The following is a 57,671-nucleotide window of genomic DNA, read 5'->3' on the forward strand; positions in this document are numbered from 1 at the left end:
CGCGACGACCAGCCCGATCCCCGCCCCGCCCCCGATCAGCAGCGTGCGTCGATCGATCGTGGGGAGCGTCGGAGAAGCCATGGCCAAGCTCTATCGCGCGGGGTCGCGCACCGCCAGTTCGCTGTGCGGTCGGTTAGGGGTGCTTTGGGTGTAGAAGCGTTGGCGGATCGGCCGATGCGCGCCACAAACGACGACGCCGCCCGTGAGGGCGGCGATCGAAAGCTCTGGAAAAGGCACAAAAAARCCGCCTCGGGTTATCCTGAGACGGTTGTGTATGTGTGAGTTTGGTTGCGGGGACCCGCAACCAACTCGACTTGCGTCAGCACCGCAACCATATCCTGACCATACGTTTCGCGGCGGAATCTACCTCCTACAACGCTCTTTTTCGAGCTTCCGCATAGAGCATGAATAGCAAATGCTGGTCGCTTCCTCGGCTCAACACTCGTTCATCAGAGCCAGAAATTAGTGGTGGCGGCGAGCGCTATGGCGGAGAAGAAGACCGTCTGGCTTAGATAGTAGCCAGTAGCGACGCGGCACCAGTCACTCAGGCGGCTAAACATGATCTCGAAGCGGCTGCGGCTTCGCGCTTATGAGTTTACAACCTAGGATTTCATGGTGCTTCGTATGTCAGTCTCGGCGTAGCAGCCTAGCCTGCCATCTGCCCTAACGACACCAAGACTATACCGCCCTCGCCTTTGCCGATCGCCCGTGCAAGGACGTCGCGACTTATGCGCGAACCCTGCCGTTTCGGAATACATTCGTTCGATCAGGCTCTAGTGTCGCATAGTAACGGCTCATTGTTCGCAACCCAACCCTGATGGAACAGGCAAACGGTTCGATCGGCATGCTCCATCAGGGTCTACCCCGTCTGACAGCTACAGTGTTTCCGTAGCTCCGAACCGGTCATGGTTTTTGGGAAAATGATTTCGGGAACAGTTTGCGAGAGGACGAGGGCAACCAATCGTTCCCGATGGCCGATGATCGCCCAACGCGACACATCGGTCCTGAATGACTTCCCCAATCGATAACGCTGCGGCCCGATCGTCCGGCATCTTAAGGGCTCTGCAATTAGAATAGCTGCTCGATTCCAGCGAAAATGCCACGACCACGTGCAAACTGCGGTGTGCCGCCTCCCAATGACGTCCCGTCGCGTAGCTGATACCTTGCATTGAACGCGTTGATCAGGTCCAAGCGCAGGTTGAGAGGTTTGCTGGCAAGACCGGACAGGCGGTACAGGCCGGCGATGTTAATCTGGACATAGTTTGGCAGGGTCGCGTCATTGACCGTGCCGCTCGCGCGCGTTGCTCGAACACCGCTTCCATAAAGCATGTCACCCAACAAGCGTAGGCGACCTAAGCGGTAGGATACGCCTCCCGAGGCAGTTACGGTCTGACTCTGGTCGATCGGAACATAGCGCGTGGCGATGTTGGCGAGGTAAGGCGCATCGAAGCGCCCCCGGCTCGATACGATGTCGCGGCCTTCGCTGCGCGCAATGCTGAGATTGGACCATGCGGCGAAGGGACCGTTCGCATAAGTCATGGTGAACTCGACGCCTTTGCTGCGCCCCGATGCGAAATTGTAGAACAACTGCTGTGATCCCTGCCCGAACGGAGCGTCGACCAGCATATTGCGGGAGCGCCTGATATAGCCATCAATGCCGAGGCTCAGACCACCGCCCGTTCGTTGCAGGCCAATATCGTAATAGTCATCCGTCTCGGAACGTAGCGGGCCCCCTGCGTTTCCCCCGCCGCTCTCCGCTAGTGTCAACGCCCCCTGCGCTGCGGGAACGAAATACCGGGCGTATCCGCCGTGCACGTCGATCCCGCCGCCTGGCGACCAAATGAGATTTAGGCGTGGGCTAAGACGATCGCCACCACCGGTGCCGCTGACGTGATCGAACCGTAGCCCGCCATTGACGACAACGCCGTCGAGCGGTCGCCATTCGTCCTGCACGAACCCCGTTGCGGTCGTCCGGCGCTCGGTCGAGTGCTCCGTCTCCACTGGAGTAGATGACACAGTGCGGCCGCCATCGAAGCTAATGACTGCGCCGCTGCGAAGCGTATGTCGCGGGCTTACGACATAGGCCGCTTCGATCTGCAAACCTCCAGTCAGGCCACTGGTCTCGGCCGCCTGAATGAGGCTCGGCGCGATGCGGTCCCCGACCTTATTCAGCCGCGAATAGCGCGCGAACGCCGATGCCTGCAGCGTCAGGTCGCTGGCCGTCCGCAGAATGCTTGCAAGCGCGTAGTCGGCATTCTGGGTCTCTGTTCCGTGCGGAGCCGGATCAGTAGCCAGGGCGGGAAGCTGGAAGTGTTCGTTGGAAGTGCCGAGGATCAGCGAAACGCGTGTTTGGTCATCGATAATCCGATCGAGATAGCCGAATCCATCGAACTGCTCGGTCCTGTCATGCGCGGGGATCGCGCTCCGATCAGGTGCTGACAGTCCAACATCGTTGTGGCGATAGCTACCCGAGACAAACAGATTCGTTTTCCCGAACGCCCCGCCATATTCAAATGCTGGCTCAATCTCGCTCTGGCTGCCGCCATAAATCTCAGCCTGTCCGCCCCGATCGAACACCCCGCTTTTGGTCGTGATATTCACCACGCCGCCTGCGTGAAGCCCATATTGGGCCGGAAGCGCTCCGGCAACGAGCGTGACGCGATCGACGAAACGCGCGCTTAGGCTTTCCCCCAGGTCGCTCAACCCATCGGGTACGATGACGTTGTTGATGCGGTATTGCAGATCGCCCTGCGCACGGACCCGGAGCGAACCGTTACCCGACTGGGTGACGCCTGGTGCTTGAAGAAGAATCTGGGCGAGGGTCGTCGTCTCCCCGCCTGGACGTTTTTCAATCGCATCGTTGGTCAACGTATAGGTCGAAGCGCCCAGGACTGGATCGACCGCAGCCCGCGCCTTGTCAAGCCGCTCAGCCTGCACGACGATATCGCCGACCGGTGCTGGACCATCATCGCCATCATCATCATCGCGCTTGGCGGTTGCAGGTGGAGCGACGGGCGAGGCTGACACGGCGATAGGTATCGACGGCGACGACGATATGGCAGGCGTTAAGAGTGCTACGGGCGCTTGCGTTGGTGCAGGACGAACAGGTTTGTCGTCATCACCGTCATCGTCATCCCGACGAAGAGCAGAATTGCTCTCGGGTTTTGCTGGAGACGAAAAATGGTGGCTCGGCCTCTTGGCGGTGCGGACGGGTTTGTCATCATCGTCGTCCCGGGATTGCGCGGCGTGGGCGAAAGCTGGGGCCAGCGTCGTCAGTGACGCCGATGCGAGTAGCAGTGAGACGATACGCAAAGATGTCATTGAAAGCCCGTGCCGCTAGAAGGAAGGTCTTCAGGGCCTGTGGCGGTGTTCGTTTAAGGCAGTTTTATAGACGGCCGAACTGTCCCGGCGGAGAAATTAAATGCGCGTACTAGTGGTGGAGGACGAGCCGCGAATGGCCGAACTGATCGTCGGCATCATAGATCGGGCGGGGTTTGTCGCTGATACCGTGCCTGGCGTGGCGGACGCAGATCATGCCCTGGAATTCCTTCCCTACGATGCGGCTGTGCTGGACCTCGGCTTGGCCGATGGCGACGGCCTGACGCTGCTGGCCCGGTTACGTGCTCGGCGGTCAGGCCTGCCGGTGCTCGTGCTGACAGCGCGTGACACGCTCGATGATCGCGTCGCCGGGCTTGATGCCGGCGCGGACGATTATCTGATCAAGCCATTTGCCGGCGCTGAACTCGTCGCCCGATTGAAGGCGTTGCTGCGGCGACCTGGCCATTCGCTGGGCGTGATGCTTGAAGCAGGAACACTGACGTTCGATACGATCGGGCGGGAAGCCAGAGCGGGCGGCACGGCCTTGCCCCTAGCGCGTCAGGAACTGGCAATTCTCGAGCATTTGTTGCGTCGCTTCGGCCGCGTAGTGCCAAAGGCGCTCCTTGAAGAAAAGCTCTATGGCGACGGCGGCGAGCTGGAATCGAACGCGATCCCGGTTCATGTCCATCATCTGCGAAAAAAGCTTTTCGACGCGGGTGCCGGGTGCACGATCCACACCGTTCGTGGGGTCGGCTATTTTCTAACGGATGGTATTACGGAGTGAAGCTGTTTCGGAAGGGTTCGTTGGAAGGACGCTTGGTCGGACGGCTCGCCGCGTTGAGCATCGTCGCCATGGTCGTCGGCTTCGCCGGGTTGGTGATCAAGGCCTACCGGATTGCCCATGGGCTCTCCGAGGAGGGGCAAGCAGACGTATTCGTCGAAGAATTCATGAAGGAGGCTGCCTGGAGCTTTCCGCTTTTTGCCGCCGTCGTACTTGCGACGGTTGTCGTGACAGTGCGGACCAGCCTCGCGCCGCTCAAACAGGCATCTAATCGTGCAAGCCGGATCGACCCTACTTCGCCTGGGGTGAGGCTCGACAATGTCGGCGTACCAAACGAATTGCTATCGCTGGTCGCAGCGATCAACGAGGCGCTGGACCGGCTTGAGCGCGGGTTCGAGACGCAGCGCCGCTTCACCGGGGATGCCGCGCACGAGCTGCGCACGCCGCTCGCCATTTTGACGTCCGGGTTGGAAGCAATGCCGGAGAGTGACGAGGTGCGCCGCCTCCGTCAGGACGTGATGCGGATGACGCGGCTGGTGGAGCAGCTCCTTCGGATCGCACGGCTCGACGCCCTGCCGATCGACACGCGCCCCACGGTCGACCTGGGAGAAATCACAACAGCAGTGGTCGAGCAGCTTGCGCCATGGGCGGTAGGATTGGGGTGCACGATCGCGTTGGAGCCACCACCTGCGCCCATTGTAATCTCGGGCGATGCCGATGCACTTGCCAGCGCGGTCCGCAATCTGATTGAGAATGCGGTTCATCACACGTTGGCCGGGACCGAAGTGGTCGTTGCGGTCAATGCTCCGGCACAGGTTCGCGTGACTGACCATGGACCCGGAATTCCTGAATCTGACCGCGCAAACGTGTTTTCGCGTTTCTGGCGAGCGCCCGGCCAAGCACGAACCGGAGCCGGTCTTGGCTTGGCGATCGTAGCGCAGGTCGCACACGCGCATCGCGGTAGCATTGGGATTGAAGATGGACCGCAAGCGGGCGCGAATTTTGTTCTGAACCTGAAGCCGAGCAGCCAGTAAACCAAGCGTCGCTCGTCACCGCTGAAGAGCCATGATTTTAAAACCCGCCCGGCACTCGGGCAAGCTCTCGGTGGAGGAAGCATGAAAACGCCTATGTCGCCAGGTCTATGCCGCGCCGTGCGAACGGTCGCGCTGCTCAACCTTGGCTATTTCGGAATTGAGTTCGCTGTCGCGCTGACCATCGGTTCGGTGTCGCTGTTCGCCGATAGCGTCGATTTCCTTGAAGACACATCGGTCAACCTGCTCATCCTCGTCGGGCTGCGGTGGGCTGCGCGATCACGTGCGAAGCTCGGCATGGCACTGGCGGGCATTCTGCTCGTGCCGGGCATAGCAACACTATGGATGGCTTGGTCGAAGTTCACTGTGTCCACCGCGCCCAATCCGGTCCCCCTGACGCTTACCGGCCTGGGCGCGCTTGCGGTCAACTTGACCTGTGCCTTCATGCTCTCCCGCTTCCGCCATCATAGCGGAAGTTTGACGCGGGCGGCGTTCCTGTCAGCGCGCAACGATGCGTTCGCCAACGTGGCGATCATCGCGGCCGGCTTGGTCACAGCTACGGTCTGGCGCTCTGCCTGGCCTGACCTGATTGTGGGGCTTGCTATTGCCCTAATGAACATGGACGCAGCGAAAGAGGTTTGGGAAGCTGCTCGCGAGGAGCATCGCGCCACTACATAATCGCTTGGACCACCTGCATCGGTTGATTGCTGTACGTATCCGGTGCCGAGAGTTTCCATTTTCATGTTTGCTGACGGGTTTGGAAAGCCGTTCGCGTTCCTAAAACTCGATCCCATTCGAGAATGCCTCGGCCTTCCGATTTGGCGGCCCTGATCGAGAAAACCCGTCTTGGCGATTTGCTGGCCAATTGCTCGCTGAGCTGTCGTCACCAGCCTATCCGCCACGCCGCTACCACGAAGGTCTTTTTAAACAGGCTCGTTCGGTTTTGACCCTGGGGGCGGTCGAGTAACTCTTAGCCGTATGAACTATTCGGCCAAATGTTCGATGATAGGGCAATCGGGGCGATCATCCCCGTGACAGGACTGAGCAAGTTCAGTGAGTGATCGGCGCATGGCTTCCAGGGCGCGGACCTTGCGGCCCAGTTCGGCAGCGCGCGATTGCGCCAAGGCCTTTACTTCGGCGCTCGACCGCGCCCGATCAGACCAAAGCCCGAGCAGCGTTCGGATCTCCTCGATCGGAAACCCGAGGTCGCGAGCATTTGCAATGAAACGAAGGCGATGAACGTCGGCATCCGAATAGTCCCGGTAGCTCCCGCGCCGCGGTGGCGCTGGCACCAAACCGATCTTCTCGTAATGGCGGATCATGCGCTGCGAGACGCCGCTGGCATCCGATGCCACCCCGATGTTCATAGCTTCACCGTGTTCAACCGCAGCGCGTTGAGGACCACGGTGAGGGACGAGAGCGCCATCGCCGCGCCAGCCAGCATCGGCGAGAGCAGAATGCCAGCCACGGGGTAGAGCACCCCGGCCGCGACGGGCACGCCGATCCCGTTGAACAGGAACGAGAAGAACAGGTTCTGGCGGATATTCCGCATCGTCGCGTGCGCGAGCTTGCGCGCCCGTACAATGGCTGAGAGATCGCCGCGCGTGAGCGTTATGCCGGCGCTTTCGATCGCCACGTCCGTTCCCGTGCCCATCGCCAGGCCTACATCAGCGGCTGCAAGAGCGGGAGCATCGTTGATGCCGTCGCCAGCCATCGCGACTTTGGCACCGCTCGCCTTCAGCTCGCCGATAATTCGCACCTTGTCCTCCGGGCGCAGACCGGCGCGCACGTCATCGAGTCCGCCGACGGCGCGGCCGACCGCATCGGCAGTCGTTTGATTGTCACCGGTCAGCATAATGACGCGGAGGCCCTGCTGGCGGAGTGCGGCAATCGCCTCTTCGGCGTTGGCGCGGACCGGATCGGCGACCGCGAGCAGGCCGGCAAGAGCGCCATCGATCGCCACCAAGATTACGCCTGCACCCTCGCCACGATGACGATCGGCATCGGCATCGAGCACCTTAGAATCAGCGCCGATCCGGCTCATTTGCACGGCGTTCCCGATCACGACCGAACAGCCATTGACCTTGGCGCTGACCCCTAGACCGGTTTGCGAGGCGAAGTCCGTGACCGTGCCGAGCTGCAATTCTCGATCATTGGCGGCAACGACGATCGCGTGTGCGAGCGGGTGTTCGGATTGCCCTTCGACGGCCGCAGCAAGCGCTAGCAGGTCGTTCTCTACGATGGTGCCGATCGTCTGGACCGCGATGAGCTTAGGCTTGCCTTCCGTGAGCGTGCCCGTCTTGTCGATGACCAGTGTATCAACTTTTTCTAGCCCCTGTAGCGCTTCCGCGTTCTTCACCAGAACGCCGGCCTGAGCCCCGCGGCCCGTCCCGACCATGATCGACATGGGCGTAGCGAGACCCAGCGCGCAGGGGCAGGCGATGACGAGCACGGCAATGGCATTGAGCATAGCGTGGCCCATGCGCGGCTCAGGACCGACCAGCGACCACACCACGAACGTCGCGATAGAAACCAGCACGACCAACGGCACGAACCAGCCAGACACCTGATCGGCGACTGCCTGGATCGGGGCACGGCTGCGCTGCGCGTCCGCGACCATGCGGACGATCCGCGCCAGCATCGTATCCGAGCCGACCGCGCGGGCTTCCATGACGAGGCTGCCCGTGCCGTTGACCGTTCCACCCGTGACGGCCGCCTCGACCTCCTTGAGGACAGGGGCAGGCTCGCCGGTGAGCATGGATTCATCGACCGAGGAGCGTCCCTCAACCACCACGCCGTCAACCGGGATCGCATCCCCGGGACGAACGCGTAGCCGATCACCGGCCGCCACGTCGGCAAGGCTGACTTCCTCCTCGGACCCGTCCGATCGCACCCGGCGCGCCGTCTTGGGGGCAAGATCCATGAGGGCGCGGATCGCGCGTCCCGTCGCCGCTCTGGCACGCAGTTCAAGGACCTGTCCGAGCAGCACCAGCGCCACCACTACCCCGGCCGCCTCGTAATAGACCGGGACCACACCACCGTGCATGCGGAAGGTCGGGGGGAAGATGCCAGGCGCGATCGTCGCGACCAGGCTGTAAAGGAAGGCAGTGCCGACCCCGATCGAGATCAGCGTAAACATATTGAGATGGCGGGTGCGAAGCGAGGTCCATCCTCGCTGAAAAAACGGCAAGCCTGCCCACAGTACGATCGGTGCGCTGAGCGCGAGCTGTACCCAAGGCGATGCGGCAGGACTGACCACATGGACGCCGAGCATTTCTGCGACCATCGAGATCGCCAGCAGCGGCACGGCGAGCACGCCCGCCACCCACAGCCGACGCGTGAAATCGACCAGCTCGGGATTAGGCCCATCATCGAGCGACGGTTCTTCCGGTTCGAGCGCCATGCCGCAAATCGGACACGTTCCCGGTCCCTCCTGACGGATTTGCGGGTGCATGGGACACGTCCAGATAGCCCCCGGCGTCGCCGTTGGCGCAGGCTTCGGCTTGTCGCCGAGATAGGCGTCAGGGTTGGCGACGAATTTGGTCCGGCAACCGGCGCTGCAAAAATGATAGGTTTGGCCGGCGTGCTCGGCATGATGCGCCGTTTTCGCCGGATCGACCGTCATGCCGCACACCGGGTCCGTAACCGTCGCTGCGCCTTCAGAGACCTTGTCGCCAGCGCAGCAACCTCCAGCCTGAGGGTGACGCTCGTCGTTTTTCGCCGTCTCGGGAGGCCCCTCAGCCGCTCCACCCGAGCAGCAGGCCGCTGGCGCGGGAGAGACAGTCGCGGCCGCAGGCTCCGTGGTACTCTGCCCGGAACAGCCGCACCCGCTGGCTTGAGACGTATGGGAATGAGGGTCGTTCATGGCGTGAGACTCCTTCTACCCGAGGGCATGTAGGGTCTAACATCGTGTCAAGGTCAAGCCCGCCTACCTAGACTCTACGCGGCCGGGGTCGGTTGCCCTTGGAAACAAACGGCAGTGGTCCGCCGATTGATCCATCGGAGCAGGAGGCCGGGAGCCACGAGGACCGCCCGGCCGATCCTCACATCGCCGATGCAGGGGGAGCGAGGGTCCCCAGCCAGGCGACGAGTCCGAGGACGACGACGATGCACCCGGTCTCGGTTACGAGGCTCGCGCGCAACGTACCGAGAGCCCTGCGATGATCTGCACTGGCGATCGATCGCTCGAAAGTCGGCGTCAACCGAAAGCGGTTGAGGGCGGCAAGACCGAGCATAACTGCAAACAACACCAGCTTGGCGAGCAGGAGCCGACCATAGAGCGACTTGCCGAGGTCCGTGAGGTGGTCGACACCGACCAACATCCAGCCGTTGATCAAGCCGGTGATGACGATCGTAGCGACCACGACCGTTCCGACTATCCCGAACCCGTACAGCGCGCGGTGCGTGAGTTCGAGGTGTGCTGCATCGAACCGCGCAGCGGGCCGCGAGACGAGAAGGATCAGCCCGAACAAGGCCCCGACCCAAATCGCCGAAGCGACGAGGTGCAGAATATCGGCACCGAGGTGAACCCAGCCGATCGCGGCGTCATCCATCGCACCGTGCCCGGTCCATGCCAGCGTGCCGATCGCAACGACGCCGCAAAGCGCGACGATGCACAGCCAGATTCCGTGGCGGGCAATCATCATTGCCGCCACACCTGCGACAACGAGCACGACCATGCGGAGCTTCCAGGCCGCCCCGATCGCAGACCCGGTGAGCAGCGCGCCGATCGCTTCGCGATCGATCGGCCACGCTGGCGTTCCCGCCATCGAGGAGGCCATCAGCACGATCCAGGCGGCCGAGAATAAGAGGCCGAGGGCGGCGCTGCCGACCAGCCATGCGCGCAGCGCGAGCGCATCACCGCGCTCGTCAGCTCGCAGCCCATAGATGCCGAATGCAGCGAGGCCGAACAGCGCCGCCAGCGTCAGGTAGAGCGCGAAGCGGATGCCGATCAGCGACCAATCGGTCATCGTCTCACTTCACCGCAAAGGCATAGCTTCCGGCGACCTTGTGCGTGTCTGTCGAGACCACCTGCCATGCCACGCTATAGCGGCCGTGCGGGAGCGAGCCGTTGGGAGTGACGATCAGTGTACGACCATCAGGCCCCAGTTTTGCTACGCTGGCCATCTTCATGGCGGCCATCCCGGGCATTGCCGCCATAGTCAGCTCGGCCTTGGAAAAGGCTGGCATCAGCTTTTCGCTGAAATGCAGCTCGATATGCGTCGGCCTGGCAACGGTCGCATTTGCGGATGGGCTCGCAGACAGCAGTTTGGGGTGCGCGTAGGCGGTGCCGGCGAGGGCAAGGCTTGCGGCAGTGGCGATCAGGACAGGGAAGCGGCGCATGGATGGCTCCTTCGTAATAGGGACTATCCTTCGTTACGCGCCCCAATCGACTACCCCTCGAAAGGTCGTGTTGAGGGATTGGGCTACGGCATGCGTAACCTATGCTAGAGGAGTGGAGTGAACGACATGGATGACCTCGACGCAGTGTTGACGAGGATGGCGCACGCTCCCGTGCCCGCCAGCCTCGACGGAATGGAAGCCAGGGTGCTTGCGCGCATCGCGGCGCGGCCAGCGGCGCGAGCCGGCACCGGCATCGGCGCGGTGACGATCGCCGTAGCGCTCGTCATGGGCGTATTTGGCGCTGGCTTTCCAGCCAGAGAGGCCGGGGCTGTGTCTGCGCTCTCGCCACTCGGGCCAATGTCGCCGCTCGCCCCGTCGATCTTGCTTGCCGGCGCGCCATGAGCGGTCGCGTCCGGCTGATAGTGTGCGTGATCGCCTGCTTTGTTGCGGCGATCGGCGGTGTGTTCATCGGGCGGGCACTTCTCCCCTCGCCGGTGCAGCCCGGCGCGGAGCTGCACGAAGTGCTGCATCACAAGCTGGCGCTGGACGCAGACCAGCAGGCACGCCTGCAAGTGCTGGAACAGCGCTTCGCGGTCCAACGCCGCGCCTTCGAGCTGGAGTTGCGGGCCGACAATGCCCGTCTCGCGGAGGCTATCGAAGTCGAACACGGCAACGGACCGCGCGTTGTCGCGGCAGTCGATCGGAGCCACGCTGCCATGGGCGAGCTCCAGAAGGCGACGCTCGCGCATATATTCGCCATGCGACAGCTTCTCCGGCCGAACCAGACCGGGCAGTTCGACCAGGCGGTGGTTAAGGCGCTCACCGACGATCAGCGTTGAACCTCGACTGGACCTCGCTCACCGAGGCCGAGCTTGCGACGCTCAGCATCGCGGGGCGGGAAGCGGCCTTTGCCGAGATCATGCGTCGCCATCGGCAACCGATTTTCCGGATGGTCCGCGCCTGCGTCGGTGAATCCGACGAGGCGCTGGACCTGTTGCAGGAGACCTTCGTCGCTGCCCACCAGGCCATGCCACGTTACGATGGCAACCGGTCGATGCGTGCGTGGCTTTCCACGATCGCGCTCAACAAATGCCGTGATTGGGGACGCAAGCGGACCGTGCGCCGCTTCCTCTCATTCGCGATCCCGGTCGGCATCGAGGCCGAGGCGGTTACGGACGATCAGGTGCCGATCGACGACGCCGCCAGCGATCGGCAGGAGCTGGACCGGGTGACGCGCGCCATTGCTGCCCTCCCCGTTGCCTTGAAGGAGCCGCTGGTGTTGCGGACGATCGAAGGCTTGAGCCAGGCGGAAACCGCTGCAGTGTTGTCGATCAGCGAGAAGGCTGTGGAAACACGGCTCTATCGCGCACGTGCCAAGCTGCTCGAGCAATTAGGCGATCGTTGAGGGGTAGCACGACGCACCGCGTATCAAGGCTAGAGGGACATCCCCGATCGAAAGCCTTGAGGATCGTATGAGCCGCATTATCGACCGCCGCCAGATGCTACGCGGTGCCGCCCTTGCAGGCGGCGGACTCGCGCTGTCGGCCTACATGCCGGCATGGGCGCAGACCAATTCGGCAGGCATCATCGCGCCGCTGCCGACCGTCACCGGCAACGACATTACGCTCCGCATCGCGCGCCAGACGATGATGATCGATGGTCGCGCGTCCAAGGCGATCGGCATCAACGGCACCGTACCGGCCCCGCTGATCCGGTTGCGCGAGGGGCAGACCGTTCGTCTCAATGTCATCAACGATCTCGACGAGGACAGTTCGATCCACTGGCACGGACTGCTCGTTCCCCCGCAGTTCGATGGGGTGCCCGGCATCTCGTTCCCCGGCATCAAGCCCCGTTCGAGCTTCCTCTACGAGTTTCCGATCCGGCAGAACGGCACGTATTGGTATCACAGCCATTCCGGGCTTCAGGAACAGCTTGGGCATTACGGGCCGATCGTGATCGATCCTGTCGGCGCCGATCCGGTGCAGTCCGACCGCGAACATGTCATCGTGCTGTCCGACCACAGCCAGCTCAGCCCCGCTACCATCTTCCGCGACATGAAAGTCGACCCCGGTCACTTCAACTATCAGCGTCAGACCCTCGCCGGCCTGCTTTCCGGCAAGGATCAGCCGCTCAAGGACCGCGTGGATTGGGGCAAGATGCGGATGGACCCCACCGATATTTCCGACGCGACCGGCCCCGCCTATACCTATCTCGTCAACGGTCACGGCCCGCGCGACAACTGGACCGCGCTGTTCACGCCCGGGCAGCGCGTGCGACTACGCGTCATCAATGCATCGTCGATGACAACCTTCAATGTCCGCATCCCCGGTCTCAAGCTCAGCATCGTCCAGGCTGACGGGCAAAACGTCATGCCGGTCGAGGTGGACGAGTTCCAGATCGGTGTTGCCGAAACCTACGACGCAATCGTCACTCCGATCGACGACCGCGCCTACACGCTTGTCGGCGAGGCAATCGACCGATCCGGCCTGGCGCGCGCCACCCTGGCCCCGCGCCCCGGCATGGCGGCCGAGGTTCCTGCGCTTCGTCCGCGCCCGCTCGCGACGATGAAGGACATGGGCATGGATATGTCGTCGATGGGCGGCATGGATATGTCGAGCGGCGGGATGCGCGGCCCCGACCCGACCAATGAGAAAAACCCGTCCGCCGGTCTCACCACCCCCGGCGCCGGCACGGCCGCAGGCGCGATGGCAATGGGCGGAATGCCGCAAGACGGCACAATGTCAGGGATGGATCATTCGGCGATGAACCACGGTGCGATGGCGGCGGGCGGCAGCGCGGGCGAAATGGCGGGGATGGACCATAGTTCGATGGGCGGCCAGCAGGGCATGGCCGGCATGGACATGGGGTCCATGAAAATGCGCGACTTCTCCAAAGCCCCGCAGGTCAAGAAAGGACCGGGTGTCCAGACGATCTCGCCGATGCCGATGGATCGCACCGGCGACCCCGGTCAGGGGCTTGAGAATGTCGGCCACAAGGTGCTGGTCTACCGGGACTTGATGGCGCTGGAACGCAACCCGGACGTGCGGGCTCCCAGCCGCAGCCTCGACATTCACCTGACCGGCAACATGGAGCGCTTCATGTGGTCGTTCGACGGCGTGAAGATGTCCGACATGATGGAGCCAATCCCCTTCCTCGAAGGTGAGCGCGTGCGGATCAACCTCATCAACGACAGCATGATGGGGCACCCGATCCATATCCACGGCCACTTTTTCGAGCTGGTGACGGGGCACGGCGATCATGCGCCGCGCAAACACACCGTCATCGTCCAGCCAGGCGGCAAGGTAACGTGGGATTTTACTGCCGATGCGGTCGGCGATTGGGCGTTCCACTGCCATCTCCTCTACCACATGCACGCCGGCATGATGCGAACCGTGAGTGTCCGTCCGCGGGGAGACGCCGCATGACGCGCCTCCCTCCCCTGCTGGCGTCGGTCGCCATGCTCACCCTCGCGGCTCCGGTCGCTGCGCAGTCGATGCAGGGCATGAACATGCCCAGGATGACGATGCCGGCTCAGAAGAAACCTGCGGCCAAATCGTCCGCGCCAGCCAAGCGCGCCAAGGCAAAGCCCGTTGCCGCGAAGCGCAAGGCGCCCGCGAAAGCCACGGCTGACCCGATGGCCGGCATGGCGGGCGCGTCCCAATCCATGCCGGGAATGGAGATGCCCGCGAGCGGCCAAACGGCTCCACAGGGCGCTCAGCAGGCAATGCCGGGGATGAATATGTCCGGCGACCAGCACAGCGGCCATGATATGCAGGCCATGCCGGGCATGGTCGGGATGGCGATGCCCGGAATGGAGCAGACCGGCACGGCGCTTACTGCCGGGAATGCACCGGCCCCCGCGCCGCCGATGGATCATTACGCCGATCGTCAGTTCGCGCCCGCCGATATGGCGAAGGCGCGGCACGACATGATGTTCGAGCAAGGCGGCCAGCCCTTCTACCAGGTCATGTTCAATCTTGCCGAATATCAGGCACGCCAAGGCCGCGACGGATATCGTTGGGATGGCGAGGCGTGGTTCGGCGGTGACATCAATCGCTTGTGGCTGAAGAGCGAGGGCGAGGGCGCGTTACGCGAGGGTGTCGAAAATGCCGAAGTCCAGGCGCTCTACAGTCGAGCCGTCGGTCCGTACTTCAACCTTCAGGCAGGCGTCCGCCACGACTTCCAGCCGTCACCCAACCGCACCTATGCAACCGTCGGGTTCGAGGGTCTTTCGCATTTTATGTTCGAGGTCGAGGGCGCTTTGTTCCTGTCGACCAAGGGGGATCTGCTCGGTCGCCTCGAGGGGTATTACGACCAGCGCATCACACAGCGGCTGATCCTTCAGCCGCGGGTCGAGTTCAATCTATCGGCGCAGGACGTGCCCGAAAACCGGCTTGGCGCGGGGCTGACCGACGCCGAGCTGGGGCTCCGGCTTCGCTACGACATCCGGCGGCAGTTCGCGCCCTATATCGGCGTCTCCTATGTCGCACAGACCGGACGCACCGCCGATTTCACCCGCGCCGAGGGCAAAGATCCGACCACCACCAGCTTCGTAGCCGGTGTGCGGGTGTGGTTCTGACGATGAAAGACGCGGGGGCGCAAATAGGGAAACTTGAAGATGGACAATCACGAGAAAAGTAGCGGAACGGGTTACGGTCGTTTTGCCGCTATGATCGCGACTTCGACCGCCGTGATGTTCGGGCTGATGTATCTGAACACCTACACGTGGAGTCACGTCGAATATAGCCAGACCCGAACATGGATGGCCGTCGTCATGGGGGCGACGATGGCCGTCATCATGCTCGGCTTCATGTGGTCGATGTATAAGAACCGGAGCGTCAATTTGGCGATTCTAGCCGGCAGCGCCGTGGTCTTCGTGCTCGCCTTATGGCTGGTCCGCAGCCAGGAGACGGTGGACGACGTGAGCTACATGAAGGCGATGATCCCACACCACTCGATCGCGATCATGACGAGCGAGCGGGCGCATATCAAAGATCCTGAGGTTCGCCGACTGGCCGACGGGATCATCGATGCCCAGGTTCGCGAAATCACAGACATGAAGCGGATGATTGCGCGGCTGGAAGCGCACCCCACGCCGAACGGCGCGCCGGACCTACCGTCCTACCGCGACAAGCAGGTTCCCCCTCCCCCGCCCGAAACCGACGAGAGCGCCGGGGTGAACACCCTGCAGCCGATCCGCTGACGGCGTGAGGGATGCGATGCTTTGCCGCGTAGAAGGTTGAGTAATCACCGAGGGGATCGAGAATGCGTTTGATACCGATGTTTGCAGCCTTCGCGATCCTCGCCACCCCCGCGGTCGCGCAGCAGGGCGGGATGCAGGGCATGGATCATAGCCAGATGAAGGGCATGAACCACGGCGACATGGCCACGATGATGGCTGACAATCCGTACGGTCAGGCCGAGATGGACATGCACCAGAAGATGATGGCCGCAAAGCAGGGCGACCCATCAGAAATGTGGACCCGCAAGATGATCGAGCATCACCGCGGCGCGATCACCATGTCGCGTGTCGCGGTGCGCGACGCCAAGGATGCCGAGACGCGGCAGATGGCGCAGATGACGATCACCAAGCAGGAAAAGGATATTGCAGAGCTACAGGCGTGGCTCCGCAAGCACGGTAAGCGCCCGCAATAACGGGTGTTGCCCCGCTCTGTTTCCCCAAGCACGGGCAACAGGGCGGGGCTTTCGATTTCATCATGTAACCAAATCGATGATCTCGCGAAGAAGACTTGGCCGATTGACAGGTTCAAAGGCGCCACGCAGGAAGTGCATGTGAAGCGCCTATTCCTTTTCCTGATGCTGATCGGCGTGATGGTCGGACTGGCTGTGCAGCAGCCGGCTCAGGCGCTTGCCGCCCCGGCAGGTGCGATGGACATGGCAGCGATGGCATCCAGCGACATGGCATCCATGCCGGACTGCATGTCAGCGGCGGAGAAGAACGCAGCCCACAAGCCGTGCAAGTGCGGCCTGGCCGGCTGCATCGCCATGATGGCGTCGGGCGGATCGATGATGCTGTCCGACGCATCGATCATGCTCCAGGCTGCTGCGCGCTCCGATCGTGATGAGCAGATCGGTATCTTCGCAGCCTTGCGGGGCCGTTCGACTGCCCCGGAACCAGAACCACCTTCGACCCTGATCTGATTTGAAGTCCGCGCGCGTGCTCGTCACGCGATCTGGCGCGCATGCGCCGGGTACGACGCGATGTGAACTCAAGGATCAGGATATGACGAAATGCGAACCCCCTTACGCCGCCGCGCGTCGCGCGCGCTGGTATGGCTCGCGCTCGCGTCGGTCAGTATTCCGGCAATTGCCGGACCGCTGACCTTCGACGCCGCGCTCCAAAAAGCGGCTGCCGACGCGCCGTCCATCAAGGCGAAGTCGTTCGGCGCCGATGCGACACGATCGGCGCGAAGCGCCGCGGGGCAGTTGCCCGATCCCAAGCTCGCTCTCGGGATCGACAGCTTTCCGATTTCGGGACCGCTCGCGTTCGAGCCGCAGCGCGATAACTTTACCTGGGCGCGCGTCGGTGTCTCGCAGGACATTCCCAATCTTGCCAAGCGTCGCGCGCAACGTGGCCGCGCCGAGGCGGATATCGGCGTCGCTGACGCAGAAACCGGCGTTGAGGCGCGCATCGTCAAGGTTCAGGCCGCGCTTGCCTGGATCAGCCTCGCTTATGCCGAGCGGCGCCTTACTGCGCTCGATTCGGTGCTCCAACGGCTCGACCGTTTCGTCAAAGCGTCGCCCGGTGCGGTCGCGTCGGGGGCATCGCGGCCAGCACAGGTGCTGGCAGGGCGCGAAGCCGTTGCGAAATTACTGGACCGGCGCGACGAGCTGGTTTCGATGGTCGGCCGCGCGCGTGCCGACCTCACGCGCTGGACGGGCGAAGCCGACCCCGACATCGCAGGTCCGATCCCGGATTTCGCGGTCGAGCCTGCGCGCCTGCGCGCATCGCTTCGCGAGCATCCGACGCTGGTGTTGGCCGGTGCCACGATCGGTCGCGCGGATGCCGACCTTCGCATCGCCGAGGCCGAACGGCGTCCCGATTTCGGCGTCGATCTGTCCTACCAACGCCGCGATCCCCGGTTCGGCGATTACGTGTCTGCAGGCGTCACGATCGGCCTGCCGTTGTTCAAAAAGCGGCGTCAGGAACCGTTGATCGCGGCCCGCGCTGCCGATGCCAACAGTGCACGCGCCGGCGCAGATGCCAGTTTGCGCGAGCTGACCGCCGATCTCGAAGCAGGTCTTGCCGATCACGCGATGCACCACGCGCAATGGTCGCGTGCCCGCGACGTGCTGCAGCCCCTCGCCGAGCAGCGGGTGACGCTCGAGACCGGCAGTTACAGCGCCGGGCGCGCCACCATCACCGACATCGCGGACGCGCATGCTGCGCTGGCCGATGCGATCCTCACCACGCTCGATCGCGAGGCGACTGTCGCCGCGGATGGCGCGCGGCTCATTCTCCTGTTCGGGAGCGCCGACCAATGACCCTCACGTCACTTCAACGGTCGCAGCTCGCGGCAACGTTTGCCGCTGTCGCCCTCGTCGCGGGCGCTGGAGGCTATTATCTGGCCGGTTCGCGGAATGGGGCACCTGTCGCCGCGACGCCGGGTACTCCTCGCAAGCCACTCTATTATTACGACCCGATGGTGCCGCAGGAGCATTACGACAATCCGGATTCCCTGTCGTCGATGGGGATGAAGACGGTACCCAAATATGCCGACGCGAGTAGCGGCCCAACGGCAAAGCCAGGCGTTACGGTCGATCCTTCGGCAATGCAGAGCCTCGGCATTCGGCTCGCGACCGCAACCACCGGCACGTTGGCCGGCACGCTCGACGTGACCGGTGCGATCGACTTCAATCAGCGCGACATCGCAATCGTGCAGGCACGTGCCGCAGGCTTCATCCAGCGGGTCTATGGCCGCGCACCGGGAGACATAATTCGTGCCGGGGCGCCGATCGCCGACGTGCTGGTCCCCGAATGGGGCGGCGCGCAGGGCGAATATGAAGCGGTGCGCAAAACCGGCGATCCATCGTTGATCGCTGCCGCACGCCAGCGTCTGCGACTGGTCGGCATTCCGGGCGGCGTGGCGGGCGGGCGCGGGATGACCACCATCCGCAGCCCGATCGGGGGCGTTATCCAGACACTCGATGCCCGCGCCGGCGTCACGCTCGCGCCCGGCCAGACGCTCGCGCAAGTCAACGGCCTCGGCACGGTCTGGTTGAACGCTGCGGTGCCGGAAGTGCGCGCGAGCGCTGTTAAAGTTTGGCAGACGGCGACGGCCGATCTGGCGGGGTTCCCCGGTGAGCGTTTCACCGGCCGCGTAATCGCCGTCTTGCCGACGACGCAGGCGGACAGCCGAACGCTCACTGTACGGATCGAGCTGCGCAACCCAGGCGGTCGCCTGCGCCCCGGCATGTTCGCGACCGTCCATCTAGGCGGCACGTCCGACACCGCGCTGCTAGTGCCGAGCGAAGCCGTAATCCGCACCGGCAAGCGCACGCTCGTCATGCTCGCAGACGGCAAGGGTCGTTTCCGACCGGCCGAGGTCCGTATCGGGCGCGACGCGAGCGGTCAGACCGAAATCCTCGCAGGACTGGCGGCAGGGGAGAAGGTCGTCGCATCGGGCCAGTTCCTGCTCGACAGCGAGGCGAGCCTGACCGGCATCGCCGCGCGCCCGATCACGGGGGACACAAAGTGATCGCGCGGATTATCGAGGCGTCCGTCAAGGCGCGCTTTCTCGTCCTGCTCGCAGCCCTCGCGCTGATCGTCGTCGGGGTGGGCGCTTTGCGCTCGACTGCGGTCGATGCGCTGCCCGACCTGTCCGACGTCCAGGTCATCATCCGCACCACCTATCCGGGCCAGGCCCCGCAGATCGTCGAGAACCAGGTCACGTACCCGCTCGCGACGACGATGCTGTCCGTGCCGGGCGCGCGCGTGGTGCGCGGCTATTCGTTTGTCGGTGACAGCTTCGTCTATGTCCTGTTCGACGACGCGACCGATCTCTATTGGGCGCGCAGCCGGGTCCTCGAATATCTGAGCCAGGTGCAAAGCCGCCTCCCCGAGGGTGCGAAGGCATCGCTCGGCCCGGATGCTACCGGGGTGGGCTGGGTCTATGAATATGCGCTGGTCGACCGGACCGGGCGTCACGACCTCGCACAGCTCCGCAGCATCCAGGACTGGTTCCTGCGCTACGAATTGAAGACCGTGCCGGGGGTCGCCGAGGTCGCGAGCATCGGCGGGATGGTGAAAGAGTATCAGGTCGTCCTCGATCCGCAGAAGCTGGCCTCTTACGGGATCACTCATGAGGCGGTGACCGAGGCACTGAAGCGCGGCAATCAGGAGAGCGGCGGATCGGTCCTCGAGATGGCCGAGGCCGAATACATCGTCCGCGCGACCGGCTATCTGAAGACGCTCGACGATTTCCGCAGCGTGCCGCTCAAGACGGTTGGCGGCGTCCCCGTGACACTCGGCGACGTCGCCACAATTCAGATCGGTCCGGAAATGCGGCGCGGGTTGGCAGAGCTCAATGGCGAGGGTGAGGTCGCAGGCGGCGTCATCGTGATGCGCCAGGGCAAGAACGCGCGCGAGGTGATCGACGGGGTTCGTGCCCGGCTCGAGGAATTGAAGAAAAGCCTGCCACCCGGGGTGGAGGTCGTCACCACCTATGACCGGTCGGGCCTGATCGATCGCGCGGTCGACAATCTGACCGCCAAGCTGATCGAAGAGTTCATCGTCGTGGCGCTCGTCTGCGCGCTCTTCCTCTGGCACGTTCGATCGGCGCTGGTCGCCATTCTCACGCTCCCGCTCGGTATCCTGATCGCCTTCATTGCAATGCGCGTGCAGGGACTGAACGCCAATATCCTCTCGCTGGGCGGCATCGCCATCGCCATCGGCGCAATGGTCGATGCGGCCGTCGTCATGATCGAAAACGCGCACAAACATCTCGAGCATTGGGCGCACGATCATCCGGACGAGACATTGGCGGGTGCCGAACGCTGGCGCGTGATCACCGCCGCAGCGGTCGAGGTCGGCCCGGCGCTATTCCTTAGCCTTCTCATCATCACCTTCTCGTTCGTGCCGATCTTCTCGCTTCAGGGTCAGGAGGGGCGGCTGTTCGCGCCGCTCGCCTTTACCAAGACCTATGCGATGGCGGGTGCGGCGATCCTGTCGATCACGCTGATCCCGGTGCTGATGGGGTTGCTGATACGCGGTCGCATCCCGTCCGAGAATGCCAATCCGATCAATCGCGTCCTCACCCGCATCTACCGTCCCGCGCTCGACTGGGTATTGGCGCGGCCGAGGCAGGCGCTGGTCATCGCCGGCCTCGTGTTTGCGACCAGCCTCTGGCCGATCAGTCAGCTTGGCGGCGAGTTCATCCCGCAGATGAACGAAGGCGACCTGCTCTACATGCCGTCCGCGCTGCCCGGCATCTCGACCGCCAAGGCCGGCCAGCTTCTCCAGCTTACCGACCGGCTCATCAAGACCGTACCCGAAGTGGAAAGCGTGTTTGGCAAGGCCGGCCGCGCCGACACCGCGACCGACCCTGCCCCGCTCGAAATGTTCGAGACCACGATCCGCTTCAAGCCCAAGGATCAGTGGCGCGCGGGCATGACGCAGGACAAATTGATCGATCAGCTCGACAAGGCGGTAAAGGTGCCGGGCCTCGCCAATTTCTGGATTCCGCCGATCCGTAACCGGATCGAGATGCTGTCTACCGGCATCAAGAGTCTGATCGGTATCAAGGTGGCAGGCGCGAACCTCGCCGAGATCGACGCGGCTGCGCGCGAGATCGAACAGGTCGCGAAGACCGTGCCTGAGGTCGGCTCGGCGCTCGCCGAACGGCTCACCGGCGGGCGATATATCGACGTCCATATCAACCGGGCCGCTGCGGCACGCTATGGTCTCAACGTCGCCGATGTGCAGTCGGTCGTGTCGAGCGCGATTGGGGGAGAGACGATCGGCCAGACCGTCGAGGGACTCGCGCGTTATCCGATCAGCGTGCGCTACCCGCGTGAGCTGCGCGACAGCATCGATGACTTGCGAAACTTAGCCGTGCTGACGCCGGCAGGGCAGCAGATCACGCTCGGCACCGTCGCCGACGTTCGCATCACCGATGGACCGCCGATGCTGCGCAGCGAGAACGGCCGACCGGTGACGTGGATCTACATCGATGGACGCGGCGCGCCGCTCACCACCATCGTTCGTGATCTGCAGAACGTGATCGCCGCCAAGGTGAAACTGCCGCCCGGCGTCAGTGTCACCTATACCGGCCAGTTCGAGTATCTGCAGCGCGCGGTCGAGCGATTGAAGATCGTTGTTCCGGCGACCTTGGTCATCATCTTCCTGCTGCTTTACGCGACCTTTCGCCGGCTCGATGAAGCCGCGCTGGTGATGGGCACCCTGCCGTTCGCGCTCACCGGCGGTCTATGGCTGCTCTATCTGCTCGGCTACAACCAATCGGTCGCGACCGGTGTCGGGTTTATCGCGCTCGCCGGCGTTTCGGCGGAGTTCGGCGTGGTGATGCTGATCTACCTAAAACACGCGCTGGATGCCCGCGGTCCGACACCGGACGACGCTGAGGTCGCAGCGGCAGTGCGCGAAGGCGCCCTCCTTCGTGTCCGGCCCAAGGCGATGACGGTCGCGGTGATCCTGGCCGGTCTGTTTCCGATCCTGATCGGCACAGGAACCGGCTCCGAAGTGATGAGCCGGATCGCTGCTCCCATGATCGGGGGCATGCTCACCGCACCGTTGCTCTCGATGCTGGTACTTCCGGCAGCGTTCCTGCTGTTGCGACGCTCTCGTCGCTCCGCTCCGAACTTAACCACCTTACCTAGCACGCAGAGGAACACGCTATGAAAACAGCCATTCTTACACTCGTCATCGGCGCCGGGATGATCGCCAGTTTGTCCTCAGCAAAGACGAGCACGGCCATGCCCGGCATGGCCGTGAAATCGACCGTAAAAGCCGGGCGGGGAAGCGGCACCGTGACCGCAATCGATCCCAAGACCAACAAAATTACGATCCAGCACGGTCCGATCGCAGCGTTGGGCTGGAAGGCAATGACGATGGCGTTCGCGGCAACTCCACCGGCACTACTCAAAGGCGTCAAAATCGGCGAGCGGATCGATTTTGCTATGAGAATGCGCGGGTCGGCAGCGGAGGTTACAGCTATTCGGGCGCGGTGATGTCGACCGGTCCGATCGTCCCATCCTTTCAAGCAAGACGACCGTCATTGCACCGCATTATTAGAAGAGGCCGCAGGGCCGGTTTGTTGAGGTCGGTTTACGGCATTGACGGGCGTTTATTCAGCTATGGGGCCATGGCGACGCTCGAAAAGTCCGTATGCGATAGACATGCGCTCATACTTGCGCCCGTCGTTGCACCGATGTTGGCAATGCGGTTTCGTCGTATCAACAGGGTCCCCAACACTTGTCTAAGTTCGCAAACGCAGATCCTGCTTGAACAGCTTCAAGTCGAAACGTCGTTTAGGGTATACCCATTAACGACATACCTGCGCGGGGCGGCGCAACAACAGGCTGCGCCCGAAGATTTAAACTGTAGTATCGCCGTTTCGTGCCTCGTTCGACAATTTGGGCAAACCACACCGACCTCGTTACAGATAGAAGTTATCTGCGTCGCGGCTTCCACGGCACGACAGGATAACGCGGCCACGATCTTGGCCGCGAGTCCGCGGAACAGTCAGTCACTTCAAAGCGGAAAGCAAGGCTTATGGTCTCCCGACGATAGGCGCCCGGCGACGGGGCTACCGTCGGGAATAACGACCCTACGCCTGTCGGCGATATGCAGCCGCTGAGTTGGTGCTTACTAAGGGAGCAAAACGTTTTCAACTTAGGTGACGAAAACGCGCGACAAGGGCGCAGCGCTGACGTTCGTGAAGAAAACGCTGAAGCGTCACGGTTCGCCAGAGGCCATCACCACCGACGGCATGCGCTCGTACCGAGCCGCAATGAAGGGTCTCGGCAGCGAGAAGAATTGGGAGATCGGCCGCTAGGCCAACAAGCGGGTCGAGAACAGCCACCTGCCCTTCCGACGACAAGAGCGGACAATGCTCAGACTCAGGCAAATGATGAGCCTACAAAAGTTCGCCAGCGTGCACGCCAACGTCCACAACCACTTCAACCTCGAACGACATCTCGTTGACCGCAAAACGTATAAGGAACGCCGCTCAGCCGCACTGGCCGAGTGGCAATCGGTCATGGGCTCGTTCTCCAATCAAAAAAGGGGCCGACATGCATCGTGCAGAGGGCGGTTCGCGTTAGACTGACACCACCACCTCCACTAGTGTCGCAACAATAAGCGGGAGAGAGCGGAATGAGCGCAACGGATATCGCGGAGTGGGATGCCACCGAAACGGCTATAGCGATCAAATCGGGGGCTGTTTCCGCGCTCGAAGTCGTCGATGCTGCGATAACGCGTTCGGAAGCCCTCAATCCCAAACTCAATTTTATGGTCACCGACGATTATGAACGCGCCCGCGACCGGGCGAAGGCACCGCTTGGCAACGGGCCGTTTGCCGGCGTGCCCTTTCTCATCAAGGACCTCGACGATTTCACGGGGCTGCCGACGCGGCTCGGCACGCGATCGACCGTCGGGCTGTCCGCCGCCGATCGCCAAGCGCCGCTGATCGATGGAATGCTTGCTACCGGGCTCAACCCGATCGGCAAAAGCGCGACGCCGGAACATGGGTTTCTTCCCACGACCGAACCGCTCGCGTTCGGTCCGACCCGCAATCCCTGGGATCCGACGCGCTCGGCCGGAGGTTCGTCGGGCGGGGCAGCGTCGGCAACAGCGGCGCACGTTGTGCCTTTTGCGCACGCTAGCGACGGCGGGGGATCGATTCGAATCCCGGCATCGTGTTGCGGCCTTTTCGGACTCAAGCCATCGCCCGATCGCACCATGGCTACCGACCCGGGCCATTTCCCGATGCCGCTGAGCGTACAATTGTGCGTTTCCCGCAGCGTTCGTGACAGCGCCACGCTGCTGGCGGCGGTCGAAGGAAAGGATAGTGGCCTGCAGCAGGTTGGGCTGATCAGCGCGCCATCCTCGCGGCGGCTGCGGATCGGTCTGGTGCTCGACAGCGTATCGGGGCAGTCACCCGACCCCGAGGTGGCGCACGCCATTGAGGGAACCGCGGCGTTACTCGAGCGACTGGGTCACCACGTGGAACTCACAGCCTGGCCGGCACCGCTGATCGGGATGGCAGATGCTTTCCTGCTGACCTGGTCGCAAGGCGCCGCCAATCTGCTTGCCGAAACCGGCGCCCGCCTCGGTCGATCGCCTGGGATCGACGACGTCGAGCCGTTTAGCCTGGCGATGGCTACCATCGTCGCTGGCGCACCGGATGGCGCGGTCGAACAGGCGGTGGCGTATCTCGGATCGCTTCGACCCGTCTACGACGCGTGGCTGACGGAATTTGACGTCATCCTGTCGCCCGTTCTGTCGCTACCGCCGCCCGAAATCGGGTGGCTCGCGCCTGACTTGCCCGTGGATACGATCGCCGAGAGGCTTACCCGCTATGTCGGCTATACGACGCCACACAACGTCGTCGGCGCACCCGCGATGAGCGTACCCGGCGCGTGGTCGGCAGCCGGATTGCCGATCGGCGCCCAATTTAGCGCCGCTGTGGGAGCGGAGGCATTGCTTCTGGGGTTGGCGTACGAGCTTGAAGCAACGAGACCATGGGCGGCAAAGGGTCCGATGGCGGTCGCCTGACCGGGATCGCGCTCATCACGCTCGGGGTGCCAAAAGTAGCAGGTGCTCGCGTCGGTGGAGCACCTGCCACTCCCGCCGTCGTCCGCGTGCTCGTATGGGGATCGCTCGACGTGGCGGTCACAGCCGGCGTGGGACGCTTTTTCCACGAGGCAATCACCTAGAAATTGTTGCGCGGCGGATATTAGGAACGAAATTCCCATGTACACCGTTTCCTTTCAGCACGTCTCTGGGTCAACCAGGCGTGATTGAAAGGCACTCTCGATGAAACGATCGATCCTAACCGCCATGCTCTCACTTGGCGCGCTCATGCCGCTCGCCACCATCACTCCCGCGCAAGCCCAGATGGCGCAAAGCACCACTCAGACGCAGCTGCCAAACGGCAACGTACGTACCACCAGCCGTACGGAAGGCCCGGGTGGAACCGCTTCCACCCGGACCGTTGATCGTACCAACGGTACGCGCACTGTCGTTCGCCGCCAAACCAACGCCTACGGCGACACCCGCACCGTTCGACATAACCGCGGATCGCGCATGCGGATGGTTTGTCGCACTCATTGGAAATATGGCCACCGCGTGCGCCATTGCACGAAGCGATATCGTTAAATCCGCGCGTTCGCCCTGCCGTGACCCCGTCTTTCATCCAGCGGAATCGAAAGACCGACCGATGTTTCGCGCGTTGAGCGGAGGTGATGCAACGGGTGGATTTAAACCCGCCCGTTGCTTTTCGAGTTCGGCGCCCCCCCCCCCCCCCCGGGGTGACATAGCGGGGCACTGTCAAAGCGAACGCATCGATTGTTAGGAGGGCGCCGGTAGGCGGCGGTCTATGCCCCGTCCCCGAAAAACCACCAGCCCGTTTCGATAATTCCACTGTGGATAGGCGTCGAAGCGGGACTCCGCAATAATCTGGCTAGGTACTTGTAAAAGAGACGAGATTTGAGATTAAAGTGGGGTCCCGACCGGCGCCGCCCCCCCTGAAAAGTAATATTCTTTTGTAATTTCAAATGTTCGCCCCGCTAAGGGATAAGGTCCCGCTTGGACGCCTATCCACACTCCTGCTTCATCTGCCGACTCCTAGACGTGGACCTACAACGACCGCAGTATTGCCCAGCTACGCTAGTAGCACAGCTACGCTAGTGCAGGGGCCATCCACGCCATCACGTCACGACCAACGGCTCGCTCTCTTCCATTCTGCTGTTCGCTTGACGTTAGAACTTGAATCTGAAGCCAGCCTCATAACTTTGGTCGTAGAATTCGCGTTGCGTCGTCCGGTTGGGCAAGCCTTCATAATAGCGGAGCGGTGAATTGTTGAGGTTTCGCGCGTTGAAATACACCGCCATGTGCTGTGTGACCTGATACGACGATGTCAGGTCGAGCTGCGTCCGCTGGTCTTCGAAGGTATCGAATCCGGCAGCACCGCCGACACCGAAGATGGCGCCATCGACATGGCTGAGCGAGAGCCGCACCTGTGCTTTATGCGCTTCGTAGAACAGACTGAGATTGTAGGTCAGCGGTGACGTGCCCGGCAGGCGGCTCGTCTCGCCCGGTCGAATGGCGAACTTCGACCAGACATAGGTCACATTGCCCAGGGCGCCGAAACCATCAAACGGCGCTGGCAGGAAGCTGAACTTCTGGCTGTACTGCGCTTCGATGCCACGGGCGTGTGAGCTGGAAACGTTTGTGTAGGTCGTGATCGTGGTGATGCCATCGGTTATGCCAGGATAGTTCGGATCCCGGGTGACTCCGTTAATGATGTAATTGTTGAACTCTTTGTCGAATGCACCGAACGATACGATGCCTGAATTCGGCAGATAATATTCGACCTGCCCGTCAAACGCGTTGACCGTCGTTGGCTTGAGGCTCGGGTTACCGACAGAGACCGCACGGTTACCGACATCCACTGTCGCGCCGGAGAGCAGTTGCAGGAAGCCCGGGCGCCCGATCCCGGTCGAATAGGTTGCACGCGCGACTATGTTCTGCGCCAGATCGTAGCGAAGCTGCACGGTCGGGAATAAATTGGTGTAGCTCGACTTGCGCGACGCTGGCGAGAACGAGTCGACGCCCAAGGCGCTGGTGGTGCGCGTCGTACCACGATAGGTGCCGTTGGTGTTTTCTACCCGCATCCCCGCAAGAACGTTTAGCTTGCCGAACGTGCCAGAATATTGCGCGTAGGCCGCATAGATGTTCTCGGTGTCGTTGAAAAACCCGGAGGCGTTACGCACCGCGTTGGCAGCACTGGTGAACTGGGTTAGCGGCGCCAATACGGCACGAACGCCTGAGATGCTCGGAGCATAACCAACATTGTAGGTCCCGGCGTAATAATTGGAGAACGGCCCGTCCCCAAGCACGGCAGATAACGAGGTCGCCGGCACGCCCGCATAGCTTAAATTGTTCGGCTGATCGATCTTGTCACGAAACCGCAGCTTGCCGCCAACCTTGAACGCGCCGTCACCACCAAGCAAGGTGGTAGGGACAGTCACATTGAGCACGGCCGCATATTCGCGGTCATGAGCGCGCTCGGTCGCGTTGTTCGCGCCGGTAAGGGTGAATTGTGACGGGTCGCTCGGGTTGAAGCCCGACGGCGTCAGTGTGGGATAGAGCAAGCTCGTATTGTCATAGGCGACGGTAAAGCCCGGCTGGCCGGGGCGCGTAAAGGTGGAATTGCGGTCGTAATCACGGTGATAGGTCGAAGCCGTATAGGACAGCTGGTAGTCTAGGATGACCTTGCCCAGATCGTTCCGGCCGCCCGCCGCCGTGATGAAATTGAGATGAGTCTCCTGTTCGTCCCGCAGTGTAACGTGCGCATCGACGCCCGTTGCAGTGATGACGCTGCCATTGGTGGTCGTAGTGTCACCCAGGCCCCGATACTGCAGCACTGAGCGGTGCACCGACTCGGTATAGCCCGCATCGTTTGCACGAATGTAGAAATGGTTCTGCCCGTCTGGATTCCAGTCGAACTCGCCGCCAAAGCCGAAGCGACGGCGGTTGTAGCTATAGCGCCGCAGATCGAGCGAATCGAGGATGCGGTCACCCGGAGTTCCGGGCTGCACGGCGTCAAGCAGACCGGGCTCGGCATCGTCAAAGCCGCGCTTGTCGGTGTGAAACGAGCCGGTTAGCACAATTGCGAACTGCTTCTCCGGGCCAAAAGCCGTCCCGGCCGCCGCCTCGCCGATGAAGACGTCCCCATTCTTGTGCGCGTTCTGATAACCGCCTCCGATCGTCCCTTCGAAGAACGGCTTCGTCAAACCGACTGCGGTACGCGGTGTGAGTTCGACCGAACCGCCCAGTCCCTCGGCCTCCTGGTCTGGCATGCCGGTCTTGCGTACGACCAGCCGGTCGATCGAACCGATCGGCACGGTATCGAGCTCGACGGCGCGACCGCCACCGCCGAAATAGGTGCCGCCAGGCTGCGTGTTGAGCAACGTTACGCCGCCAAACGTGGTACCGTTCAGATTGCCGTCGATGCCGCGGATGTTGACGAAACGGCCCTCGCCGGTGTCAATCGCTAGGCTGACGCCCGGGATGCGGCCAAGCGCTTCGGCAGCATTGAAGTCGGGATATTTGACGATGTCTTCCGCTGCCTGGACATTCACCAGGTTTACTGCAGCTTTCTCCTCGGCGCGCGCAGTTTGCGCTGCTCGAGTCCCGGTGACGACAATATCGCGGCTGTCAGTTTGCGACGCCGGTGCTGGCGCAGGCGCGGTCTGTGCTTGTGCGCTTAGCGGGGCAAGCGCTGCTACCGCCGTCGAGAGAAGCGACAACGTCCGAATCTTCATAATGCTCATCCCAATCTATGCGTACGCTCGCCTTATCGACGGCGCTTTTTGACGCTCCCGGTGACATCGGGGTGGAGATGAATTGTTACAGCAATGGGACTTTGCGGCCTGTTTTCCTAACGTTGGCAAGAATCAATCTTCAGGAGATCAGCGCAAGGCCGCTTTGAGATCGCAACATTGCCGCAGAACTCCAAAGCTATACTGTCTACTTCGGCGAGTAAGCTTTACGCGCTCGGAACCACCATGCGATGGACCACCAGAGCACTGCCCATCCCGACCCGGCGATCCAGCCGGCGACGACGTCAGTCGTCCAATGGACGCCCAGGTATAGGCGCGACAGACCGATCGCCGATGTGAGCGCGACGGCGCAGCACAGGATATAGACGCGAAGGCGCAAAGTCGGCACCGCAAGCGCGACCAACCCAGCAAGTGTAAGGTAGATAACGGCCGAGTTCATCGCATGGCCGCTTGGAAAACTCGCGGTACCAAAACTGGCAAGATGCGCCACGACGTCAGGACGGGGGCGATCAAACAAGAGCTTCAGCGCGGTGGTGAGGAGACCGCCGGTTGCAGACGCGGCGACGAGCAGAAGCGCGAGCTGTCTTTGGCGCGCCAGCATGAGGAAACCAGATACCATCGCCACGACGATGACGAGCGTGGCGTTGTCGCCAAGCGCAGTGAGGTCGAGCATCGCTGCCCGCAACGCCGTTTTCCAAGGCGCATCGCCCTCTGTAGCGTGACGGAGGCGCGTGAGGACAGCTATGTCGAAAGCCTTGGTGTCGCCCTCCATCACCTCCGAGCCGAGATAGAAGATGATTAGCAGCGTCAAGGCAGTCAGCGCGAACGCCAGCAGGACGACCAGCTCAGGGCGCTCCCTAGCGTAGGCGCGTGCCCTGCCGATCACGCCCGCTTTAAGACCAGGACGTGAAAAGACCCAGGCAGCATCACAGGTCGGCCACCGGCAGTAGCGGGGGCGCCGAACTTAGCAGTCGGTAGATAGATCGACCCCGTCTTTGGATCGAGCGCTCCGGTCCGTGCGCCGACCTCGGTCTTGACGACTCCGACATGCGTCACTGCGACGCCAGTGAGGGCGAGGATATCGAGAATGCCATCCTTTCCGCAGGGGATGAAGGCAAGACCACGGGCTTCATCCATGATCACCGCATCCGGCCCCGAACCTATATCAACCAGCGCCGTCAGCTGCCGCTTGTGCGCATCAACAATGGCGGCCTTGCCGTTGGCGCACGATGCGATCAGCCGGTCATGCGCTTTGTCATAGCCAAGGCCTGTGGGGGCCTTGCAGCCCGGAAGCGCGATCGTCTGGCCAGCAGCCCCGCGCGTGACATCGACGGTATCGATCTCGTCTTTGTCCTCGTTATTGATGAACAGCGTGCCGTCCGACCCGAACGCTGCATATTCGAGCGCGGGGCTCACCTTTATGGTCTTGGTCACCTTTGCCGCGGCGAGGTCGATCACCGATACGGTACCGCTGTCGGCATTCATGACGAACGCGTGAGTCATCGTGGCGTCGAGGATAGCAGCATCGGGCTTCTTACCGACCGGAATGCTCGCGGATTCCGTGCCCGACCCGGTGTCGAACAACCGCACGGTGCCATCGGTCCCGCTCGTCACGAGGAGCTTGCCCCCGGGCAGCGGCACGACCGCGTGTCCGCGCTGCACATTACCGAGCGAAGAAACCGCGCCTGTCGTCACGTCGAGTACCGTGACGGCATTGCTGCGCGCGACATAGACATGGCTGCCGTCATCATCGGCTCTCGCATAATCCCACGACCCATCGGGTCCGGCGATAGACTGGGCCACCGAATAGGTCGGTGCCGGAGTTGCGGCGATCACGAGCGGCATGGCAGCGGCGGCGAGCAAGGCAGGAAGCGAATGGCGGGGCATTGCGGTCTCCGGGATAATAGCCAGCGCCTTCTGACCCGGCGGGTGCCGCACGTCACGTTAGGGATTGCTAATCTGCTTGGTTTTTTGACGGGCTGGCGCTGTGTTCTAACGCTGGTGGGGACTTGGGAAAGGTTATGCGCACGCGCAGCCCCGGGCTATTATCCAGGAGGTCGATGCGCGCATGATGGAGTGCGGCAATCGCCGCGGCGAGCGACATGCCCAAACCGGTGCCGGGCAGATGACGGCTGCGATCAAGTCGGTAAAAGCGGGAAAGAACATTGACGCGTTCCCCCGCCGGAACGCCCGGGCCATCATCGCTGATGGTCGCGATGACACTGTCGTCCATGCGTTCCAGCTTACTGACGATCAGGCTGCCAGCGGGGGTGTGCCGGATTGCGTTGTCGATCAGGTTCGTCAGCATTTGTGCGAGCAATTCCGCGTCTCCCGCGACGACGAGCCCAGGCTCATGCTCCGCCAGCAGGGTCTTGCCGTCATCTTCTGCCACCGGCTGGTGAGCTGCCACCACGTGCCCGATGACCTCGCTCAGATTCACGGGGCAAAAATATTGCCGGCCGTCACCCCCTTCCAGCGTGCCGATCCTCAGCAATGCTCGAAAGATCGCAAGGATTTGATCGGTCTGGAGAACAGCGACATCAATTCCCGCTGTGTAGTGGTCGATACTATTTGCCTCTCGCGTCGCCTCGAGTTGCTGGCGCAGCCTGGTCAACGGTGTGCGCAGATCGTGCGCGATGTCGGTCGTCACTTGGCGCAAACCGTCCATCAACGCGCCGATCCGATCGAGCATAGCATTGAGGTTCGACGACAGAAGGTCGAATTCGCGGCTGATCCCGATCGTCGGCAGCCGTTCCGCGACATTACCTGCCATGACCCGGCCGATCGCGTCGTTGACGCGGTCCAGCCGCCGCATGAACAGACCCCCGAGTAGATACCCGCCTACCAGCACGAACAACGTGATGAAAACCCCGGCGACGATCGTGAAGCGACCAAGCCCGCGGCGTAGCTCCTGAACGTCGTAAGTGTCGGTTGCGACGACCAACACGCCTCCCTCGGGCATTGGCACGCCAAGGCTCTTCAGCATTTCGGGGCGGGCGTCCGCGTCCTGCGGATCGTCTAGAACCTCGACCTCGCCCCACCCTATCTTCGCGTTGCTTGTGCCGATATCGTTTACGAGCAAGCGCCCCCGGCGATCGGTCAGTTGGTAGCGAAAGGCCTCGTCACCGCCAGCCCTCCGATGAAGAGCGATCGCCTGGAGCAGGTTGGACCGACCGCCCTCGCGATCCTCGCCCTGCAGGATGGCCGCTTCGCTCTTCAGGCCTCCATCGGTCGCTTCAACGGCATAGCGTGAGATCGAGCGTTCAACGACGACGAGGAGCAGCGCGGCGCCCGCCCCAAACACGAGTGCAAGAAGCAATGCGAAGCGAAAAGCGCCGCTGCGAAAACCGCTAAGCCAGCGCATCGAGACTATAACCCGATCCGCGGATCGTGTGGATCAGCTCCCGCTCGAAGCCGCGGTCAACCTTCGACCGCAATCGGCTCATATGACTCTCGATTATGTTGGTTTGCGGATCGAAATGGAACGACCAGACATTTTCGAGCAGCATCGAGCGCGTCACGATCTCGCCGGCATGGCGCATCATATACTCGAGCAGCTTGAACTCCTGTGCCTGAAGTAGGATCTGCTGCCCGGCCCGTTTGACACTGCGCTTGATCAGATCGATTTCGAGATCGGCGACGCGGAGCGCGGTCACGACGTCAGCCGCAGGCCGTCGCCGTAACAGCGCGTTCACGCGCGCTATGAGTTCGATCGCAGCGAACGGCTTGACCAGATAGTCGTCGGCCCCAGCGTCGAGTCCCTCGACGCGATCGTGCACGCCATCGATCGCGGTTAGGAACAGTGCCGGCGATCGAACCCCGGCTGCGCGGAGTGCCTTGAGTACGCCAAGACCGTCGATGCCGGGTACCATGCGATCGAAAATCAACACGGCGTACTCATTGCTCGAGCCGAGAGAGATCGCGTGGCGCCCGTCGCTGCACACGTCAACGACATAGCCGGCGGCGACCAGCGTCCGTTCCAGATGCACCCGTGTGGCGTCGTCATCCTCGAGCAGCAACAGCTTCATGGCATCCTCTCGAGCATCTGCGGTTGTGCAACGACTAGCCAACGGCTCGCTGCAGCGAGCAAGTTAGGGATAAACACCACCCGGATCACCTGCGGCGCATGTCGTACGGCTGACTGCGTCACGACCATCACCCACATCGGACCTACCGATTGTCCGCATCGGATGCTTAAAGAACCTGGGTCGACGCCACCGCTGCCAGGACCAAGAACCTTCTCAAATCGCTTCCTCCTGTCGACTGTGGTCAGCTCGGCGCCGCGTCAGCGCCGCGATCATCGCCGGCAAAAACAGCAACACGAGGGGGACCGACGCGGTCAACCCGAATATGATTGCAGTCGCAAGCGGCTTCTGCAGGCCAGAACCGCGACTCATTCCGAGCGCCAGCGGCAACAACGTCAGGATTGCGATCAACGCCGACATCAGGATCGGCCGAAGACGTTTACTGGCCGCCTCGCGGAGCACACCTAGGTCGACCACCTTGTCTCGATCGATCTCGGCGAACAGGAAAATTATGAGCTCCGTGACCATCCCGATGACCATGGTCAGCCCCATCAAAGCCGAGATGTCGAGTTCGATACCCGTTACCCATAGCCCCATCAGCACTGCTGCTGCGGATAGCAAGACAGTAACGAGGGCGGACAGCGTCCAGATCAAACGCTCGAACAAGAATGTCAGAAGCAGCGCGGTCAGCAAGAGCGCGGCGGCGAACACCATCGAAAGATCAGAGAAACTTTGCTGTTGCTGGGCATACAATCCGCCATATTCGACGCGGATCGAACCCGGGAGGTTCAGTGCGGAGACGTGCGATCGCACCTCCTTCATGGCAGAACCCAAATCGCGTCCCTCTAGCCGCGCCGTAACCGCAATGAACGGGGCAAGGTCTTCGCGGGTCAATTGCTTCTGCCCAGCGCTGATCGATATTTTCGCGACCTGATCGACCCGAACGGCATGCCCGTCGGGTGCTGTAAGGATCAGACGGCCGAGTTCCGATGCGCGAGATCGCAAATCGGCCGGTGCCCGAATTCTCACATCCACCAACTGCTCACCGATCCGCACTGGGGTTGCTGTAGTACCGCCGACCAACGCCTGGAGTTGGGTTGCTACAGCATCAGGATCGAGACCCTGAAGCGCCGCAGAGGCAGGGTCGACCGTGATGTCGATCGCATCGCCGGAGACGCGCAGGCCATCGACCACCTCGACCACACCCGATATGCCGCCGATAGAGGCCCCCACGCGCTTGGCCGCCTGTTCCAGCGCCGCGGGATTCTCGCCGAACAGTTTCACCTCGATCGGCTGCGGCACCGCGGTGAGATCGCCGATCAGATCCTCCATCAGCTGCGCGGTTTCGATCTGGAGGCCAGGAACCTGAGCGTCGATCTTCTGCCGGACTTCGGCCATCACCACATCGATTGAACGGCGCGAGCCACCCTTCAGGCGGATGAAGTAATCTCCTTCATCTGCCTCGGTGAGGCCTCCGCCAAGCTGCAGGCCGGTGCGGCGGGAATAGCTCGCAACTTCAGGCGTCGATGTGATGATCGTCTCTACCTGACGAAGCAACCGATCGGTATCTGATAGCGCAGCACCCGGTTGTGCCTTGTAGTCGAGGATGAACCCTCCCTCATCCATGTGCGGCATGAACCCTGATGGGACGTGGCTCCACGCGGCATAGCCAAGGACCGCCATTCCAATGCCCAACAGTGCTGCAAACAGTCGCGGTTTAGCGAAGCTACGGTCAGCCGCGCGCGCGTAACCGCGATCGAGGCGGCTCATGAACCCTCCGGCTTTTTCGGCAGCCTCGGCATCTTTCTCCCGCAGCCAATAGGCGGACGCGAGCGGGATTACGAAGCGGGCATACAACAGCGACAACGTCAGCGCGGCGACCATGGTCAGCGCAAGCGCCTTGAAGAAGCCGCCAGTCACTCCGCTGATGAGGGCGAGTGGCAGGAAAACCACGATCGTTGCCGAGGTCGAACCAAACAAGGGTGCGCTCATCTCGGCTGCCGCTGCTAGAATCCCCTTTACCCCTTTCGCCGTTCCCTCCTGCATGCGGCGCATGATGTGTTCGAGCATGACGACGGCGTCGTCGACGACGAGGCCAACTGCCGCTGCCATACCGCCGAGCGTCATCATGTTGAAGGTCATGCCGGTCGCGAGCAGGATGAGGCCCGTGCCCGCCAGAACAGCGGGCAGCATCAGGCCCGTGATGACCATCAGCCGGGCAGAGCGCAAGAATACGAACAACACAACGCCGGCCAGCACTGCGCCCAAGAGGATTGCGTCCCGTGCTGCGTTTGCGGCCCCCGTCACGAGTTCCGACTGATCGTAGAATGGAGTGACTTTGACGGATGGAGGCAGGCCGAGCGTGGCAAGCCGAGCATTGACCTCATTTACGATCTTCGTCGTGTCGCCGTTCAGCGCCTGACGAACGTTGACCAAAACGGCGCGTTGGCCACCGGCAGTGACCAAGGTATAGCTTGGCGCTGTCGAGACACGGATGTTGGCAATTTGTCCCAACGTTGAAACGCCGACGTCCGGTTGGTTTAGAACACCGGTGACGCGGGATCCCGCCTGGGAAGTACCATTCGGCGCGCTCGCCGCCTTTAGGGGGGTGGCGGAAATGTCGGCGATCGTCGCCAACCGGTTTTGCGCCAGTACGAGATAGAGCCGATGCCGATCCTCGATACGACCGACCCCGCGAACGTCGTTCGCTTTGGTCAAAGCGGTCACCACATCATGCAGGCTCAACCCCAAGGCTTGCGCTTTGGCGGGGTCGATGTCGACCGCAAACTCGCGAGGACTTCCCCCCAGCACGTCCACGCCTGCGACCCCACCGACGGCCGTCAAAGCAGGCCGTACCGTCAATTCGGCGATTTGTCGCAAGGCCTCCTGATCGAGACTCTTCGACGTGAGCGCAACTCCAAGCACCGGAAAGATGGTCGGATCGGAGCGGCGAACGTCGAACCTGGTGCCGGCCGGCAGATCGGGCACAACAGTGGCCAGCGCACTCTGCGTCGCAAGAGTCGCCGACACCATATCGTGGCCCCAGGCGAAGTTAAGCGCGACCTCGGCGGTCCCACGACTGGTTGTCGAACGGATTCCGGAAACGCCGGGCACCGCGCGCAGCGCGATCTCGATGGGCCGCGTGATCTGCGCAGTCATCTGCGCCGCGTCACGTTCACCGGCGTCGATCGACACGACAACCCGCGGGTAGTTGATGAACGGAAATAGACTGACCGGCAGCTTTATGGCGGCAGCGACGCCGCCAAGCGTCAATAGGATCGCTGCAAGCCAGAGAGCGCGCGCATGAAGAGCAATACCTCGCTTCACTTCGTGCGGACCTTCATGCCGTCCTCGAGCGCCGTCCCACCATCGGTCACGACCCTGTTGCCCGAGCTGACGCCCTTGACGATCGCGATGCGATCGCCGCCGGTCGGCCCGGTCTGGACGTCATGACGGTGGGCGATGCCGCTCGCGACCACGAAGACGTATGGCTGGCCGCCATCATCGAGCAACGCCTGATAAGGAATGGTAACCGCGCTGCTTTGGGTCTGCGTGGCAACTTCCCCCTGCAGCACCTCGCCAGAGCCGATGCCGAGGGACGGAGGCAGAGTCGTGAACACAGATTCGAGGCGGGTGTTCGGGTTTACGACCGGATCAATCGACTGGATCGGCACGGACACGGTCGCGCGGCCCTTGGTGCCGGCGATTTTGATCTGTGCACCAGGCGACAAGGTCCTTGCGACCGTGGGATCGGCCCCGAAGCGCGCACGCAGACCGCTCCCGTTCGTGATCATCGCGATTGACGCGCCCGCCTGAACGAGATCACCGGGATTGTTGGCGACACTCGCGACATACCCTGCAGCGGGGGCTGTCAGCGCCAGGCTACCTGCACGACCGCGCAAGCTTGCCAGCGTTACGTCGGCACTCTGCGCCGCAGCCCGCGCCGTTTCCACATCGGCGTCTCCAACCAGTCCGTCTTTACGAAGCCGCTGCGCGCGAGCGTAGGCAGCATCGGCGGCGCGGGCATCCGCAGAGGCCTTTGCGAGATCGAGGCGGGTATTAGGTGCCGGAGACAACTGAACGACCAGTTGACCGCGTGTGACCCTGGTGCCGACCGGCGCCACGATGCGGGCGACGATAGCTTCAGTCGGTGCCGACAACGCGATGCTTCCGGCAGGTCCTGCCTCCGCGACGCCGTAGAGCTTCACGGTCTCGGCAATCGAGCCCTGCGTCGCCTGCGCGAGCGTGACCAAAGCAGTAGGAGGTGTCGCTTGGTCGGTGCTGCTGTCGCTTCCGGAGCAAGCAGTGAGAAAAAGGCCGACAGCGGGACCGAGCAATTTCAGATTCATGGCCATGTCTCTTTCGGTGTTCCCGTCAGCAATTCGAGCGCGATCGTCTGCTCTTCGATGTCCTGCGTCGTCTGCGCGAGCAGCGTCTCCTGGTCGCGCAGCGATTGGGCTGCGGTTTGGGCAGTGGCGGGCGGCAGATCGCCACGTTTCCCGGCACGCGCTGTTGCCACCACGAACCTTTCGAGCGCCGGCAGCCCCTTGAGCACCGTGTCGCGTTGCGACCGGGCGACCGCGATTCCTCCAACGGCTGCTTCTATCTGGGCGCGGGTCTGAAAGACGCGGGCGTCATATTCAGCCCTCAGTGCTGCTCGCGTCGCGCGTTCCACCGCGATGCCACCTCTGTTGCGGTTCCACAGCGGCAGCGTGAAATCGATGACTGGTCCGAGCAACTGGTTGCCGGCCGAATCCCGGTTTGCATTGACGCTCAGCGCAAGCGTGGGAAACTGGTTTAGAATGGCAAGCCGCACAGCCGCCTCCTGTGAAGCGTAACCCGCCTGAAGCGCCTGAAGATCGGCCCGCTCGCGCAAAGCGACCGCAAAAAGCGCCGAGGGCGAGGCCGGTTGCTTGGGGAGTGCAAGCGGCGCCAGCTCCAGCTTTGTTGCTGGCGGGAGACCCAGCAACCGCGTTAGTTCGTAACGCGCCGCGGTGAGATCGCGTTCACTCGTTCGGACCTGTTGCTGGGCGCTGAAGGCTGCAAGCCGCGCGGCTTGCACCTGCTCCGCGGCGATGTCGCCGCGCCCCGCTGCTCGCAACGTTCGGTCAAGCAACGATGCCGTCGCCGCGAAGCTTGACCGCGCGAGCTCATAGATCCGCTCCAGACCTGCGATCCTTACGACCTGGATCCGCGATTGACCTACGGTTTGCCACTCTGCCCAGGCGAGATCCAGCCGGACCTGCTCTGCCTGCCCGTGCGCCGCGGCAACGCGCGCACCGCGCGTGCGAAGCGCGTTGATGTCCTGTCCCAGGGCTCTTGTCAGGTCGAGGAGCGGATCTGGCCCGCTTAAGACCTTGCTCGCCCCTATACTGAGCGTCGGATCGGGCATGAGGCGCGCCACAAATACCTGCGCGTCGGCAATCCCTGCTCGCACGCGCATCGCTTTAAGGTCGGGATTGGCGATTACCGCAATGACGCCGACCGCGTTGAGGTCGAGCGGTTGGGATAGGTCGATCGACGTCGGTTTTAGATATGGTCTGTCGATCGTCGTCGCGTCGTGAGCCAGCACCGCCTTGATCGAAGCAAGCGAAAGGTCATTTCCGCCAGCCAGGGGCAGCGGCACAGGATGGTAGGTGGCGCACCCCGAAGCCAGTAGGGCGAAGGAACAGGCGAAATGGCGTTTCATCGTTCGAGCAGCCTCGGCAAGATAAGTGTGACGCGCAGCCCTGGCGCGTTGTCGGACAGAGTGACGCCGCCTCCATGCAACATCACGATGGCCGATACGAGATTCAGCCCCAGACCGTTGCCAGGGGTGGTCCGGCTGGCATCTAGTCGTACGAACCGGCGCAGTATGCGGTCATGGTCCGCCACGGCGACACCCGTTCCATTATCGGCGACGATGATGCTGGCTGACGCTTCGTCGTGTATCATTTCGATCGTGATCTTCGTTCCGGTCGGCGTATGGATTTGCGCATTTTCAAGGAGATTGATGATCGCCTGCGCCAGCAGTTCCCGGTCCGCAGCGATGAAGACCGAACCTTCGATGGTACACCGAAGAGTGCGTCCGCCGTCTACGACCGCAGGTTCACAGCTTTCGCAGACGTCCTGAACCAAGGCGACGAGATCGACGGGTGCAAACGATTTTATCAGCTCGCCGCCTTCGACTTCCGAAATCCGCAGTATCGCGGCGAACAAGTCGAGCAGATCATCGCTTTCCCGAAGCGCGGCCTGAATGGCCGTCTGCTGTGTTCCGGGCGGCGCATCGTCCGCGAGCGCGCGCTCAAGTCCATTGCGCATCCGGACCAGGGGCGTCCGCAAATCGTGCGCGAGATCGCTGGAAACCTGCTGCAAATTTTCCAGAAGAAAGGCGATGCGGTCGAGCATCGCGTTCAGCGATGCAGATACAGCGTCGAACTCGTCGTTGCGCGCGCTGACCGGCATCCGCTGGCTGAAATCGCCGGCCATCACGGTGCGCGCGGTCCCGCTGATCCGGCCGAGCCGATGGCGCAGATAGCCCCCGAGGATCAACGCTCCTGCGGCGCCGGCCGTGAGGACAAGAACGAATGCACCACCGAACAGCACGAGGATCGTATGGTCGATCCGCTCCAGCGCTTCCGTATCCGCCGCCACCATCAAGGTAATGTTTTCAGGCAGGTTCGTGGCTAGGGCTCGCGCCGGATCAGCCCCCTCCTCGGGATCGACAAAGACAATGTCGTGCCACCCTGAGCCCTTCGGTTTGGTATTCAGGCCGCCGGCGATGCGCTTGCCTGCACCGTCGAAGAGGGCGTAGCTGAACGAATTGGTCGGATGGCTGGCTTCGCGCGCATCGATCCGCTCGCGAAGATCGCCGAGGCCTTCATCGCGATAATCCCGCAACAGCGACGCGGACTCCTCGGCGATTGCGGCATCCTGCTGCTGCCTGAAGCTTCGATCGGCCGCCAGGAAGACGATCGCCCCCAAAACGGCCACTAGCAACGCGAACCCAGCTGAATAGGTGAATGCGATCCGATACGCCGCACTGGAGCGACGTTCAGGCATCGGTGCGTATCCTGTATCCTACGCCACGCACAGTCTCGATCGGATCGAAATCAAAGTCGAAATTCAACTTCGCCCGCATTCGGCTAAGATGGCTATCAACAATATTCGTTTTGGGATCGAAATGGTACCCCCAGATCGTTTCCAGGAACATCGTCCGGGTGACAATACGCCCGGCGTGACGCATCAACTGCTCAAGCAAAGCAAACTCCCGTGGCTGCAGGGCGATGTCGCGACCGGCGCGTTTCACGCTGCGGTCGAGGAGATCCAGTGTCACGTCGCCCACTGTAAAATGCGTCTGCGGCTCGCGGATCGTAGGGCGGCGCGCCAGCGCCGCGAGGCGGGCAGCGAGTTCCGAAAAGGCAAAGGGCTTAACGAGATAGTCGTCTGCGCCCGCATTGAGTCCGCCAACACGGTCCGCGATTCCACCAAGAGCAGTTAGCATAAGGACCGGGGTCACGATGTCCGCAGCCCGCCATCGCTTCAGGATTTCGACGCCGTCCATTCCAGGCAACATTCGGTCAAGGATTGCTACCTCGAACACCTCCACCGAACCAAAATGCAATGCTTCCAACCCCGACCGGACGCACGTGACGACGTGGCCGAGTTCGCCGAGCGAATGCTCGAGGAACTCGGCCAAATCGTCATCATCTTCTGCGATCAGGACGCGCATCTGATCGCGGCAGCGACGAAGGACAAAGTGTCAGTCCTTTTCATTCAGACCTTCAAATTTGTCTTCGACGATACGTCCGGTATTGGCGTCGACACCGATTTCGTGGATGCGCGCTCCCTGTCGGATGTCGAAAGAATAGCGCCAACCGCCACCTTCTTTTTCATACTCGGCATCGGCGACTTTGCCGGGTGCCGTGCTGAGCGCGATCGCGCGCGCCTGTGCCATCGACAATTTAGCCGCTGGTTTGTTCGGCGCGGCAATGGCCATGGCGGGAACCAAATCGGCAGCGGCGGCGGCCATGGCGAAGAGCGGAAGCTTGTTCATTATCAGTCCTTTCTCAAAGTTGCTCTGCGTTGAGCACCTCGGATTGGTACACCACCCTACATTGGGCCATCGATGCGGCCGCGTTATAAAAACCCAATGTGAGATCCTTTGGACACTTTTCCATCGTGGATAAGGCACATCGATCCCCGTCGGCCCTCACTGCGAGGAAATCGAACGGGTACGCGGAGGGCAACCCCGGTCCTGCTCGCCGGGGCTATGGCCGTGGCGCAGGCACAGACCGCAGCCGGTTGGCTGTTGCCCCGGATGGGTGCCGAGGGCGTGCAGCAGATAAACGCGGCCGCGTGACCCGATCAGGCGCGCCACCTTACGCGTCGACTAGGGCCAGAGAATCAAGCGCCGCTCCCCCGCAGAGCGAGGGAGCGGCGCTTCTACCAATATTTCGAGATTGCTCGGAACTGCTCCACCGCGGCCTTGGTCCCTTCGCCCTCTTCGGCGTGGACGAGGCAATGGTCGATATGGTCGTTGATCAGCGCGCGCTTGGCGCTGGCGATAGCATTCTCGACCGCCTGAAGTTGCTGCGCGATGTCGACGCAGGGGCGCTCCTCCTCGATCATGCTGACGATGCTGCGAAGGTGGCCGTTCGCACGGTTCAGCCGCTTAATGATCGCAGGATGACTGGAATGATCGTTGTGGGCCATGTCACCTCATGTAGGACATTCCTCGAACAATTGTCGAGCATCCCCCTAGGGGGATAGACTCTATCCCCCTGGGGGGATATGGGAGCCCGACCTCGGCACCCAAGCACAGCTATCGTCTGGACGCCCTGAAACATCGGGAAGCATGATGACCTCGTTTGCAGACCTCATTCAGCAGGGTAGCACGAACCTGTGGCTGTTCATCCCGAGCGCGTTGCTGCTGGGCGCTTTGCATGGTTTGGAGCCCGGTCATTCCAAGACGATGATGGCCGCGTTCATCATCGCGGTGCGCGGCACGGTCGGCCAAGCCGTGCTGCTCGGTCTTTGCGCAGCCTTGTCGCATACTGCGATCGTTTGGGGGATCGCGCTCGGTGGACAGTATCTCGGCCGCGGCATCAACACCGAGACGACCGAGCCTTACCTATTACTCGGCTCCGCGCTTATCGTGCTCGGCATCGGCCTCTGGATGGTCTGGCGCACGCGTGCGGACCAGAAGGCGGAGGCCGCGCACGATCACCATCATCATCACGGCGAGGATGAGGTTCGCTCGATTGATACCGGCCACGGCACGATGCGGCTTGAGATCTTCGAGGACGGCGTGCCGCCCCGCTGGCGCGCGCGCTTCGGCAAGGGCGCATGGTCGGCCGAGGACGTGACCGTCACCACGACCCGCGGCGAGGGACGGTCGCAGACATTCCGGTTCGTCGATCGTGGCGAGTTCCTCGAGAGCGTCGAAGAAATACCAGAGCCGCACGCGTTCGCGGCACGGGTGTCGCTCGGGCATGGCGGCCATAGCCACGACTATGAACTCATTTTCGCCGAACACGAACATGACCACGCAGCGCCCAGCGAAGGCCTCAAGGTTACAGGCGACAACGCCTACATGGACGCGCACGAGCGCGCCCATGCCTCCGACATCAGTCGCCGCTTCGCCGACCAGAAGGTGACGACCGGCCAGATCGCGCTGTTTGGCCTCACGGGTGGGCTTATCCCCTGCCCCGCAGCCGTCACCGTTCTCCTGCTCTGCCTCCAACTCAAGCGCCTCTCGCTGGGTGTCGTGTTGGTCAGCGCGTTCAGCGTCGGCTTGGCGGTCACGATGGTCAGCGCGGGCGTCATTGCGGCCCTCAGCGTCAACCAGATTCAGAAGCGCTGGTCCGGCTTCGGTGATTTCGCGCGCAAGGCACCGTACGCATCGGCTGGCCTGATGATCGTAATTGCGAGCTATATGGCCTATTCCGGCTTGAGCGGACTCAGCCGCATCGGCGCGATCTGATGCGTTCGCCGTGTGTTGAACTCTGCGGTTTCGACGCCCGAACCGGTTGGTATGAGGGCTGCGGCCACACGCGCGAGGAAGTCCGTCGCTGGCGTAACCTCCGGCCTGGCGACGCACGGCGTGTCGCAAGCGACCTCCCGCATCGCCTGGCGAAACTGAGTGTCCGCCTTGCCAAGGACGGTGCGCGCTGATGTTCTACCTTGCTGTCAAAGCCTTCATCTCCGGCATCTTGATCGCCGCGGCGTCGGAGGTGGCGAAGCATTTTCCCGGCTTCGGTGGGCTGAGCGCCTCGCTGCCGCTTGTCTCTGTCCTCGGCATGATTTGGCTATGGCGCGACAAGCCCGACGCCGAGAATATGGCGGCGCATGCTGGTGCGACGTTCTGGTACGTCATTCCGTCACTGCCGATGTTTCTTCTTATCCCCGTGCTGTTGCGCTCCGGCCTGCCGTTCTGGCTTGCGCTGACGCTTGGGTGGATATTGACGATCGTGCTCTATTTGGCGATGACCTTGCTGGCGCCCCGGTTCCGGCTTCGCCTCTGATATGATGACGGTGCGTCGCCTCGACTTCTCGCTTTTTGGCGCGCTGCTAGGTGTTTGGTCCCGGAGTGTGGCGATACGGGTCGATCTTGAATCGATCTGGGTCTTCTGTCCAGATGCGTGCGACATATTCGTAGGGAGTAAGGCCGCGCAGCGTCTTGAGGCGGCGCCCATGATTATAGGCGTCGATGAAGATCTGAAGATGGTCCCGAAGCTGGTCGTGACTATCGTAATGGTAGCGTTTGACGGTGGCGTCCTTGATGGTGCGGTTCATCCGCTCGACCTGGCCGTTGGTCCATGGGTGGTTGGGCTTTGTCAGTCGGTGCTCGATGCCGTGCTCGCGGCAGATCTGGTCGAAGCGATGGACCCGGTAGCGCGCGGTCCATCCATCACGGTTGCGCGGGAGGTCAGCGAACTGGATGCCATTGTCGGTTAGGATGGTGTGGAGGTTGTAAGGCACTGCCTCGAGCAACGCCTCCGAGAAGATGACCGAGGTCGGTCGATCTGCGTTCTCATGGAGCTCAACAAAGGCGAACTTCGAGGTGCGATCGATCCCGACATAGAGGTGGAGCTTGCCCTCTTCGGTGCGGAACTCAGCGATATCGATGTGGAAGTAGCCGATCGGGTAAGCCTTGAACTTCTGCTTGGCGGGCTTGTCGGCTGTCATGTCGGGCAACCGGCTGATGCCATGCCGTTGCAGGCAGCGGTGGAGCGCCGAGCGTGTCAAATGCGGGATCGTGGCCTGCAACGCATAGAGACAATCGTCGAGCGGTAGGAGCGTGTGGCGGCGAAACGCCACAACCATTGCTTCCTCCTCCGCGGTGAGGACGGTGGAATGAATGGCCTTCGGCCCCATCGCGGCATCGGCGGTATGCGCCCGCTTGCGCCACTTCTGCACTGTCGTCGGACTAATCCCGTGATGCCGGGCGAGCGCCCTTACGCTCTCTTCACTCCGCTGTATCGCTCGACGGACTGCCTCAGTCGTCGTGGCGCTGCCGTGTCTAACCTGGCCCATAGCTCCTCCCGCCGTCCGTGTTGGTCAATCGTACCACCACACTGCGGGATCAAACACCTAGTAATCTTGGGCCGATGCAGGCGCCGCGGCGATTGCCGGGACAGCCACGGTTGACACTATCAATAGTAAGATCGACGTCTTCTTCACGGCTGCGTCTTTTTGCAGTGGTCCAATGATGTCGTTGTAGGCGAGTTGCCGTGGCATCATGCTGAACACGATTGTCATCGGATGTTTATTAATGCCCTAATCGGTCTTTTTATGCCGCAGCCAATCGGTTGGCGGGGATCAGCGCCATGCTCTCCGGCATGTCGTGATGATCGGTAATTCCTTGACGACCGACAAGGACTGGCGGGTGAAGATGGAACGCGGCGCTCATCAGCCAGCAAGAAACCAAGGCGCATAGGGTATCCGATTTGAAACGAGCGGAAATGTAGACATGTACCACGCACGCTTCGACAAGATGGTCGCCACGGATACGCCTTTTGCGGAGCTTCTCGATCGCCACAGAGCGCTACTGCGCGCCCATGCACGTCGCCTGACCGGTAACAGCTTCGACGCAGACGATCTTCTCCAAGACACAATGCTGCGGTGCTGGTCGGCCCGGAAAAGCTTCAAGCCAGGCAGCAACTTCGGAGCATGGAGCCGGGTGGTGATGCGCAACAGCTTCCTTTCCGCGCATCGCCGTGACCGTTTCCATGCCAGTCTGCCGGAGGAAGCTTTCGACCGCCTGCCCGGTGCCGAGGGCGGCCAGGATCAGGCGGTGGAATTGCGCGACATTGGATGGGCGCTCGACCAACTCAGCCCAGACCACCGCGAGGCCGTGCTGCTCGCTGGAAAGGGCATGTCGATCGAGGATGCCGCATGCCAGCTCGCCATCCCGGAAGGCACCTTCAAGAGCCGGGTTGCGCGCGGCAGGACGCGTCTGCGGCAACTGGTCGAGGACTCCGATGCCCAGCCGTTCTCAGCAAGCGTTCGCAAGGAGAAACCTCCGGAACGCCGCGACTGGAAAGGCGTGCTGATAGGATAACCGCGTAGTCAAAGCTCGCATCGAACAGCTACTGACCATCTTCCAAAATTGAAGAGGATCGGTCGGCGAGTTCGGTAGCGCCCCGATCGCGGCGTGCCCTTCGCGTGCGGGCTTCCGAGTAGAGACGCGTCTCGTTTTGGTCAGCCGCGCAGGCTAGCCTGCACGACGCCCCCATTTTCAGCGAGCTTGGCCATCACGGCTTTTTGCAGCGCGATGTTTTCTTCTGCGCTGCCATCGGCGCCTCCGTGAACGCCGAGTTCGTTTGCCAGGCCCTTGCCCGAAGGCTTCTCAAGGCCGGATAACTCTCGCTCAAAATGGACTGGGAACAGCGGGGAGATAACAATCCACCGCGTGCGGGGCAGCGTCGTCAGCGGCACTCGGACTCGCGAGCTTTGTCCCCGGCCGGCGGGGGCATTCGTCTGGTTCGACAGGCTGGGCGAAGCCCGCAATCATGTTGTGGACTTTGAAACATACGCACTGACGGATATTACCCGCGGTCACGCGAACGTAAGGTATCAGCGCAATATTATCGATCGTTCTGCTATGTCGAGATCAAGCTCGGCTCCCTCCTTTCGAGAAGGAGCCGAGAGATGTGCGATTAGCAGCCGTTAACGTGGCGCGAGTGCGTCTTGTCAAAGTGACGACCGAGCAAACCGCCGCCGACGCCACCAGCGACCGTACCAAGAAGGCCACCGCCAAGCGCATTGCCAAGAAGGGCACCGCCAACCCCGCCCGCGATCGTACCGACTGCGCCATTTCCTCCACCGCATCTGTGGCGATGATAATTGCTATGGCCATAGTACGCGCGATGATTATAGCGGTGGTGACCCTGAGCGGATGCCACGGTCGGCATCGCGATCGGTGCCGCAGTTATCGCGATCATAGCTGCCAGTGCGAACTTGCTTTTCATTACTGTTTCCTCTGTGCGGCCCGCCGGTGCGGAATGGCTTACGGCAAGTCTCCGCGCTGGTTATAATGATTGCTTGTGAACCGAATAATAACCTGGCTGACAGCATGTGTACAGCTTACCGACAAGGTCGAGCTTTGGTCTTCTATGGACATTCGCCGAACAAAGTGACCTCGTTTTTTATCAAGCGGCGACCAGAGGCCGGCCGGTGTTTGACGGTGCGTACCCAGCGTTCAGCAAGCTGGGGCGCCATACGTCGCGAGTGCCCTCCGCCCGACGCGAAGAGCGGGCGCATTGATACTACGCCGCCAGCAATATCACTCGCCCGCCGAAGATGCTCTTTGATCCGGAATGCGTCCTCCATACTCCGCAACAGCGAATAATGGTTATACGGAGTCTATCCCGCACCCCGCGTGTGCCATGATTGGTAATCACGATTGTCGGTATATGGCCACCGCCATAATTCGACGGTGCATTGGTGGTAACACTGCAGCACCCGTCCTGCGCTCCGCCGGCCCCCTGATCGAAAGAAATTACGACTGCCATATTGTAAAGAGACCTCCAGGCGGCCGTCCCCTGCAGCTTGGCCACAAGCTTGCCGATCACTCGGTCGCCTCGACCGATAAGTTACTCGACGTGAGCTCCTCATTTTGATATAGGCGGTGATCGTATCGACGTTGCACCATTGGCAAAAGCGAGAATGGAACGCATGAATCGACAGCGGCTATCCTGATCCGTCTTCCATCGCGCTCCTGAGCTGAAAGGCTCCCACCTAGCTGATACGACCACCGCCGTTCTTCCATGGCAGAAACCGGCGTGCAGCCGCCCTCATCGCGACCGGCGCGCCCATTGGAGGAACGCCGGCAGGTCGAGGCCCCTCTGGCGAGTGCATTCGAGCGCGATCGGATAGCCGGCGTCCGCTTGCCGCATGACTCCCGTTGCCGGGTCGTTCCACAACAAGCGTTCGAGCCGCGCCACTGCTACGGCGGTGCCATCGGCCACGATCACCATGCCGGCGTGCTGTGAGTAGCCCATCCCCACGCGTCCGCCATGGTGGCGCGAAACCCAGGTTGCGCTCGACTTGGTGTTGAGCAGCGCGTTGAGCAATGGCCAGTCGGATACGGCGTCCGATCCGTAGCGCATCGCCTCCGTTTCCCGGTTGCGGCTCGCGACGGCCCCTGAATCGAGATTGTCGCGTCCGATGACCACCGGCGCCGACAATTCACCCCGGGCCACCATCTCGTTTAAGGCCAGGCCGAGGCGATGGCGACAAAAGGTTCGACATTCGTTGAAGGCATTATCCAGCGCGTTGTTGTCGCGAGATGTCTTTAGGCTGCGGCAATTTTGTCCAGCTGCTTGCGATAACGAATGCTGGGAATGAAACGCCATCGTATGGGCGACCGTAAAGATATCCCTGGCCCTCATTGCATCCAAGTGTCGCGACCATGTCGGCCTGTTCAAGTGTCTCTATGCCTTCGGCGATTACGTTGAGCCCGAGGCTCTGACCCATGGCTGAAACAGCCCGTACTATGGCAATGCTGTGCGGCTCAGAGCAAATATCCTCGACGAAAGAGCGGTCGATTTTGAGTCTAGACAGTGGGAACCCTTTGAGCGTGCTGAGCGATGCGAACCCGGTTCCGAAGTCGTCGAATGCGATACCGATGCCCATGTTGTGAAGCTTGCGCAGCGGCTCAAGTACGCCGTCATCGTGACCAAGCACGATCGTTTCGGTTATCTCAAGTTCGAGATCGCAGGGCTGCAGAGCATGGCGTTCCAGCGCTGCTCCGATCACCGTTTCCAGGGTGCCCGCTCGAACCTGGGCCGCAAAAAGATTGATCCCGACCCTATCGATACAGAGGCCCTGCGCGCGCCATTCCACCAACTGACGACAGGCTTCGTCGATTACCCAACACCCTACCTCGTACGCTAGGAGGTGGGTCTCCAGCACCGGCATGAAGGCGGCTGGAAGCAACAAGCCTCGTGTTGGATGCCGCCACCGCAACAGCGCTTCCGCGCCGATCAATTTGCCGTCAGATAGGCGTACCTGGGGTTGGTAAAACAGCGCCCATTGCCCATCGAGATAGGCCTGCCGCATTTCATCCTTAAAGGCACGCCGTGCTGCGAGCTGGTTTGCCATACCAGCGTCAAACACCTTGAAGGTTCTTCCGCCCGCGCCTTTGGCACGAAGCAGTGCCAAGTCGGCGCGAACAAGGAGTTCGTCGCTATCGCCCGCGTGAAGAGGCGCTATCGCTATACCGATGCTTGTGCCGATCTGCAGGTCGTGACCGGCAATTTCGAACGGTTCAGAGAACGCTTCCAGCAGGCGCTGCGCCGTCGCCCTGGCAGCGATCAAGTCACTGCGGCAAGAGACCAGTAGCGCGAACTCGTCGCCACCGATCCGTCCGAGAACTCCTTCACCTTCTACGCACGTAGTCATACGAACCGCGATTGTCTGCAAAAGCGCGTCGCCGACGGCATGACCCAGCGTATCGTTGACGCTTTTGAAGCAGTCTAGGTCCAGCACCAGCACCGAAGCTGAACCATGAGCCTGCAGGCAGTCTTCGACACACGCCCTGAAACCACCTCTATTGAGCAAACCAGTCAGGCCATCGTGACGCGCGAAATGGTGGAGATCGGCTTCACGTGCTCGCCGAGCGGAGATGTCTTGAATATGCGCCCCGAACTCCATCCCCGTACTCCCACTCCATGCTGCGACGGAGAGCTCTATCGGGAACTCCCGGCCCTCGCGGTGCAGGGCAGTGACTTCAACACTTTTGCCAGCCAATGCCGACGCCCCGCCATTCCCCAGACGAACAAGCCCGCTACGGTGTGCCTTTCGGAAACGCTCAGGCATGATCATCTCGAGTTGGCGTCCAACCGCTTCGCTTCTGGCGTAGCCAAACATGATCCGGGCTGCGTCGTTCCAGAAGGTGATAATACCGCCGGCGTCCGCAGTGATGATTGCCAGGCCTGTCGTTTGTGCGAAGCTCCCAATCGCTACATCCGTGCGCGCTTCGCGGCGGGCATCGAGGCGTTCCGATACCATTGTTGCAAGCTGAACCAAAAGACGTCGTTGCCCGTCGCTGAAACTGGGCCGTGGGACACGATCGATAATGCACAAAGCGCCAAGCTTGACGCCAGCCTTATTGATAATCGGCGCGCTGGCGTAAAATCGTACGGCCAGTCCGCCGACGACGTTTGGGTTATCGCGAAAGCGCTCGTCCAACGTTGCGTCCAAAACGATTAGCGGGTCCGCGGTCAGGATTGTGTGGGTACAGAATGATGCGTCGCGCACTCCGCGGTCTTCATCCAGCCCCCAATGCGCCTTCATCCACACCTCGTCTCGGCCCACGAGCCAGACAAGACAGATCTGCGCGTTAAATAGATCTGCCGCAAATTTTGTCAGATGATCATATTCTGTTTCCGGCTCGATGCCGAGAATATCACATGCGGGCAAGCACGCGAGCCTGGCTTCCTCATCGGCGGGTTTTTGGAATAATGTGGATGGGTCGACCATTATTCGGGCATAATGGTCGCGCGTTAACCAAAACCTAACCCGCCGTTCTTTCACACTGATAATCCCGCCGCTACAGACCGCACAGTTTGCCGCACTTCATGTCAGGCTGTGGATGTTCATCTGGATATCGGGCGGCGCCCACGGTCCTTTTCCAGCCGAGTTTGAAAATGCGCTTTCCGGCCTCAGAAACCTTTAACCGCGGCGCTGGCTCAAGCTTTCCGCCAACTCGTCTTTACGAAGGGGTTTGGCCAATCTCAGCAGTGCGGGATTGATGCCATGGCTCTCCGCATAGCCTGAAATCACCAGCACCGGTGCGTCCGGCTTGATGGCATGCAGCGCATCCGCCAACTCGGTTCCACCCATGCCGGGCATGAGATCGTCCGTCACCAGCAAATCGAAATGTTGTACCCTGTTCGATCATATGCATGGCTGCCTTCCCGGAGGAAGCTTCGACCGCCGCGTAGCCGAGGTCGATCAGCATTTCCGCAGTACTCAGGCGAACCAACTCCTCGTCATCTGCCACCAGAGCCGTTCCGCAGCCGACGGACATAACCGTCCGTTCCAGAGAAGCCGCCATCTCCGGCGCTAGAGCGCTTTCCGGAAGCCATAATTCGATTGTTATGCCGGCGCCCATCCTCGCTCACCCGGCGGGTGACACCGCGCTTCTTGCCGATAGTGCATTGGGGTTTCAGGTCGCAGGCGGCGCAATCGGCCGGACGGCTTCGGTAGACGCGGACCTGGCTGGAGCGGTTAGTGCCGCAATAGGCAAGCAGCTTGTCTGCCGGGCAGCGATACGCGTCGGCCTCGCGGCCGTAGCGAAAGGCATCGCGGGTGAAGACGGCATCGCGCTAGCAACCGCGGTCGATGACCGGAATGTACGGCGGGATGTTTCGATCGACCAGCCAGCCGAGCAGTGGGCCGCTACCATACGCCTTGTCGGCCGAAAGGCTCGTGGGCGCGGTGCCCAGCCTGATTCCGATGCGTGATACCAGCGTCCGGATCGCCGCCACTTCAGCTGCGAAGCGCGCGGGCGTTGCCTCGACATCGACGATACAGTCGGTGTCGAGGTCGAGCAGCGGGTCGATAGTATAGGCGTAGCGTGCCGGTCCGCGCTTGCGGGTAAGCGCCGCCTGCGGATCAGTCGGCGAGAGGCCTGCCGGCTCAACGGAGGCGGGCTCGTCCGGACCTGGCGGCAACGCGGCATCGAGCGCCGCGAGACGCTCTCCCGAGCACGAAGTTCGTTAACTTCGTCGGCACCCTTCACCTTATTCTCCCGGCTGGCATCGGCGATGATCGTGCTGCCATCCACCGCCATGTCGCGCCAGACCACCAGCCCGGCCGCGGCGCTCTTGGCAGCCACCTGCTCGAACAGCAGACGATGCAAGTCGCAGGCACGGAAGCGACCGTGCCGGTTCGTTGAGAGAGTCGAATGATCAGGCACCGATCGGCCAGATCGAGCCGACAGAATCAGCGGTAGGCCAGGTTGAGGTGCACCTCCTCGCACAAGCGCCGTTGCGAGGGGATGCTGGAGAGGTATCCGACCATCAGCATCCGAAGCATCCGGAGCATCAGTTCTGGATCGATTGAGGGTGGCCCGGTCGTGCTGTAGCTTGCCGCGAGTGCGTCGCGCACGAAGCCGAAATCAAAGAGAGCGTCGATACGCCGGAGAAGGTGGTCAGCGGGCACATGATCGTTGAGCCGGAACCCGTAAAACAGCGCACCCTGCGCTACCTGCCGACTCATCATGCCCCTACTCCTCGCCGCTTTGCAGGAGTGAATCACGCCGCCCGGGAGGTAGCAAGCACGTGTTTTTACACAGTCTCGGTCGGTTTTGGCACCGCGGAGTTGGCTCATCTGCCACATGGTCAAGCTGGTACGAATTATGGCAGTACCATTTTAGGTCTAGCCGAAAATCGGCTCGCAATAGGTGTGATTACCCCTGATTCGGCATCGGCGCAGCAGGCTACCGTCTGCATGACGGACTGTGACCTTCCAGCTGCGGGCGCCAGTCCGTTCCATTGTCATGTAGCCGAAGCCATCGGTCCACGCATCAAACTGTCGGATTGTGACGCCGGGCAGGGGCGAGGTATCGACGGGCAGGCGGGATGGCAGCGGCACGGCGTCCTCCTGCGTGCCCGAAAAGCCCGCGATGAACTGGCTTGGCGTATTGCCCGAATAATCGACATGCTCCCAGAGGTGAACATGACCCGCTAGGAGGACGTCTACACCGGCCGGCACCAGCCCTTTGTCCACCTGACCGAAAGTCGACTGGAATGCCTTGTTGCCAGCCTTGGGCGGCTTGTCCGGCTCACCGTCGGGAATGGTCACGCCGAGGATTGGGTAATGATCCGTCGCGAAGGTGAAGGTGGCGTTACGGGCGTAGCGCGCCAGCGCGTCATGAGTAGAGACGAATTCATCGTATCGGGGATCGTCAGCCGCGATGTTCTTTTTGCCAGCGTGGGAAAGGTCCATCACCACAACCTGCGCGCCTTGCCCCAACGAAACGCGATAGGGAGCACTGTAGTTGCCCGTCACGTCGTCGGCCGCGTCGTTACAATCGTGGCGCGGCTGCATCGCCCTCGGGTCGAGCAGCCGCCACCAACCCTGCCCGGCGCGCTCGCAGCTCTCATGGTTTCCACGCGTCACCGTCCATGGCGCTGCCGCGAGCAGCGCCGCTCCAGGTGTAAAGAAGTCTGCCTTCCAGCTGTCCCAGCCGTAACCCCAAGGTGACCCGGCACATCCGGCATGACCGGGCGCGCACGGATTTTCGCGATAAAGGTAATCGCCGACGTGGATCACAAGGTCGGGGTGCCACGCCGCCGCGTGGGCAGCAACGATCGCGAACGGATAGGCTTCGGGATCATTGCATGCCTGATAGGCATTCTCGCTGGCCTTGAGCCGGCACCCGGTATCGCCGATCACGACGATACGACGGATGACGGGCCTGGGCATAGGTAGGGGGCGGCCATCGACGCTGGCACGCTTCGCGCCTGGTGGAAGCGACGCTTCGCATACCGTAATCGGGAAGACCGATGGCTTGCTATTTGCTATAGTCGACGCGGTCGGGCGCAATGGCAATGAAGCATGAGGGGCGCGAACGATCATTGGCTGCGCTTTTGCGTCGATCGTGAGCGCGGGACAACCGGCCGCCCCAGTCACGATGCGTACGGTCGCAAAGCCGTCGCCCATGATGACGTAGGCGGCTTCCAAGCGAGCATCGTTGACAACAGCTGGCGCTTTCGTATCGCCATGAGCAGGCGTTGCCAATGCTCCGGCCAACCCCATCACGATGAGAATCATCCTGGTCACGATCTTCTGCACCGTTACTTCAAAAGGTGAAGGTCACGTCGCCGGTGATCGAGCGGCCGGCCTGGTAATAATATTGATCGAACGGCACCGAGCTACCGGGACTGATGTTGGTGACGGACCGCGAGTCGAACAGGTCGCTAACCTCCACCCCGATGCGAGCGGGCCCGATGTCGTAGCGCGCGGCAAGGATCGCGGTGTTGTAGCCGTGAATGCGATAAGCGGCGGGTTCGCCATTATCGCCATATTGGACGCCGGTATATTTATCGATCAGAGAAAAGCGAACGGGGCCCTGCTTAAACAGCACGCCGCCCGCCGCGGTCCAGAATGGCGCTGTCGCCAGTTGCAGCTTAGGCGCGCCCGGATTGTTGGTTTTGGCGTAATTACGCGATCCGTTCACAAACACCGCGAGGCCATTGTCGAAGGCGTAGGTCGCCTGCCCCTCGACGCCCTTGTAAACCGCGGCACCGTTGTTGATGAAGACCTTGCCGTCACCTGGAACAGGGGACGTGATCGAGGTGAACTTGTTCTTAAAGTCGATGTAATACACGTCTGCATCGAGACTTATGTGGGAGCCGTGATAGACAAATCCCGCCTGATAGTTCGTCGATCGCTGCGGGGCGAGTCCGTCCGACAGCGAGGGATTGTTGACATATAGCACCTTCAGCGGCGGTGCTAGAAAGCCTCGCGCGTATTGACCATAGACCGCGAGATGCGGATTGATCGAATAGTTCACCGTCAGGAACGGCAGGTCTGCGGTGTAGGTGCTACTTACGTTCTGCGGGATGCGCGTCGTCTGGTTGTAGAGTGCGTTGATCTTCCGATTGAAATCGACGTGCTTATAACCTGGCGTAATGCTGAGGCCGTCGAGGGGCCGCAATTCCAGCTCGACGAACTCCTCGGTCTGGTTGGTCTCGGAGTTCTGGTCGAAGCGAATGTCAGCTGGGGTCAGCCCGCCAGTTACGGGGTCGACAGCCTTCTTCTCGATATAGTTGCGCTGCCCCGTGATCTGGTCAATGTCGCGTTGCTGGCGATAGGTTCCAGCGTGCTCGATCCACGCGCCGGCGGTCAGCGCGCCAAAGCCAAAATCGTAATGCACTTTGGCAATGTCGCCATAGACCCGGTATTTGTTGGTCTTGGTATAGCCCGGAACGCCGACTGCCTTCGCGCCACCCGGCGCGAGTGTTACCATGTTTGCCGTGGCCAGAGCCGTTGCGTCCACGGTTCCGAAAAGCGTCACGTCCGCGCCGCTTAGCGTCTCATTGTCGTAGCTATAGGTGTAGGCCTTGTTGTCAAACGTCACTGCCGGCGACAGATGAGCCTCAATATGCGCTATCTCAAAATCAGTGGTCTTTTTCGTGTGGTTGTACTTGTAGTAGTTTTGCGTCTTCGGATCGTTATTCAGGCTGAAGTTCTTGCCGAACTTTTCGACCTGCGCCAGCGTCTCGCCGTCGTTATCGGGCTGGTTGAAGCTGTTCTCGTTATAAGTGGCCAGCAGCGTCAACTTAACGTCGGGGCCGATCGGGATGCTCGCCTTGCCAAACAGATTATACGCCCTGTATCGATTATAGGTCAGCGCTCCGTGAGTGTTGGCATATTGCCCACTGAGCATGAACTCGCTTCCGCCGAGCGCGGAGACCGCTCCGCTCTGCAAGACGCCGCGCGCGAAATAGGTGTCGAAGCTGCCATAGCCAGCTTTCACTTCAGCGCTCGCATCCTCGCGCGTCGCACGGGAGAACAGGTTCACGTTACCTCCAAAGGTCGCCTGACCGAGCTGGCTCGCGTTTCCGGGACCGCGGTCGATGATAAGTGTCTCGACCGTATTAGACGGAAAGAACGTGTTGCTGTGGTGCGACGGATCGTTGGTGTCGCCAAAGGGTACGCCATCATAGGTGATGTTGTATTCGGCGTCCTGAAAGCCGCGCAATTGCAGCTTGGATTCGCTCAGGCCGATGCCGTTCGTGTTTCCCGTCGTCGACGCGCTGGGAGAGATGAGCGCGATGTCATTAAAAGTTGAGGTCGCCGGCAGCGAATCCTCGATGAAAGACCGCGAGATGATCGATTGCGGTTGGGTCGTCTGAAGCGAGGCCGTGACAGGCGCAATCTCGTTCGCCTTAGTCGCGGTCACAACGATGTCGGAACCTTCGGCAATTTCCGGCTTCTGTTGGTCGGTCGCCGCGGCCAATTGCTGCGCCATTGCCGTTTGTGCCGAGAGCGCGATCGCTGTCGCAATGATACTTGTGCCGATACGACAGATTTTCGCTTTCTTCGACGGTGCCATAAAAAGTCTGTTCCCCGCTCTTTCGCCCTATGATTGGGCGAGCCGGTAGCGGTTCAACGCGACATCCTCATTGCAGATTTACTACTTTCTAAAGACAGCGCTGAAAGCGGTTGGCCGTTTTGAGCAACCCCGCAGTGATCGGCTCACTGGCGTCGAGCGAGGCAAAATAGCTATCGAACCGGCGATAGGCGGAGGGCCAATCGACCCAGATATCGCCGGATTTCAGCTTGTTGCGGATGTAGGCCATTGTCGCGGTCTCGTGGAGGCGCCGATTGATCCTGCCGTCCGCGCCGAAGGATGGCTAACGTGCCTCGCGTTCTCCCAGTCAACCGCCTGGATGATTGTCGCCGTCGGGCGGACTCGACGGATAGCGCGGAATGCCAGCGATCCCGACCAGCCGAGCCTATACACGCGACGCGAAACACTGAGAGCCGGCCTGATGGCGCGCGTGGTCGATAGTGTCGCGATCCGCTTGCTTCCGAGCGCCTTTGCCGTAATCCGCGTCCGCTATTTATCTAATGGACGATCTGTGAGCGTGATGGTGAGACGTTTTGACATCCGCACCACGTCCAACGACAGTGCATCAGCCGACGTATCAAGCGCTCTGGCAAGTTCCGAAGCACCCGACACGGGCGTACCGGACACGCCTAGTATCAGGTCGCCTGCCTGAAGGCCGCTCCTGTCGGCGCCGGAGTCCCTATCGACAAAGGATATCACCGCCCCGCGCTGACCATCGACGCCGAGCCGCACCGCGAGCCCCGGTAATAGATCGTCGGCGACGATACCGAACCGGTTGTCGGAAGGTTTGCCGTTTCGCAGCAGCTCGCTGACGATGTGACCCGCGATCCCGGCAGACAGCACCGAACTCGCGCGATCACCGTCGGACTCCTGCGAGCCAAGCCCAACGATTCCTACGACGTCGCCGTTGGGCCCCAGCAAAGGAGCGCCGACGAGCGCAGAATCGAGCACCGGTCTCACTCTAGCAAAGGTGCGCAGCCGATCCCGCTCCGCCATGGAATCACTGCTGACCGTCCCTAGCGCGGCGGTACAACCGCTGCCATTGGGTGAGGCGATCGCCAAGACCCATTCCCCAACGCGTGGGAAATTCGGGTCAGCGAGCTTCAGGAAAGGCAAACCGGTCCCCTCGATTTTCAGAATTCCGATGCCGGAGATCGGATCGGAGCCGGCACGTGTCGCGTCGAGAAGCCGGCCGTTATTAAGGACGACGTGAATTTCTCCCTGAGTGGCAACCGCGTCGGCGCTCGTGACAATGTAGCCGTCATTGGAAACGAGGAAGCCGGCTAGTGGCTGCGAAACCTCAGCGGTCGCCGCACCTGACGGGTATTTGTCATCCGACGATGCCCTGCCTCTTGCCGTTTTGGCGGCGGGTCGCGAGTCTTGCTGGATCGTCACGATGGCGGGGCAATTGTGTCCAATCATATCAGCAAGATTCTCGATCGCCGGCGTAAAGCCGGCCGCATTCATCGCTGGCGCGACGACACGCTGTTCCACCCGGACGACACGCGGCCAAGCATAGGCGCCAAAAATTGCGCCCGCTACGAGCAGGGTGAGCGCGACCAAGCTTGCTACCGCGACGAGCATAAGAGACGCGCGATCGACCTTCACGATGTCGGCTTTCCTTTCGCCATTCCCCAAGCACCGGGACAGAAAGTATATCGACCAGCTGCGCCGCCAGCGAGTGCTTGCCAAACAACCCTTCTCAACCTTCGCCGTACAAATCCTTCAAAGCCTTTTCGATCTCGCTCGAATAGCGGCGCCGGACAAACTTCTCGCTGACGGTGCCCAGAACCTTGCCGCTTTCATCAAGCACGGCGAGATCGTCAGCCTGCAAGTCCTCAAACATCCTCATGACTTGGGCAACGTCCTGCTCGGGTCGAAGGGTATGGCCGGTCAGGATCGCCAACGTGTCGATAGCCCTATCGAGGTCGTCCGCCACCGCATAAGCTGTCGGCGTAAGCACCAGGCCGGCATAGACGCCCTCCCGATCGACCAGGACCACGCGGCTTGCCGCCCCGAGCTGAAAGCGGCGCCGAAACTCCGAGATCGAAATC

Annotated in this window: 49 protein-coding genes and 5 pseudogenes (1 of these 54 running past the window's edge); 22 read left to right on the forward strand and 32 right to left on the reverse strand. The window is 61.7% G+C overall.

The features are described from left to right. Positions 1-449: 449 nt before the first annotated feature. Together EAH76_RS24645 and EAH76_RS21445 are read right to left on the reverse strand one after the other, a co-directional pair. Positions 450-584: pseudogene (locus EAH76_RS24645) on the reverse strand (IS5 family transposase); the annotation flags it as partial. A 484-nt stretch (positions 585-1,068) separates the two neighbouring features. After that, on the reverse strand, positions 1,069-3,027 hold the full coding sequence (locus EAH76_RS21445; RefSeq protein WP_140852313.1) for a TonB-dependent receptor plug domain-containing protein: 1,959 nt from the start codon (positions 3,025-3,027) through the stop codon (positions 1,069-1,071). 394 nt (positions 3,028-3,421) lie between these two features. Between EAH76_RS21445 and EAH76_RS21450 the strand changes: the two genes are divergently transcribed. The 3 genes from EAH76_RS21450 (at position 3,422) to EAH76_RS21460 (ending at position 5,808) form a co-directional block, all read left to right on the forward strand. Next, positions 3,422-4,102 (forward strand): response regulator, encoded by a 681-nt coding sequence (locus EAH76_RS21450; RefSeq protein WP_140852314.1) that lies wholly within the window; start codon positions 3,422-3,424, stop codon positions 4,100-4,102. Further along, the gene (locus EAH76_RS21455; RefSeq protein WP_140852315.1) at positions 4,099-5,133 is read left to right on the forward strand and encodes a sensor histidine kinase; all 1,035 of its coding nucleotides are present in this window, start codon (positions 4,099-4,101) and stop codon (positions 5,131-5,133) included. The genes EAH76_RS21450 and EAH76_RS21455 overlap by 4 nt, the downstream gene beginning before the upstream one ends. 81 nt (positions 5,134-5,214) lie before the next feature. Continuing rightward, entirely contained in the window at positions 5,215-5,808 is a 594-nt protein-coding gene (locus EAH76_RS21460; protein WP_206667920.1) for a cation transporter, read from the forward strand. Between the two features lie 305 nt (positions 5,809-6,113). Here the strand turns inward: EAH76_RS21460 and cueR are convergent, their stop codons facing one another. From cueR to copC, 4 genes are all read right to left on the reverse strand, one after another. Further along, positions 6,114-6,497: a Cu(I)-responsive transcriptional regulator gene (cueR, locus tag EAH76_RS21465; protein WP_140852316.1), complete on the reverse strand. Its 384-nt coding sequence runs from the start codon at positions 6,495-6,497 to the stop codon at positions 6,114-6,116. Further along, a complete protein-coding gene (locus EAH76_RS21470; RefSeq protein ID WP_140852317.1) occupies positions 6,494-8,764 on the reverse strand; it encodes a heavy metal translocating P-type ATPase in 2,271 nt (756 codons plus the stop codon). The genes cueR and EAH76_RS21470 overlap by 4 nt, the downstream gene beginning before the upstream one ends. A gap of 409 nt (positions 8,765-9,173) precedes the next feature. Beyond that, the gene (gene copD, locus EAH76_RS21475; protein ID WP_140852318.1) at positions 9,174-10,100 is read right to left on the reverse strand and encodes a copper homeostasis membrane protein CopD; all 927 of its coding nucleotides are present in this window, start codon (positions 10,098-10,100) and stop codon (positions 9,174-9,176) included. Positions 10,101-10,104: 4 nt separating this feature from the next. After that, the gene (gene copC / locus EAH76_RS21480) at positions 10,105-10,473 is read right to left on the reverse strand and encodes a copper homeostasis periplasmic binding protein CopC (protein WP_140852319.1); all 369 of its coding nucleotides are present in this window, start codon (positions 10,471-10,473) and stop codon (positions 10,105-10,107) included. 126 nt (positions 10,474-10,599) lie between these two features. Between copC and EAH76_RS21485 the strand changes: the two genes are divergently transcribed. The 15 genes and pseudogenes from EAH76_RS21485 (at position 10,600) to EAH76_RS21555 (ending at position 25,831) form a co-directional block, all read left to right on the forward strand. Next, a complete protein-coding gene (locus EAH76_RS21485; RefSeq protein ID WP_010165215.1) occupies positions 10,600-10,875 on the forward strand; it encodes a hypothetical protein in 276 nt (91 codons plus the stop codon). After that, on the forward strand, positions 10,872-11,312 hold the full coding sequence (locus EAH76_RS21490) for a periplasmic heavy metal sensor (RefSeq protein WP_140852320.1): 441 nt from the start codon (positions 10,872-10,874) through the stop codon (positions 11,310-11,312). The genes EAH76_RS21485 and EAH76_RS21490 overlap by 4 nt, the downstream gene beginning before the upstream one ends. Further along, the gene (locus EAH76_RS21495; RefSeq protein WP_140852321.1) at positions 11,309-11,878 is read left to right on the forward strand and encodes an RNA polymerase sigma factor; all 570 of its coding nucleotides are present in this window, start codon (positions 11,309-11,311) and stop codon (positions 11,876-11,878) included. Before EAH76_RS21490 ends, EAH76_RS21495 begins: the two co-directional genes overlap by 4 nt. A 67-nt stretch (positions 11,879-11,945) precedes the next feature. After that, entirely contained in the window at positions 11,946-13,898 is a 1,953-nt protein-coding gene (locus EAH76_RS21500) for a copper resistance system multicopper oxidase (RefSeq protein ID WP_140852322.1), read from the forward strand. After that, complete coding sequence (locus EAH76_RS21505) at positions 13,895-15,052, forward strand: copper resistance protein B (protein WP_140852323.1); 1,158 nt, start codon at positions 13,895-13,897, stop codon at positions 15,050-15,052. Before EAH76_RS21500 ends, EAH76_RS21505 begins: the two co-directional genes overlap by 4 nt. Positions 15,053-15,091: 39 nt before the next feature. Beyond that, the gene (locus EAH76_RS21510; protein ID WP_170208056.1) at positions 15,092-15,676 is read left to right on the forward strand and encodes a DUF305 domain-containing protein; all 585 of its coding nucleotides are present in this window, start codon (positions 15,092-15,094) and stop codon (positions 15,674-15,676) included. A gap of 77 nt (positions 15,677-15,753) precedes the next feature. Continuing rightward, positions 15,754-16,128 (forward strand): DUF305 domain-containing protein, encoded by a 375-nt coding sequence (locus tag EAH76_RS21515; RefSeq protein WP_140852418.1) that lies wholly within the window; start codon positions 15,754-15,756, stop codon positions 16,126-16,128. Between the two features lie 138 nt (positions 16,129-16,266). Next, positions 16,267-16,635 carry a hypothetical protein gene (locus EAH76_RS21520; protein ID WP_140852324.1) on the forward strand — a complete coding sequence of 123 codons (369 nt, stop codon included), beginning with the start codon at positions 16,267-16,269 and terminating at the stop codon, positions 16,633-16,635. A gap of 90 nt (positions 16,636-16,725) precedes the next feature. After that, a complete protein-coding gene (locus EAH76_RS21525) occupies positions 16,726-17,979 on the forward strand; it encodes a TolC family protein (protein ID WP_140852325.1) in 1,254 nt (417 codons plus the stop codon). Continuing rightward, the gene (locus EAH76_RS21530; RefSeq protein WP_140852326.1) at positions 17,976-19,193 is read left to right on the forward strand and encodes an efflux RND transporter periplasmic adaptor subunit; all 1,218 of its coding nucleotides are present in this window, start codon (positions 17,976-17,978) and stop codon (positions 19,191-19,193) included. Before EAH76_RS21525 ends, EAH76_RS21530 begins: the two co-directional genes overlap by 4 nt. After that, positions 19,190-22,351: an efflux RND transporter permease subunit gene (locus EAH76_RS21535; RefSeq protein ID WP_140852327.1), complete on the forward strand. Its 3,162-nt coding sequence runs from the start codon at positions 19,190-19,192 to the stop codon at positions 22,349-22,351. The genes EAH76_RS21530 and EAH76_RS21535 overlap by 4 nt, the downstream gene beginning before the upstream one ends. Continuing rightward, a complete protein-coding gene (locus EAH76_RS21540; RefSeq protein WP_140852328.1) occupies positions 22,348-22,680 on the forward strand; it encodes a copper-binding protein in 333 nt (110 codons plus the stop codon). Before EAH76_RS21535 ends, EAH76_RS21540 begins: the two co-directional genes overlap by 4 nt. Before the next feature lie 668 nt (positions 22,681-23,348). Further along, a pseudogene (locus EAH76_RS24900) lies at positions 23,349-23,714 on the forward strand (DDE-type integrase/transposase/recombinase); the annotation flags it as partial. A gap of 113 nt (positions 23,715-23,827) precedes the next feature. Then, entirely contained in the window at positions 23,828-25,228 is a 1,401-nt protein-coding gene (locus EAH76_RS21550; RefSeq protein ID WP_140852329.1) for an amidase, read from the forward strand. A gap of 261 nt (positions 25,229-25,489) precedes the next feature. Next, positions 25,490-25,831 carry a hypothetical protein gene (locus tag EAH76_RS21555; protein ID WP_140852330.1) on the forward strand — a complete coding sequence of 114 codons (342 nt, stop codon included), beginning with the start codon at positions 25,490-25,492 and terminating at the stop codon, positions 25,829-25,831. 602 nt (positions 25,832-26,433) lie between these two features. On the opposite strand, the gene EAH76_RS21560 is transcribed toward EAH76_RS21555, so the two are convergent. The 12 genes from EAH76_RS21560 to EAH76_RS21615 form a co-directional block, all read right to left on the reverse strand. Beyond that, positions 26,434-29,010, reverse strand: a complete 2,577-nt coding sequence (locus EAH76_RS21560) for a TonB-dependent receptor (protein WP_140852331.1) — start codon at positions 29,008-29,010, stop codon at positions 26,434-26,436. A gap of 196 nt (positions 29,011-29,206) precedes the next feature. Then, positions 29,207-29,905: a phosphatase PAP2 family protein gene (locus EAH76_RS21565; protein ID WP_140852332.1), complete on the reverse strand. Its 699-nt coding sequence runs from the start codon at positions 29,903-29,905 to the stop codon at positions 29,207-29,209. Continuing rightward, complete coding sequence (locus tag EAH76_RS21570) at positions 29,902-30,906, reverse strand: YncE family protein (protein ID WP_140852333.1); 1,005 nt, start codon at positions 30,904-30,906, stop codon at positions 29,902-29,904. The genes EAH76_RS21565 and EAH76_RS21570 overlap by 4 nt, the downstream gene beginning before the upstream one ends. Positions 30,907-30,973: 67 nt before the next feature. Beyond that, positions 30,974-32,383, reverse strand: a complete 1,410-nt coding sequence (locus tag EAH76_RS21575; protein WP_140852334.1) for a sensor histidine kinase — start codon at positions 32,381-32,383, stop codon at positions 30,974-30,976. After that, the gene (locus EAH76_RS21580; RefSeq protein WP_140852335.1) at positions 32,370-33,047 is read right to left on the reverse strand and encodes a winged helix-turn-helix domain-containing protein; all 678 of its coding nucleotides are present in this window, start codon (positions 33,045-33,047) and stop codon (positions 32,370-32,372) included. Before EAH76_RS21580 ends, EAH76_RS21575 begins: the two co-directional genes overlap by 14 nt. Positions 33,048-33,260: 213 nt before the next feature. Further along, entirely contained in the window at positions 33,261-36,371 is a 3,111-nt protein-coding gene (locus EAH76_RS21585; RefSeq protein ID WP_140852336.1) for an efflux RND transporter permease subunit, read from the reverse strand. Next, complete coding sequence (locus EAH76_RS21590; protein ID WP_140852337.1) at positions 36,368-37,399, reverse strand: efflux RND transporter periplasmic adaptor subunit; 1,032 nt, start codon at positions 37,397-37,399, stop codon at positions 36,368-36,370. Before EAH76_RS21590 ends, EAH76_RS21585 begins: the two co-directional genes overlap by 4 nt. After that, on the reverse strand, positions 37,390-38,733 hold the full coding sequence (locus EAH76_RS21595) for a TolC family protein (RefSeq protein ID WP_241659836.1): 1,344 nt from the start codon (positions 38,731-38,733) through the stop codon (positions 37,390-37,392). The genes EAH76_RS21590 and EAH76_RS21595 overlap by 10 nt, the downstream gene beginning before the upstream one ends. Next, entirely contained in the window at positions 38,730-40,085 is a 1,356-nt protein-coding gene (locus tag EAH76_RS21600; RefSeq protein WP_140852338.1) for a HAMP domain-containing sensor histidine kinase, read from the reverse strand. Before EAH76_RS21600 ends, EAH76_RS21595 begins: the two co-directional genes overlap by 4 nt. After that, entirely contained in the window at positions 40,078-40,755 is a 678-nt protein-coding gene (locus EAH76_RS21605; protein ID WP_140852339.1) for a winged helix-turn-helix domain-containing protein, read from the reverse strand. Before EAH76_RS21605 ends, EAH76_RS21600 begins: the two co-directional genes overlap by 8 nt. 30 nt (positions 40,756-40,785) lie before the next feature. Next, positions 40,786-41,079: a PepSY domain-containing protein gene (locus tag EAH76_RS21610; RefSeq protein ID WP_140852340.1), complete on the reverse strand. Its 294-nt coding sequence runs from the start codon at positions 41,077-41,079 to the stop codon at positions 40,786-40,788. 389 nt (positions 41,080-41,468) lie between these two features. After that, positions 41,469-41,738, reverse strand: coding sequence for a metal-sensing transcriptional repressor (locus EAH76_RS21615; RefSeq protein ID WP_140852341.1), 270 nt, complete (start codon positions 41,736-41,738; stop codon positions 41,469-41,471). Between the two features lie 145 nt (positions 41,739-41,883). Between EAH76_RS21615 and EAH76_RS21620 the strand changes: the two genes are divergently transcribed. The 3 genes from EAH76_RS21620 to EAH76_RS21630 are packed head-to-tail and all read left to right on the forward strand — an operon-like array spanning position 41,884 to position 43,549. Next, positions 41,884-43,008 carry a nickel/cobalt efflux transporter gene (locus tag EAH76_RS21620; RefSeq protein ID WP_140852342.1) on the forward strand — a complete coding sequence of 375 codons (1,125 nt, stop codon included), beginning with the start codon at positions 41,884-41,886 and terminating at the stop codon, positions 43,006-43,008. Next, positions 43,008-43,199 carry a DUF1289 domain-containing protein gene (locus EAH76_RS21625; RefSeq protein ID WP_140852343.1) on the forward strand — a complete coding sequence of 64 codons (192 nt, stop codon included), beginning with the start codon at positions 43,008-43,010 and terminating at the stop codon, positions 43,197-43,199. The genes EAH76_RS21620 and EAH76_RS21625 overlap by 1 nt, the downstream gene beginning before the upstream one ends. Next, complete coding sequence (locus EAH76_RS21630) at positions 43,199-43,549, forward strand: DUF3147 family protein (RefSeq protein ID WP_140852344.1); 351 nt, start codon at positions 43,199-43,201, stop codon at positions 43,547-43,549. The genes EAH76_RS21625 and EAH76_RS21630 overlap by 1 nt, the downstream gene beginning before the upstream one ends. 46 nt (positions 43,550-43,595) lie before the next feature. On the opposite strand, the gene EAH76_RS21635 is transcribed toward EAH76_RS21630, so the two are convergent. Both EAH76_RS21635 and EAH76_RS24040 read right to left on the reverse strand, forming a co-directional pair. After that, positions 43,596-44,561, reverse strand: coding sequence for an IS481 family transposase (locus EAH76_RS21635; RefSeq protein WP_140852345.1), 966 nt, complete (start codon positions 44,559-44,561; stop codon positions 43,596-43,598). A 57-nt stretch (positions 44,562-44,618) separates the two neighbouring features. Beyond that, a complete protein-coding gene (locus EAH76_RS24040; protein WP_161989114.1) occupies positions 44,619-44,786 on the reverse strand; it encodes a hypothetical protein in 168 nt (55 codons plus the stop codon). Positions 44,787-44,997: 211 nt separating this feature from the next. On the opposite strand from EAH76_RS24040, the gene EAH76_RS21640 reads away from it, so the two are divergent. After that, entirely contained in the window at positions 44,998-45,588 is a 591-nt protein-coding gene (locus tag EAH76_RS21640; RefSeq protein WP_140852346.1) for an RNA polymerase sigma factor, read from the forward strand. Between the two features lie 140 nt (positions 45,589-45,728). Here EAH76_RS21640 and EAH76_RS24350 read toward each other — a convergent pair. From EAH76_RS24350 to EAH76_RS21690, 12 genes and pseudogenes are all read right to left on the reverse strand, one after another. Then, positions 45,729-45,863 (reverse strand): annotated as a pseudogene (locus tag EAH76_RS24350) (DUF3597 family protein); the annotation flags it as partial. Between the two features lie 323 nt (positions 45,864-46,186). Then, positions 46,187-46,498 carry a hypothetical protein gene (locus EAH76_RS21650; protein WP_140852347.1) on the reverse strand — a complete coding sequence of 104 codons (312 nt, stop codon included), beginning with the start codon at positions 46,496-46,498 and terminating at the stop codon, positions 46,187-46,189. Positions 46,499-47,323: 825 nt separating this feature from the next. After that, positions 47,324-47,764, reverse strand: a pseudogene (locus tag EAH76_RS21655) (urocanate hydratase); the annotation flags it as partial. Between the two features lie 28 nt (positions 47,765-47,792). Continuing rightward, the gene (locus tag EAH76_RS21660) at positions 47,793-50,012 is read right to left on the reverse strand and encodes a putative bifunctional diguanylate cyclase/phosphodiesterase (RefSeq protein WP_140852348.1); all 2,220 of its coding nucleotides are present in this window, start codon (positions 50,010-50,012) and stop codon (positions 47,793-47,795) included. A gap of 192 nt (positions 50,013-50,204) precedes the next feature. After that, entirely contained in the window at positions 50,205-50,405 is a 201-nt protein-coding gene (locus tag EAH76_RS21665) for a hypothetical protein (protein ID WP_347233118.1), read from the reverse strand. A 455-nt stretch (positions 50,406-50,860) separates the two neighbouring features. Continuing rightward, entirely contained in the window at positions 50,861-51,208 is a 348-nt protein-coding gene (locus tag EAH76_RS24655; protein ID WP_241659837.1) for a transposase, read from the reverse strand. Between the two features lie 274 nt (positions 51,209-51,482). Then, positions 51,483-51,758, reverse strand: a pseudogene (locus tag EAH76_RS24660) (transposase); the annotation flags it as partial. Between the two features lie 156 nt (positions 51,759-51,914). After that, positions 51,915-53,333, reverse strand: coding sequence for a metallophosphoesterase (locus tag EAH76_RS21675; protein ID WP_241659839.1), 1,419 nt, complete (start codon positions 53,331-53,333; stop codon positions 51,915-51,917). 7 nt (positions 53,334-53,340) lie between these two features. Continuing rightward, complete coding sequence (locus tag EAH76_RS21680) at positions 53,341-55,599, reverse strand: TonB-dependent receptor (RefSeq protein ID WP_140852350.1); 2,259 nt, start codon at positions 55,597-55,599, stop codon at positions 53,341-53,343. An 88-nt stretch (positions 55,600-55,687) separates the two neighbouring features. Beyond that, positions 55,688-55,846, reverse strand: a complete 159-nt coding sequence (locus EAH76_RS24045; RefSeq protein WP_161989115.1) for a hypothetical protein — start codon at positions 55,844-55,846, stop codon at positions 55,688-55,690. A 260-nt stretch (positions 55,847-56,106) separates the two neighbouring features. Further along, complete coding sequence (locus EAH76_RS21685; protein WP_140852351.1) at positions 56,107-57,225, reverse strand: S1C family serine protease; 1,119 nt, start codon at positions 57,223-57,225, stop codon at positions 56,107-56,109. A gap of 94 nt (positions 57,226-57,319) precedes the next feature. Next, positions 57,320-57,671, reverse strand: the end of a protein-coding gene (locus EAH76_RS21690; RefSeq protein WP_140852352.1) for a chloride channel protein. Its footprint extends 1,391 nt past the window's final position; only the last 352 of its 1,743 coding nucleotides appear in the window; the start codon falls outside the window, past its right edge; its stop codon occupies positions 57,320-57,322.

This window comes from Sphingomonas glacialis, assembly GCF_006439055.1.
Classification (GTDB): Bacteria; Pseudomonadota; Alphaproteobacteria; order Sphingomonadales; family Sphingomonadaceae; genus Sphingomonas; species Sphingomonas glacialis_A.

What these genes read in the sequence shown, in the direction of transcription:
- EAH76_RS21620 (WP_140852342.1), top strand. Translation starts at nt 41,884, where the DNA reads ATGACCTCGTTTGCAGACCTCATTCAGCAGGGTAGCACGAACCTGTGG.
- EAH76_RS21640 (WP_140852346.1), top strand. Translation starts at nt 44,998, where the DNA reads ATGTACCACGCACGCTTCGACAAGATGGTCGCCACGGATACGCCTTTT.
- EAH76_RS21590 (WP_140852337.1), bottom strand. Translation starts at nt 37,399, where the DNA reads ATGGCCATGAATCTGAAATTGCTCGGTCCCGCTGTCGGCCTTTTTCTC.
- EAH76_RS21600 (WP_140852338.1), bottom strand. Translation starts at nt 40,085, where the DNA reads ATGCCTGAACGTCGCTCCAGTGCGGCGTATCGGATCGCATTCACCTAT.
- EAH76_RS24045 (WP_161989115.1), bottom strand. Translation starts at nt 55,846, where the DNA reads ATGGCCTACATCCGCAACAAGCTGAAATCCGGCGATATCTGGGTCGAT.
- EAH76_RS21505 (WP_140852323.1), top strand. Translation starts at nt 13,895, where the DNA reads ATGACGCGCCTCCCTCCCCTGCTGGCGTCGGTCGCCATGCTCACCCTC.
- EAH76_RS21555 (WP_140852330.1), top strand. Translation starts at nt 25,490, where the DNA reads ATGAAACGATCGATCCTAACCGCCATGCTCTCACTTGGCGCGCTCATG.
- EAH76_RS21680 (WP_140852350.1), bottom strand. Translation starts at nt 55,599, where the DNA reads ATGGCACCGTCGAAGAAAGCGAAAATCTGTCGTATCGGCACAAGTATC.
- EAH76_RS21615 (WP_140852341.1), bottom strand. Translation starts at nt 41,738, where the DNA reads ATGGCCCACAACGATCATTCCAGTCATCCTGCGATCATTAAGCGGCTG.
- cueR (WP_140852316.1), bottom strand. Translation starts at nt 6,497, where the DNA reads ATGAACATCGGGGTGGCATCGGATGCCAGCGGCGTCTCGCAGCGCATG.
- EAH76_RS21635 (WP_140852345.1), bottom strand. Translation starts at nt 44,561, where the DNA reads ATGGGCCAGGTTAGACACGGCAGCGCCACGACGACTGAGGCAGTCCGT.
- EAH76_RS21525 (WP_140852325.1), top strand. Translation starts at nt 16,726, where the DNA reads ATGCGAACCCCCTTACGCCGCCGCGCGTCGCGCGCGCTGGTATGGCTC.
- EAH76_RS24040 (WP_161989114.1), bottom strand. Translation starts at nt 44,786, where the DNA reads ATGACAATCGTGTTCAGCATGATGCCACGGCAACTCGCCTACAACGAC.
- EAH76_RS21595 (WP_241659836.1), bottom strand. Translation starts at nt 38,733, where the DNA reads ATGAAACGCCATTTCGCCTGTTCCTTCGCCCTACTGGCTTCGGGGTGC.
- EAH76_RS21500 (WP_140852322.1), top strand. Translation starts at nt 11,946, where the DNA reads ATGAGCCGCATTATCGACCGCCGCCAGATGCTACGCGGTGCCGCCCTT.
- EAH76_RS21570 (WP_140852333.1), bottom strand. Translation starts at nt 30,906, where the DNA reads ATGCCCCGCCATTCGCTTCCTGCCTTGCTCGCCGCCGCTGCCATGCCG.
- EAH76_RS21550 (WP_140852329.1), top strand. Translation starts at nt 23,828, where the DNA reads ATGAGCGCAACGGATATCGCGGAGTGGGATGCCACCGAAACGGCTATA.
- copC (WP_140852319.1), bottom strand. Translation starts at nt 10,473, where the DNA reads ATGCGCCGCTTCCCTGTCCTGATCGCCACTGCCGCAAGCCTTGCCCTC.
- EAH76_RS21580 (WP_140852335.1), bottom strand. Translation starts at nt 33,047, where the DNA reads ATGAAGCTGTTGCTGCTCGAGGATGACGACGCCACACGGGTGCATCTG.
- copD (WP_140852318.1), bottom strand. Translation starts at nt 10,100, where the DNA reads ATGACCGATTGGTCGCTGATCGGCATCCGCTTCGCGCTCTACCTGACG.
- EAH76_RS21560 (WP_140852331.1), bottom strand. Translation starts at nt 29,010, where the DNA reads ATGAGCATTATGAAGATTCGGACGTTGTCGCTTCTCTCGACGGCGGTA.
- EAH76_RS21660 (WP_140852348.1), bottom strand. Translation starts at nt 50,012, where the DNA reads ATGGTCGACCCATCCACATTATTCCAAAAACCCGCCGATGAGGAAGCC.
- EAH76_RS21625 (WP_140852343.1), top strand. Translation starts at nt 43,008, where the DNA reads ATGCGTTCGCCGTGTGTTGAACTCTGCGGTTTCGACGCCCGAACCGGT.
- EAH76_RS21650 (WP_140852347.1), bottom strand. Translation starts at nt 46,498, where the DNA reads ATGAAAAGCAAGTTCGCACTGGCAGCTATGATCGCGATAACTGCGGCA.
- EAH76_RS21575 (WP_140852334.1), bottom strand. Translation starts at nt 32,383, where the DNA reads ATGCGCTGGCTTAGCGGTTTTCGCAGCGGCGCTTTTCGCTTCGCATTG.
- EAH76_RS21630 (WP_140852344.1), top strand. Translation starts at nt 43,199, where the DNA reads ATGTTCTACCTTGCTGTCAAAGCCTTCATCTCCGGCATCTTGATCGCC.
- EAH76_RS21490 (WP_140852320.1), top strand. Translation starts at nt 10,872, where the DNA reads ATGAGCGGTCGCGTCCGGCTGATAGTGTGCGTGATCGCCTGCTTTGTT.
- EAH76_RS21485 (WP_010165215.1), top strand. Translation starts at nt 10,600, where the DNA reads ATGGATGACCTCGACGCAGTGTTGACGAGGATGGCGCACGCTCCCGTG.
- EAH76_RS21450 (WP_140852314.1), top strand. Translation starts at nt 3,422, where the DNA reads ATGCGCGTACTAGTGGTGGAGGACGAGCCGCGAATGGCCGAACTGATC.
- EAH76_RS21460 (WP_206667920.1), top strand. Translation starts at nt 5,215, where the DNA reads ATGAAAACGCCTATGTCGCCAGGTCTATGCCGCGCCGTGCGAACGGTC.
- EAH76_RS21510 (WP_170208056.1), top strand. Translation starts at nt 15,092, where the DNA reads ATGGACAATCACGAGAAAAGTAGCGGAACGGGTTACGGTCGTTTTGCC.
- EAH76_RS21515 (WP_140852418.1), top strand. Translation starts at nt 15,754, where the DNA reads ATGTTTGCAGCCTTCGCGATCCTCGCCACCCCCGCGGTCGCGCAGCAG.
- EAH76_RS21605 (WP_140852339.1), bottom strand. Translation starts at nt 40,755, where the DNA reads ATGCGCGTCCTGATCGCAGAAGATGATGACGATTTGGCCGAGTTCCTC.
- EAH76_RS21530 (WP_140852326.1), top strand. Translation starts at nt 17,976, where the DNA reads ATGACCCTCACGTCACTTCAACGGTCGCAGCTCGCGGCAACGTTTGCC.
- EAH76_RS21540 (WP_140852328.1), top strand. Translation starts at nt 22,348, where the DNA reads ATGAAAACAGCCATTCTTACACTCGTCATCGGCGCCGGGATGATCGCC.
- EAH76_RS21610 (WP_140852340.1), bottom strand. Translation starts at nt 41,079, where the DNA reads ATGAACAAGCTTCCGCTCTTCGCCATGGCCGCCGCCGCTGCCGATTTG.